Origin of the sequence: Chthonomonas calidirosea T49 (assembly GCF_000427095.1) — a bacterium.
GTDB classification, from domain to species: domain Bacteria; phylum Armatimonadota; class Chthonomonadetes; order Chthonomonadales; family Chthonomonadaceae; genus Chthonomonas; species Chthonomonas calidirosea.
This window is the reverse complement of record NC_021487.1, coordinates 1,206,903-1,264,573: the sequence shown is the minus strand read 5'-3', so window position 1 is coordinate 1,264,573 and position 57,671 is coordinate 1,206,903. Positions and strand designations below refer to the sequence as shown.

Here is a 57,671-nt window from a genome sequence, read left to right as displayed (position 1 = left end):
GATAAGGAATATGCAGCCCAACGACGTGGTGAGATACGTATGGAAAGGGCTTCTGTTCCGCAAAGCCACTCCGAATTGGCTCATGATACGACCTATTTTTGTGTGATGGATGCCGACGGCAATGCCGTTAGCTTTATTCAAAGCGTGTTTTGGGGATATGGTTCCGGCCTAGTGGTGGAGGACACTGGCATCTTGCTCAACAATCGGCTTAGCGGTTTTTCTCTCGACTCCAAAAGCCCCAACTTCCTTCAGCCGGGCAAAAGACCGTTGCACACCCTCAACGCCTGGCTTATTACCCGGCCGACGCCGAGTGGAGAGCGCGTGACCTATGTGGGCGGAACGCCCGGGGCCGACTGGCAGGTTCAGACGAGTTTACAGGTGATCTGTAACTTGCTGGATTTTGGCATGAATCCGCAGCAGGCATTGGAGGCTCCCCGCTGGGCGCATGGCCCTTCTGTTCCTGAAAACGGGCCGGCAAACCTTCTACAGATCGAAAGCAGAGTGGATATGACCGTGATTGAGGCGCTGCGGCGTCGAGGTCATGAAGTGGCGCCCATTGGCCCGTGGGCTCACGGAAGCGCCTGTCAGCTCATCGCATGCGACGATCAGACAGGGGCTTTGCTTGGTGCTTCCGACCCTCGCTGCGATGGGGAGGCAGTAGGATTTTAGTGCGTTGAAGCAAGTTCGTGGCGATACGGTTGCGTTTGGCCTACTAGGCTCAGTATAATGATTATGTGTATGTTCTAATTTTCCACAAAGCTAAAATCTTAAAATGCCGGTTGATAAGAACGTATTGGGGAGAGTTGAGTGATGGAGGAGAACCAAGAGGCATTGGGGCGTCTGGATGATCGTCTTAAGCCGCCGCCGGAGTTAGAGGAGTTTTGGCAAAAGCACCCGGAGATCGTGAAATTGGGAGACCCAGTGTTGCGAATGGTTGCTAAGCCGGTTGTGCGCTTTACCAAGGAGACACAGGAGTTGATCAAGCGCATGGAAACCATCATGCGCGATGCGGATGGGCTTGGATTGGCAGCGCCCCAGGTTGGAGTGTCGCAGCGCATTTTGGTCTACGACGTTGGGGAGGGATTGCAGGTTCTGATCAACCCCAAAATCGTCCATAGGTCCGGTGAACAGGTTGAGCCTCCAGAGGGATGCCTCTCCATTCCGGGGCTGCGTGGCATTGTGGCGCGGGCGAAAGAGGTGAAGGTGAAGGGGTTTGATGAGCGAGGCCGTCCGGTGGTTAAAAAGGTATCGGATCTAGAGGCGCGTGTTATTCAACATGAGGTAGACCATCTGGACGGCATCCTGTTTATAGACCGTGCCGACCCGGAGACGTTGGTTTGGGTAATCGAGGAGGAATCTGAATTAGAGGTGGCTGGAGCCACCGATTCACGGTCGTAGCGCCCAATAGATGGGCTTTGCCAAGGTATGTAGGAAGAAGAGAGGCCTTAAGTTTGCCTGAGAAACTTCGAGTGATCTTCTTTGGAACGGCGGAGTTCGCCGTTCCATCCCTGGAGGCGCTTGTATCGGCAGGGCACGAGGTACTGGCCGTTGTGACTCAGCCGGATAAGCCCAAAGGAAGGGGCTTGCATCCGATGCCTTCACCGGTGAAACAGGCGGCTCTTCGGTTGGGACTGCCGGTAATGCAACCGCGTCGGGTGCGCTCCGAATCGTTCATTGAGACGATGCGCCAACTGGCCCCCGATGTTCTGGCGCTCGCCGCCTTCGGGCAGATCATTCCTGAAGCGCTGCTGCGGTTGCCACCGCTCGGGCCTATCAACGTTCATGGCTCGTTACTGCCCAAATATCGCGGTGCAGCTCCCATTCAGCGAGCGATTATGGCCGGAGAGAGCGTGACGGGCGTCACGACGATGTGGATGGAGCCTACGCTAGACACGGGCGATATTCTGTTGGCGGAAGCCTGTCCTATTGACCCTGAGGATACCACCGGCACCCTCACGAAGAAGTTGGCCGATATCGGGGCGCGCCTACTGATCGCGACGCTGGAAGGGCTGCAGCAGGGGACTATTGGGCGTCGAAAACAGAATGAGGCCGAAGCGAGCTATGCGCCCCCCATTAAACCGGAAGATGCCATTGTGCGATGGCATGAGAGCGCACAGGCCATTGTCAATCGCATTCGCGCAATGAACCCTACGCCGGGTGCTGTTGCGTCGATTCAGGGGAAACGAGTCAAACTTTGGCGTGCGGCGCCTTTGGAGCAGTCGTATGAAGCGCCGCATGGCACGATCGTCGCATTTCAAAAGTCGCCTCCAGGGGTTGTAGTGGCAGCCGGTGACGACACCGCTCTGGCCCTTTTGGAAGTACAGCCTGAGAGCGGGCGGCGAATGGATGCAGCGGCTTGGGCGCGGGGGGTACGCCTAAAGCCTGGTGACCGTTTCGAGCCGCTAGAGCCGATAGCCGGCTAAGAACTGAAGACTGGAGCGTAAACAGTCGAACGGATCGCGGCGACAGACATCTTGCTCCACAGCATAAACTTCAACGCCAGCCTGCACCGCCGCCGGTAGAATCGAATCCCAATCCAGATTTCCCTCGCCAACCGCGGCCATTACCGGGCCTTCAGGAACCACCTCTTTATCTTTTACGTGGATAACTGGCACCCGTCCAGGGCACTGTTCAAAAATCCGCACGGGGTTTACACCGGCGTGCACAGCCCAATAGACATCCACCTCGAGGGTGAAATCGGGACTGCCCTCTTGAATAAAGATGTCAAACAGGGTGCGCCGACCGGGGCCGATCCGCTGGAACTCGTGGGCATGGTTGTGGTAGCCGAATCGAATGCCGGCCTCTTTTAACTTGGCGATGATAGGCGCGGAATCTTTAAGAAACTGACGATACCCTTCTGCCTTGCGCTCAGCGTAACGCTCCGGCAGCCCGCCAATGGCAACATAATTACAGCCTAGGGTTTTATGGAAGGCGATCTCTTCTTCAGTACGTTCCGCTAGGCGTGGCCATGGCCGATGCGTGGCGACGCAGCGCAGTTGGAAACGATCTAAGAGTTCCCGCGCCTCTTGCGCAGTGACCTCTGGATTCTCACCTTCCATGGCGCCCACGGCAGAGAGCTGTACCGCTTGATAACCGATGTCGTGGAGTTTTTTAAGGCTCTCTTCCAAGCCGTGGCGGGTGCGGGTGAACTCGCGAAGTGTGTACATTTGGGCGGCAATACTGGCTGCCATTCTCTTCCCCCTCTCAAAAGCTCTATCTAGGCATCTATATTTGCAGACTAGAAGTCTACGCTCCTCTCTATTTTCCCACATTTTAGGTGGAACTTATAAAAAGCAGGGGCAGGCAACATCTGCACCACTGACGTGCTACTCGATCCCTCTAACAGGGCACAACGATGCGGTTGTGGGCGCCATTGCGTACGTAGACGTCACCTCGCATGTTTTTACTAGAGCGGCAGCTGAGCAGGCAGTTAGCCTTGTGCAACGGCTGAATACCAAGTTGGATGGACAGCGCAGGGATCTGGCGTGCCAACCAAAAATTAGAAATTAGAGAGGAGAAGGTATAATCCAAGGCGATGACTCCCTGAAAATTTGTAAGCTGCCCCTAGTTTGAGGGAGATTGGACTGTGGCACCGGCTCCACGGAGTTGGTGAGTATTGAAACGGGTAGGCAGCGACAAAATAGTGCCAACGTGGAAGGGAAGAAGAACAAAAATGACGGCTCATTCACAACCGTTACGTAGAGCTTTGCTTAGTGTATCCGACAAAAATGGGTTGGTGTCTTTTGCCAAAGGGCTTTATGAGCTAGGCTATGAGCTGATCTCTACCGGTGGTACCGCTGCAGCGCTGAGGGAAGCCGGCCTACCAGTAACCAACATCAGCGAGATTACCCACTTTCCTGAAATGTTGGAAGGACGAATAAAAACGCTCCATCCAGCGGTACATGGCGGGCTATTGGCCGACCGCGCAAAACCGGAGCATATGAAGGCCATCGCCGAACAGGGCATCCAACCGATAGACCTGGTATGCGTGAATCTCTATCCCTTTGCCGCGGTGATTTCTAAGCCGGACGTCTCGCTGGAAGAGGCCATTGAGAACATTGACATCGGGGGGCCGGCCATGATCCGCTCGGCAGCGAAGAATCATGCGGCGGTGACAGTGGTTACCGATCCACGTGACTATACGTGGGTACTTGAGGAGATGAAAGCTCACGGTGGAGAGACCACTTTGGCCACACGCCAAAAACTGGCCGCACGCGCTTTCACGCATACGGCGCGCTACGATTCCCTTATCAGCGCTTGGCTTAGTGCCCGCTTTCAGGTGGAGGAGGAGCTGCCAGAGATCTTTGCCCTATCCTATCGGCAAGCACAAAAATGCCGCTATGGCGAAAACCCCCATCAGAAAGCCGCTTTCTATGTGGCCGATGGCATCACGGAGCCTTGCATTGCCAATGCGAAGCAGTTGCATGGCAAGGAGCTTTCGTTTAACAACATCTACGATCTGAACGCCGCTTTGGAGACAGCAAAGGAGTTTAGCGAAGAGCCAGAGGCGGCCGCCGTCATCATCAAACACGCCAACCCTTGCGGCGTGGCGTTGGGTAGAACTGCCGCTGAGGCCTTTCGCAGAGCACGTGAGGGCGACCCTGTTTCCGCTTTTGGGGGCATTTTGGCTCTGACACGTCCGGTAGATGAAGAGGCTGCCGAGGCGATCACAGGTAAGAACACCTTCTTTGAGGCGATCATCGCCCCCGGATATACGCCAGAGGCTATTCCCATTCTCACAGAACGAAAAGGATGGGGCACTGATCTTCGCCTTTTGGAAGTTGGCGATCTGCGAGGCTGGCGTGAAAAGGCAGCAGGTACCGGGCTTGACTTCAAACGTGTGACGGGCGGCATATTAGCCCAAACGCCCGATCATCTTGTGGTTTCTCGTGCCGATCTGAAGGTGGTTACCGAGCGTGCACCTACAGAGGAGGAGATACAAGAGCTGCTTTTCGCCTGGCGGGTTGTGCGCCACGTTAAGAGCAACGCCATTGTCTTCACAAAAGACCGTCAGGTTATTGGGGTTGGCGCCGGCCAGATGAATCGGGTTCAATCCGTGCGTTTGGCGGTGGCACAGGCCGGAGAGAAAGCGAAGGGTGCCGTGATGGCCTCAGATGCATTCTTTCCCTTCCCCGACGGGCCAGAAACGGCTGCGGAGGCAGGCATCACGGCCATTATTCAACCGGGGGGCAGCAAAAAGGACCAGGATACCATAGATGTTTGTAACCGCTATGGCATCGCCATGGTCTTCACGGGGATCCGCCATTTTCTGCACTAAAAGTGCATGATGTAAAAGAGCCCCGGCGCAAGAAACGTGCGAACGGGGCTCCTCCCTGTGCAGCGGATAAGCGGTTGCGTCGTAGGTGATTTAGGCGAGAAAGATGGGTTTGTCGGTCTGAATGGATTCGAGGGCAGCTAGGGCGATCCGCACAGCCTCTTTCCCATCCTCTGCGGTTACGGAGGGCGGAACGCCCTTTTCGAGGCAGTCGAGGAAATGCGCTAGCTCTGCTTGGTAGGGGTTTACAGCGACAGGGCTTTCGGGCACAGCAACGCCAGCTCGGGGCCCATCGCCGCCCTCTAAGGCGATACGTAGCGGCACACCGGCGGGTTGGTTGTGATTATACTCCAGCAGGCCGGCGTCGCCGGCTATTTCGAAGGCCACTTTAAAGCCACCTGGGTCTGCCCATGTCCCCTCCACATGGCCGATGCATCCGTTTTTGAAACGAAGGGTTACCAGGGCGTAGTCTCTATCGGGCAGTTGAGAACCGCCCAATCCACGGGCATAGACTCGTTCCACCTCACCGAACGTCCATCGTAGCCAGTCGAAATCGTGAATAATCAGGTCGAGCACGCACCCACCGCTGAGAGCAAAATCGCCGTACCAGTCGTTCCATGCGTGTGGCATAGGGCCTCCACGCCGTGTTCGGACGCACGCAGGGGTTCCCACGGCACCGGTGTCAATCAGACGTTTGGCCAGAGAGAATTCTGGGAAGAATCGAACGACCTGCGCCACAAAAAGCGGGATGCCTGCCGCTTTAGAGGCGGCGATCATCCGATCGCACTCTTCTAGGGTGCGCCCCATGGGCTTTTCTGTGGAGAGGCCACGAATGCCTAATGTTTGCGCTTGTTGGCAGGCGGCCTCTACGTACTCACAATGCCAAGGCGTGGGGCAACAGATGTCCACCACATCGGGTTTAAGCTCCTTTAGCATCGCATCGAAGTCGGTAAAGGCTTTGGCTCCATGCTTGGCAGCAAGCGCTTGTGCGGCCTCTGCCCGAATATCCATTACGCCCACAAGCGTAGCGTTTGGGATATTGGCGTAACAGTTTGCGTGCATGCTGGCCATGCCACCAGCGCCAACAAGTGCTACTCGAAACATGTCCTCGCTGTCATCCTTTCTGGCTAAAAACTGTCACTATTTTTATAGAAGCCTCTGCGGATTTCCTGCTTCCCGCCGATCTCCAGCGGTTTCGAGAGCTGCGTGTGAACAAAACGACATAGGTGAGCGCCCTATCGTTTGCCTTTAATTGTTGTAAGCGCTGCTCCATCTTCTACCGGTTTTTCTAAATAGACGGTAGAGAGAGGCCGTAGTGAACAGACGACTGACGAAGAGGGCAACTTCCCGTTTCGTACAGATAAATTAAGGTAAAATAGGCGAAAATGGCGTCTCCATCGCTTGAAATAGAAAGGATGTTCTCCGGCCAACGATGCCGCTTTATGCCGAACTTCATCGTCATTTAGGAGGTGCCGTCGTACCGCGCATCTTTTGGCGCTTTCTTCATCGGCACAACCACCCTCTTGCTGCGCGCTACCCCGACTACGAAAGTTTTGAGCGTTTCGTAACGCGCCCACGCGCCACGCTCACCGAGTTTCTTGAGCTTCACACGATGGTAGAGCAGGTACAGACGCTGGAGAATCTGCCCTATTTTATCTCAAAGCTTGTGCGAGGAGCCTACGTTTTTGAGGGCATTCTCTACATGGAGCTGCGTTACACGCCGTTTTATCGAACTGACCCCGCGTTTTCGGAGACGCAACGACTTTTGCAGATGCGTGAAGTCGTGCGCACGGTGCAGTTGGCCGCAGAATCCTCCGAATATCCGCTGATCTTGCGGCAAATTCTGTGCATGCATAGCCGCTTACCCTACTCCATTAATCGGGCAATTGTGGATTTAGCGGCGTCTGAACCGGAATGCGTATGCGGGGTTGACCTGGCCGGGCCGGATACCCTCTACGCAGGGCGTTTGCAGGAGTGGATAGACCTGTTCTCCTACGCACGCTCTTTCGGCTTGAAAACCACCTGTCACCTTTTTGAGACGCCCAATGGACTCTATCCAGAGTTGTTGCCGTATGTAGACCGCATCGGACACGGCATCCAGATTCCTTTGCGGCAACCGGAGCTTTTGGAAGCTATTGCCGCGCGAGGGCAGTGCCTTGAAGTCTGTCCCACCTCCTACCTTCGCACGGGCACCATGCAGTCCTTAGAGGCGTTGCGCGAGGTGTTCGAGCGCTGTGAGAGGGCCGGGGTGGATATTGCCATCTGTACCGACAATCCCGGCCTGCACAATGTACGGCTGCCTTTTGAGTATGAAAACCTGCTGACGCTCGACATCATCAATTTCGATCAGCTTCGACGGTGTCAACAAGCGGCCTATCGTCATGCTTTCGCCTGGCCCCATGCCGATTCGCCGGATAGTCTTATCGCCAACATCACGGGCTCCGCTCGCCTAGTGCAGAGTGAGTGAAAGGACAGGGCGCCTAGATAGGAGAAACGATGGAAAGTGAAAACGGTGTGAAGCGAAAACTGATCCTTATAGATGGCTATAGCCTCTTGTTTCGGGCTTTTTTTGCAGGTCAAGCGCTTACGACAAGCGATAAGCGACCGACCGGCGCGCTCTACGGTCTCGCCAATATGCTGCTGTCGGTGCTGCAATCGGATAAGCCGGACGCCATTATGGTGTGCTGGGATGCCCATGCTCCCACCTTTCGCGAACAGGAGTTCATAGATTACAAAGCTCATCGTCCCTCCGCCGCGCCGGAGCTGAAAGAGCAGATGCCGGTTGCCAGGCAGTTGGTAAGCGCTTTTGGCATTCCCTGTGTGGAACTTGCCGGCTATGAGGCCGACGACATCATCGGCACCTTGGCGCACAAAGGCAAGGCAGAAGGTTATCAGGTGATTGTGATTACCGGCGACTCGGATCAACTACAGCTTGTAGACGACCATCGTGTTATTGTAGAGATCACCCAAAGGGGGGTTTCGGAGAGGAAGGCCTACGATCGTCAGGCTGTCTATGACCGGTATGGGGTATGGCCCGAGCAGATACCCGATTTTAAAGCCCTCACCGGCGATGCCTCCGACAACATTCCGGGGGTGCCTGGGATCGGAGAGAAGACGGCGGCTAAACTGCTCCAGCAGTTTGGAACGCTCGAAAACCTATTGGAGCATCTCGACCAGGTAACGCCGCCCCGCATTCAGCAAGCGTTAAAAGAGGCCAAAGAGCAAGCGCTCTTTTCAAAGCGCCTGGCCACCATCGTTTGCGATGTTCCTCTGGAAGTCGAAATCGTGCCCTATTCGCCAAGTGAGGCGGATTGGCAGCGAGTACGCGCTATCTTTCGCGATCTGGAGTTTCGGTCGCTGTTGGCGCGAATTCCACAGCCCAGTTCACCTCTCGCAGCACGCGAAGAAGAGGCACCGGAAGAGCGGTTCGATGTGGCCTATCGTCCCATAAGGGACGCTGCAGCGTTAAAACACGCCCTGGAGGTGGTAAAGACGAAAGGGCGTGTTGCCATCCGACTTGAGCTAGAAGGAGATGCCCCACTCGACGCCAAACTGCGTGGAGTGGCTTTCGCTGTTGAGGAGACGGAGGGGGAGAACGGTGGTTTTAAGCCGAGCAGCTACTATGTAGCTATCCAAGAACCGGAAGCCATCGGAGGGCTTTGGTCTTTTGGAGAGGGCGGGGCTAGCGATCAAGAGGGGGGCTATGTGGCCTCCCTACAAGAGTTGGAGCCTCTGTTTAACGCCTCGGGGATACGGCGGCTGGTCTATCAGGCAAAGCAGGTGCTCATCGTGCTGCAACGCCATGGCGTTCGTCCCCTGCCATTTGACTTCGATGTCCAGATCGCGGCCTATCTATTGGATGCGGGGCGAAGCGCCTATCCGCTAATGGACATCGCGGAAACCTATTTACGCCGCCGACTCGAACTGGAGGACGCTTTCGCACCGGCGGAACGCCTGATGGTGGAGGCTGGGGCGATTTTAGCTTTGGAACAGCCGCTGGAAAGACAACTGGAGACCAACGGCATGACCAAGGTGTTCTATGAAATAGAGATGCCTCTCGTGCCGGTTCTAGCCGCCATTGAGCAGCATGGCCTTTTGGTAGACGTTGACTATCTTTCCGTTCTAAGCCAAAAGATGGCAGAACAGATTGCAAAAATCGCTGCTGAAATCTATGAGTTGGCCGGCATGGAGTTCAATATCGGCTCGCCAAAGCAGCTCCAGGAGGTGCTCTTCAATAAGCTGCAGTTGCCGCGTGGTAAGAAGACAAAAACGGGCTACTCCACCGGCGCCGATCTGCTGGAACAGCTCGCCCCACGCTATGAGATCGCCCGAAAGATATTAGAGTATCGAGAGATGGCCAAATTAAAGGCTACCTATGCGGATGCCTTGGTGCGTCTTGTGCGTCCCGATACCCATCGGGTTCATACCAGCCTTAACCAGACGATAACGAGCACAGGGCGGCTTAGCTCTTCCGACCCGAACCTGCAAAACATCCCGATCCGTTCGGAGGTAGGGCGCCAAATTCGGCGCGCTTTCATTGCGCCCAACGGTTATAAGCTGCTTTCATGCGACTACTCTCAGATCGAGCTACGGGTGCTTGCCCACGTTTCCGATGATCCCACGTTGATTCAGGCCTTTTTGAACGATGAAGACATTCACGCGGCAACAGCTGCCACTGTTTTCGGAGTAGAGGTAGCCCAGGTAACGCCGGAGCAGCGGCGGCTTGCTAAGACCATCAACTTCGCCGTGATCTACGGTCAGAGCGCCTTCTCCCTTGCCGCCACTTTGGGCGTAGAGACAGGTGTGGCGCATGAGTGGATCCAGGCCTATTTCGCTCGACTTCCTGGAGTAAAGCGCTACATTGAGGAGATAAAAGAGCTAGCTCATCGGCAAGGTTGGGTGCAGACGCTTTTTGGTCGCCGGCGCTATCTGCCCGATCTGCATAGCGGTAACCATCAGATTCGTCAAGCGGCGGAGCGAGCGGCCATTAACATGCCCATCCAAGGCACTGCGGCCGATATCATGAAATTAGCCATGATTCGGGTCTACCATCACCTAAACGCGCGTGAGGATTGTGCTCTCTTGCTACAGGTACACGACGAGCTGCTGTTTGAAGTGAAGGAAGAGGAAATAGAGGCCTGTGTTGCTGAGATCGTTCCTTTGATGCAGGAGGCTTATCCGCTGAAAGTACCTCTTAAGGTGGACGCGAAGGTGGGCACGGACTGGGCGAACATGGAGAATGTAACATCTCCATTGCCAAAGCGATAGCTGTTCCTTCCAGCAAGAAACTATTTCAAAAAATTTTTTTCCAAAAAAAGCCGTTGAAGCGCCTATTTGGCACGGTAATTGCACTATAATGAATCGAGAACCTAACTCGCAGCTACTCGACAGGTAAGCCCTATTACCAAAAAGGAGAAGGATCATGCGACGATTTCCTGTCACCGTGCGTTCTGCCCTCGCTACGACAGTGGTAGCCGGAGGGCTTTGGCTGTTGGGCGGGAATGTTAGCAAGGCACAGCTGAACTTTACCTTAGCAAACTCATCCCCTCACGTGCCGGTGGGAACAACATTCCAGTTTTTTGCGACCCTTACCAATACCGATCCCAACAACAGCATCAGTCTAGATAGTGATTCTTTTACTTACACGGACCCGAACGCTGCAAGTAATTTTACCGACAACTTTGCCAACACGCCACTCACTCTTAACCCATCCGGCCAGTCGGGAGATAGCTGGACCGGCGATCTGTTTGATGTGACGGTTCCTGCTAACTATGTACCTGGTACCGTCTACACAGGAAGCTATACGATAAACTTTACCGATAATGGGGTTAGCAGTTCGGTAACTCAGAACTTTTCTGTAACTGTTGCATCAAACGCGTCAACACCTGAGCTAAGCTCTCTGCTCGGATTGGGTCTGCTGGTGACTGGAGGGGTATGGAGCTATCGTCGGCACCGGCGCTACGAAGTCGTTGAGGATTGAAACAGGATTGAACCATAAGCGTGCGCTGAGCTCGCAGAGGAAAGTTGGGAAAGAGGGGGCAGGGGTTTTGGGGCCGACATGAGCGTACCATAGGCACGCCCGTGGAAACAAAGGGGACTGTGCGGCTAGAGTTCCTAGATGGTCTTCGGGGGCTTGCAGCTCTGTATGTGGTTTTGCACCACGTCTCGCTCTTTGCTCCCTCCTCTTCATACTCGCGCTTTTGGGCACGCCTGATGAAGCTCTACGCGCATTTTTTCCTTTCGGCCATCAGGCTGTGGTGTTCATTGTTCTTTCCGGCTACGTTCTCATGCTGCCTATTGCCAGAACGCAGGATGGCCATATGCCTAAAGGCGTATGGGACTACTTTAAGCGAAGAGCACGCGCATCCTGCCACCCTACTACGCCAGTCTCTTACTCATACTCGCTCTGATTGTTTTCGATCCTACGCTCCAACGCCCTCCCTTTGCTTCTGATTGGGATACGGCCTTCCCTGTCCTTTCTAAAGCTGGCATTCTTACTCATCTCCTCCTGGTGCATAACCTCTCTGCCCACGGCTATAACATAGATCCGCCGATGTGGAGTGTGGCGCTGGAGTGGCAGATCTATTTCCTTTTTCCTTTTGTATTGCTTCCGTTATGGCGGCGCTTCAGTATTCTGGCTCCTCTCCTTATCACCATCGCTTTCAGCTACGGGATCCTCCAAAGCGGTTTGCCGGTCTATCCTTGGACAGCGCCGTGGCTTTTGACCTGTTTCGTCTTTGGGATGGCGGCAGCCCTCATCAACTTTCAACAAGCGTCCTATCAAAAGCTCTGCTATAGGATTCCATGGTATGTATTGACATTGTTATTTTTTTGTGTGCTTTTGGGGTACGACTTCGCGCTCACACGCACCTCTTAAGTGCGACCGTCATAGAGCCTTCAGATGCGATCCACAATACGCATAACCTGCTAACCGGCATGGCCACCGCGTGCTTCATTGGGGGCACAGTGAGAAGCTTGCAGCAAAACCGTCGGAACCTGTTTCTACATCTCCTCAGTTCGAAACCGCTCGTGAGCTTGGGGAGCTTCTCCTACAGCCTATATCTGGTTCACTACCCGCTTGTGGCGACTATTTTCTTTGCATTTGTGTCGTGGTGCGGTCGGGTGGCAGGATGGTTCTGGCTCTTACTAGGCGGTGTGCCGTTGATCGTCGGAATAGCTTATCTGTTCCACTATGTTTTTGAGCGTCCTTTTCTACCGACCCACCTACGCATGCCCAAGAGGGCGACTAAGCCTCTGGATCAGCGCCTAACTGGTGCCAAGTCGGAGCCGGAATAAGGGGATAGAAAGGCCTTGTGTTTGTTGTTAGGGACGAGAAAAGGCTGCGCCGAGAGCGCCATCTTGCGCTTCTTGTGGAGGTTGGCGCAGCCCTTAATGACCTGTCGCTAAAAACCGCCTACCAGAGGTTCACACGTAGCGTTGCCTCTGTTCTCAGGGTTTAGACGCCTCAGACTTCGTGCTGAGAGGCACGCTTGCTTTACCTCCGGGAGGCAGGGTGACGCTGCTTTGTAGGGGAGAAGCGGACTTGTTAGCTGCAGCCTCTTTCACCGTATCCCTCGCCAACTGCTGTTGTATCTGAGCTAGCTGCTGCTGCATCTTTTTGGCCTCCTCGGGCAGCCCAAGAGCCGAGAATGCGTTGGCAAGGCGTTGATAATAACCGATGTACTGCTGATCGGTTGTTGAGTTGTAGGGAGGATCTTCCGCTAGATATTTTGCGATGAGCTCGTACTGTTTTCGCGCATCGGTAAAATCTTTTTGTGCGGCGTAGAGATCAGCCAGCTTAAAGCGCAGATCGCGATCTTCGTAGTTGTTTAAGGCGGTTTGGTAAAGTTGGATAAGCTGTTGCCGATAGGCCTGCTGTTGCGCTGGGGTAACCCCCTTCGCGTAAAGCTTGTTCTGTTCGATGTCTTGGGCCACCATGAGGGCGGCCGTGGGATCGTTAGGGTTGCGCTTTAAGAGCGCTTCAAAATCGGCATTCTCTTTCTGTTGCAGCGCGTCTAGCTCCGCCTTGGTGGGAGCTGGGCCTGAGGTGGGTTGGCCGAGTTGCGCCATAAGTTGCTTTTGTTGCAGTTGTTGCAGCAAGTAGGCGTCCACGTAGGGCTGTTTGTCGGGGTCTACCACTTGAATCTTCGCGTTATTGATAAGCTGCAATAGCTCAGTTTGGAGTTCCTGCTGGGCCTTTTGCGTCTGCAGATCGGCGACTGCCTGGCTGGCATTGAAGTTTTTAGGTAACACGGTTTTTCGCGCTAGTACCTTGGCAAAAATGTAGCCAGAAAACAGGCCGTTGGTCTTTATCACAGGGGTAAAGCCGTTGACCGGTGTAGCATGCACCGCGGCATCGAAGTCTTTGCCGTAGCCCAACACGCCGAAAGGACTATTGTCGCCCATCATGCCGGGGACTTGGGAGTACTCCGAACGAAAGCCCGTTTGCACCACCCGCACACGTGGGTCGGTTTTTGCGAGGGCTTTCTGGTCGGCACCGGCTTTGGCTTTCGCCAGCAGTTCATTGGCCAACTTTTGAGCCTCTGCATCCGTCAGCGGCTTTTGTCCAGGTTTTGCTGGAGAGAGCGGCGAGTTACCAATCGGCACAAAGACGGTAAGGAGGTTCACCTGGGCATACTGGTTCTGTGCATCCTGCAGGGTAATATGCTGGTGTCGTTTGAAATAGTTAATGAGGGCCTGAGCCAGAAGCTGAGGGCTTTTAGCGAGCTGGCGGCGCAGGTCGGCAAGCGTTGTGCCCATATTCTGTTCCAAAAAGTTTTCCCAAGCCGAGTCGGAGGCTTTTTGCTGGCCGGCCTGCACACGCAGTTGATCAATGTACCGGTCAACATCGGTAGAGGTCACCTGCACATGGTATTTTTTTGCCAGCTCCTGTAGCGCTGTATTCTGCACCAACTGGGCAATGGCGGCCACTTGAGCCTGCACGAAGGGAGGGCCTGGAGCGGCCGTTTGGCCCAATGCTTGGGCTGCACGTTCGTATTCGAGTTGGGAGACCGGAATGCCGTCAATTTTGAGCACGGTGCGGTCAAGGCTATTTGTGGCAGTAGGTCCGCCACCTCGCCCCACCCCAACGAGCTGGTTCCAGGCAAAGCCGAAGCCCAATAAAATAGCGAAGAAGAGGGCGCAACACCAGTTTGTATTTTTTGTTAGCCTTCGAAAGTTGGTAAGAGAGAAGATTTTCATAAAAGGTTTGTGTCCTCCAAGAGCACCAAGAAGCTAGAATTTCTCAACTAACAGGTAGCCTACCCAAAACCTGTCCTGAGTCTTTTTTAGGATACGTGGAAATAGCGGCGCAGATATTCCAAGCAGGCACGGGAGCCGTCTTCTGGAGTGTCTTTTCCGTCGGGACCGGTTCCGGTTTCGGGGACAAAATGGGTTTCTAGGGAGACGAAGCCCTGATAGTTGTCCCGGCGAAGCGCCTCAAACTGGCCGGCATAGTCAATTTCTCCCTGCCCCATAACGCACCAACGCGGTTGGAGGCCGTGGTGCTCTGTGGAGACCATACGGGCATCCTTTACGTGCATGTGAGCCATCCAGGGACGCACCGCCTCGTAGCCATCGGGATAGGGCCGTTCGCCGGCAGCAAAGGCGTTGCCAGGGTCCCAACATACCCGAAAATGAGGGTGATCTATTCGCGCGGCTAGATGAGCTGCCTCGGCACCGGTGCCAACGTAGCAGGCATGCTCGTTTTCTAACACCAACGTTAAGCCCTCGCGCTGAGCTAACTCAAGCGGCTGTTCAAAGGCGTTCACGATGCGATCTTCGATCTCGACGGTGTAGGGGCCACGTTTCCAAAAGGTAAAAACACGCAGATAGGGGGTTTCGAAAAAGTGGGCTAATCGGGCACATCGTTCGAGAAGCTGCATCTGCTGGGCGAGATCGCGGGGAGGGGCAAGATGAAGGGGACCTGCGGCCTCCGCGCTTTCGGCCGGTTCGAGATCGCATTTAAAAAAAGGCGTTGCAAGCGCGGCGACTTTAAGCCCGCGAGCCTGAAGCGCCTGTTTGGCCTTTTTGGCCTGCTCGTCGCTGAGATCGGCGATATTGACGTTCCACAGCCCGCGCAGCTCAGCGCCTTCGGCGCCGTACTCTAAAAGGACATCGAGCGCATGCTCGAAATCTTGCGATATTTCATCGGTAATGGCAGAAAGATGCATGGTTCTCTTTTTTCAGCACCTCATTGGGCATTGAGTTAGGCTGAAGTTTACAATGCTTGGCCTACTTTGTCAAGGGGTAGCTAAAGAATGCCAGCATAAGTCGCTCGAAGGACGGTTCTAGAAGGGCTGCTAGGTCGCCTCCAGCATCTCTAGAAACTCCTCTTCCGTAAGGATAGGAATGCCGAGTTGCTGTGCTTTGGCAAGTTTGCTTCCAGGGTTTTCGCCAACGACCACATAAGAGGTCTGGCGACTAACGCTGCTGGCAGCGCGACCTCCTAAGCGACGCACGGCGGCCTCTGCCTCTTCGCGGGTCATGTGGGCGAGGGCGCCCGTAAAGACAAAGGTCTTTCCTTTCAGCGCGTCGGAGACAGGGGCGGTAGACTGCGTCAACGGTTGTACTCCAGCTCTCTTCAGCTTTTCGAGCATCTGCTGGTTTTGTGGGTCGGCAAACCAGGCGGCGATGCTTTCCGCTGTGGCGGGCCCGATCTCGTAGATTTGGGCTAGCTCTTCCACCGAGGCCTTTTGAAGGCGTTCAAGAGAGCCAAAGTGGTCTGCCAGCACAGCGGCCACATGTTCGCCCACGTGGCGTATGCCTAGGGCGTAGATAAGGTTGGCTAAGGGGCGTTGGCGGCTAAGGGCGATGTTGGCCAAAATCTTTTCGGCCAGTTTCTCACCCATGCGTTCCAGAGGAAGAAGCTGCTCTTTTGTGAGATAGTAGAGGTCTGCAGGGTCTTTAATGAGCCCTTTCTGAATGAGCTGTGCGATGTGCTTTTCTCCGAGCCCCTCGATGTTCATGGCGTTGCGGGAAACGAAGTGCTCTATGGTTTGTTGTACGCGTGCAGGGCAAAGGGGGTTGGGGCAGCGAGCGATGGCCTCCCCTTGAGGACGTTCGACGGGAGTGCCGCAAACGGGGCAGTGGGTGGGCATTTGGAAGACGATCTCATCCCCATCGCGTTCGCTCGTAACGACCTCCACGATCTCTGGAATCACCTCACCGGCCCGTTGAATGATGACCATATCGCCGATGCGCACGTCCTTGCGACGAATCTCGTCTTCGTTATGCAGAGTGGCACGAGCCACAATGACGCCGGCTAGGGGAACGGGTTCCAGATGAGCGACCGGGGTTAACGCACCGGTTCTGCCTACCTGTACTTCGATAGCCAAAACCTTTGTGCGGGCCTGAATCGCCGGATATTTGTAGGCGATAGCCCATCGTGGCGAGCGACTCACCTGGCCTAGCTCGCGCTGGAGGGCAAACGAGTTAACCTTAATAACCACGCCATCAATATCGTAGGGAAGCTCTTCTTTACGGGTGGCCCACTCTTCGCAAAAGGTAATGGCCTCCTCTAGGGTGGAGCAAAGGCGAATATTGGGGTTTGTTGGCAGCCCCCATTCCCGATAGGTCTGAAGCAGCTCGTACTGGCTTTGAAACTCCCAGCCCTCGTAGTGCCCCACCGCATAGACCAGGAGGTCGAGTCTTCGGGATGCGGTGACGCGAGGGTCTTTTTGACGCACCGATCCGGCGGCTGCGTTCCTGCAGTTGGCAAAGGTTCGCTCTCCTCGTTCTTCCAGCTCCTCGTTGATGCGCTGGAACTCCTGATGCGTTAGAAAGACCTCTCCTCGTATCTCGATGAAGGTAGGGAAGGCGGCCTGTTGCGAATCGGCAGCGAAGTCTAGCGTAGGCTGCGTGTGGGCTGCGGATATGCTTTTCTGCTCGGATTTTTTGGGGGCCGGACGAAGCTTTTTGGGCAGCGATGGGATGGTAAGCAAGTTGAGCGTAACATCTTCGCCGACATACCCGTTGCCACGGGTGCCGCCCTTAACGAACTCTCCATTTTCGTAGATTAAAGAGATGGAGAGTCCATCTATTTTCAGCTCACAAACATACTCGAAGCGCAGGTCTGGCGGGGCGCCGAGAAAACGACGGTTACGATCTTCCCAGGCGCGTAGCTCCTCATAGGAGAAGGCGTTATCGAGAGAGAGCATGGGGGCGCGGTGAGGAAATGGAGCAAAGGTTGTTACTGCCGGCTCGGCGCCAACACGACGTGTGGGGGAATCGGGGGTTGCCAGTTCCGGGTAACGTTCCTCCAGATCCTTCAGTTCCTGCAGCAGTGCATCATATTCCGCATCGGTTATCTCGGGGTCGTCGAGCACATAGTAGCGATAGTTCGCTCGCTCTATCTGCTCGCGCAGCTCTTGCACGCGACGACGAACGGCTTCGGTTGGTTGAGAAGACTGGGGGTCGGACATGATCATTAACCTCTGAGAAATTCACTTTGTCGGGTAAAGTTATACCAAAATGACGGTCAAGAAACACGATTCGGTGAATGAGGCTCACACGGTGGTATCTAATGTCGTTTCGCACAAGCTCCGTTCTCTTCCCTCGGTTAGCCGTCTTTTAGCAAGCCCTGAGATACGTCAGCTAGGCGAAAACGTGCCGCAGACAGTGCTGGTGCAGGTCATCCGGCATGTGCTGCAGAGGTGGCGAGAGGCATTGCAGGCCCAGCCAGAGCGTCCTGCACCGAACGATGCCGACATCGTGCAGGAGGTGATCGAGGAGGCGCAGCATCGCATGCGACCCTCGCTATGCAAGGCTATCAACGCGACAGGCGTGATCCTCCATACGGGGCTAGGACGCGCTCGGCTGGCTGACGAGGCCGTTGAGGCGCTGTTGACGGTGGCAAGGGGACACTGCACGTTGGAAATAGACAGAGCGAGCGGGCACCGGGGTTCGCGCCAAGACCATGTGCGCTCTCTGCTATGCGAGCTGACAGGTGCTGAGGATGCCTATGTCGTAAACAACTGCGCCGGGGCGGTTTTTCTCGCAGTGACCGCGCTTGCTATGGGACGAGAGGTGGTTCTATCGCGTGGCGAGCTTGTGGAAATAGGCGGAGGTTTTCGCATGCCCGACATCGTACAGGCCTCTGGCGCCGTGTTGGTGGAGGTAGGCACCACAAATCGCACCCGACTATCAGACTACGTGCAGGCCGTCAGCGAGCGCACAGGGCTTATTTTACGGTGCCGTCCATCCAATTTTGCCATCATCGGGTTTACAGAGACGGTTCCCTTAGAGGATCTGGTGGCTTTAGGAGATAGCCGCGGCATACCGGTGATGGATGACCAAGGCAGCGGAGCGCTATTGAGCCTTGTGAAGGGCAAAAGCACGGTGCTCGATAGCGTGAAGGCGGGGGCAAGTGTGATAACGGCGAGCGGAGATAAACTTTTGGGCGGCCCGCAGGCCGGTCTCATTTTAGGAAAACGCAGATACATCGAGCCGATTGCAAGACATCCGTTGGCGCGCGCGCTGAGGGTAGACAAGTTAACCTTGGCGGCTTTGGAGGCCACCCTAAGGCTCTACCGTGATCGAGAGCAGGCCTTGCAAGCCATTCCCACCTTACGCTATTTTTGTCGTTCTATGCCGGAGATCACCCGTCTGGCAAAACGGCTCTATCGTGGCCTCCAGCGAGTGCTGCCTAGAGAGCGCTTCCGGCTTGAACTCCGCCGCGACTACTCGGAGATCGGTGGTGGCTCTCTCCCAGAGGAGCGACTCGACACGCTCTGTGTGGCGTTGCGGGGCGCCGATGGCGGGCTTTCCGCGGAGATCATCGCAAAACGCCTCCGCCTTGCCCCTACGCCAATCTTCACACGAGTTCAGGATGATTGGGTACTTTTTGACCCGCGTACGCTGGAGGCGGAGGAGATTAAGACGATCGCCGATGCAGTGCGCGTGCTGCTGTAAGGAGGCAGGTGACACGTCGGCTGCTAGAACCTTCGACCCCCTTAAGGCGAGTTGGAATCAAGCTGGGTGAGGGCGGCAACAATGCGCCGATAGGCCTCTTCAGCAATGGGCTTGAGGTTTGGGTTTTGCGTGATCTCGACCATCTCGCGGGGGTCTTGAGCAGAGACTTCGACTCGCTCTCCGTGTTGTGCCACCAGCACGTTGCAGGGCAGCAGAAGGCCTATGTGGGGCTCTGCTGCGATAGCTTGCGATGCGAGATGTGGGTTGCACATACCAAGAATGGTGTACGGTTCGCGATGGAGCCCTAATTTCTCCTGGAGCGCTTTCTGGACATCTATTTCGGCGAGGGTACCGAAGCCCTGTTGTTGGAAGGCCTCTTTGGTGAGGCGTAGGGCGTCGGCAAAGGAGGTAGAGAGGGTGACACCGAGTCCGTAACGACAAGTTTGCTGCATTTGCTTCCTCCAAACATATACTTATAGCTATCTTTTTATACGATGGAGATCGCGGGTCGGTTATCGCTAAAGCCAGCGTTTATGTGAGGGGTGTGTTGCTGTAGGCAGATGATGAAAGGAAACCATCACGGGGGTTTGTGCGGTAAAATAAAAAATGCATTCTCCCGATATTTGGTAGTATACGGCTTTCGCCGGAGCCGATTCCAAAAATCGAATAAGAACGGGCATGCAAAATTTCATACGCTTTTTGAAAGAGGTGCGGGTCTATTGGCGATTAATTTTGTTGATCGTCGTCTTGACGTTGTGCACCTCCGCGTTGAGTTTACCTCCGCCCTATCTCATTAAGCTGCTGACGGATAGTCTTACGCAGAAGGCGCTTCGCGAGCATCTCCCTGTTCATTTAGCTGCCATCTTCTTTGGGTTTGTGGGAGTCGCTACCGGAAGTGCCTTCGTTGGTTACTGGCTCACCTACTGCATCACGCTGTTGGGGCAACGGTTCAAGCTGGACATGCGGCGAAAGCTCTATGCGCATATGCAGACCCTCTCGCTGGGCTTTTTTGAGCGGAGCCAGACTGGCAAGCTGATGTCCAACATCACCAACGACGTGGCCTCCCTAGACCAGCTATTGAGCGGTGGGTTCGTTAACGTTTTGCAAGATAGTGTAACGCTTGTCGCGGTTTTATTCATTATCTTCTCGCTGAATTGGAAACTTGCTCTTGTGGCGCTGTCGGTGTACCCCATCTACATTGCCAACTATCTGGTCTTTATTGGGCGCATTAAGCAAACAAGCTATGAGGTGCGGGAGCAGCGCGAGATCATCTATGGCGACCTACAAGAGAAACTGGCGGGGGTACAGGTTGTGAAGTCCTACGCCCGCGAACGGTATGAGGTGCGACAGTTTGCCGGTGAAACGCGCAGTCTTCTGCATCTCAACTTGCGCGCCTCCGTCCTTAGTACGGCCTTGTGGACGCTGGCCGAGTTCATTGGTGCCATCGGGACGGCTTTGCTGATCTGGTATGGCGGCAAACTTGTGATTGAAGGGAAGCTAACTCCTGGGAGCCTCATCGCGTTTTATGGCTACATAGGGGGGTACTTATACCAGCCGACGTTGCGCATGATCCAGCTCAACGATCAGATTGCACGCACCAATGCGGCTCTATGGCGTATCTTCCGCACGCTCGATACAAAGCCCAACGTCACCGATGCGCCGAACGCCATTCCCCTTCCGCCCATTCGCGGCGATGTACGTTACGAAAATGTTTGGTTTGAATACGAGCCAGGGCAGCCCGTCATCAAGGGAGTGAACCTCGATGTGAAGGCAGGGGAGGTGGTGGCTCTTGTGGGGCCATCCGGATCGGGAAAAACCACCATGGTAAACCTTTTGCAGCGCCATTACGATGTGACCGACGGGCGTATCACCATTGACGGCTACGACCTGAGGGATGTGCAGTTAAAATCGTTGCGTCGGCAGATAGGGGTGGTTATTCAAGAGACCATGTTGTTCAACACCACTATCCGTGAAAACATTCGTTACGGAAAGCTGGAGGCTACCGATGAGGAGGTAGAGGCGGCCGCCCGAGCCGCCAACATCGCGCACGTCATCGAGGCCATGCCACGTGGCTACGACACGCGTTTGGGGGAGGATGGCGTTAAGCTTTCAGGAGGCGAGAAACAGCGAATCGCCATTGCCCGAGCCTTACTGGCAGACCCGCGAATCCTCATTTTAGACGAGGCAACTTCTGCCCTAGATTCGGAGACGGAGGCGCTCATTCAGGAGGCGTTAGAGCGCCTGATGAAAGGCCGAACCTGTTTTGTCATCGCGCACCGCCTGTCCACCATTGTGAAGGCCGATAAGATTGTGGTTATGGAGAAGGGGATTATTCGCGAGATGGGCAACCACAACGAGCTGCTTGCGTTGGGGGGCATCTATGCGAGTCTCTTCCATCAACAGTTTAAAGTCGCCTTGGAGTCGGGAGCGTAGGCATGGAACTGTTTCGACGGCTGCTAGGCTATTTACGCCCCTATCGTAAAAAGGTAGCGCTTTCCGTTCTCTTGCTGCTGATTATCACCTTCACGCCTATTGTGTTGCCGCGTATCATTGGTTACACCATAGATGTCGTGATTCCTCATAAGAACTACCGTGCGCTGGTCTGGATATTTTGGGGGATCGTGGGGCTTTACGCCCTACGTGGCATTGTGTCGTTTTGGTTAAACTACACGATCGGTTGGCTGGGACAGAGGGTCGTTTTTGATCTTCGTTTTGAGAGCTATCGGCATCTCAACCGTCTCTCTCTTTCCTACTATGACACCCGTCAAACGGGAAAGATCATGGCGCGTCTCATGGGCGATATTGACTTCATCCAGCAGATGATCTCGGGTGGGTTCGTTACGTTCATGGCCGACATGCTCAGCGTTATCGCGATTTTGGTGGTTCTCTTTACCATGCAATGGCGCCTTACGCTGTTGGCGTTAGCGGGCATTCCCTTCTATGTGGCGAACTATAAATACTTTATTCGCTATATTCGCCCGCTCAGCGTTGAGCTGCGAGAGAAGTGGGATGCCATGTTAGGAGCGCTACAAGAAAAGCTCGCCGGAATTATGGTTGTCAAGGCGTTTGCTCGAGAAGAGTACGAGACGGAACGTTTCATGCAGACGGTGAAAGAGAACTTCGACCTCGGCATGAAGCAGATGAAGCTTAACCGGCGGCTCGGTGCCATTGCCCAGGTGATACGAGCGACCTTTACGGGCGCAGTGCTTTGGTATGGAGGAGCTTTGATTCTGCACCATCGCATGGAGATAGGGGCTTTGTTGGCCTTTAACGCGCTCCTCAACCAGCTCTATGACCCCGCGGTACGCATTGTGGACTTCAATGTGACGGTGCAATGGACGATTGCGGCCATGGAACGGGTTTTCGAGACCCTCGATACACGGCCGGAAATAACCGATGCGCCGGATGCAAAGCCGCTTACCAACATGCGTGGTGAGGTGGAGTTCGACCATGTCACCTTTGGCTATGAGCGCGACCACCCGGTTCTGCACGATATCTGTCTGAAGGTGGCTCCGGGAGAGGTCGTGGCCATTGTAGGGCCTTCTGGATCCGGCAAAACGACGTTGGTTAACCTTATCGCGCGTTTTTACGAGGTTCCTCCAGGGCAGGGCACCATTCGCATTGACGGTGTGGATATCCGAAAGGTTAAACTCGAATCGATACGTAGGCAGATAAGCATCGTGAGCCAGGAGAGCCTGCTGTTCTCTGTATCCCTTAAAGAGAACATCAAATACGGATATCACGATGCTACCGATTGGCAAATTATGCAGGCGGCTAAAATGGCCGATCTGCACGAGTTCATTCTTACGCTGCCTCAGGCGTACGACACGAAGATCGGCGAGGAGGGCATTAAGCTGTCTGTTGGGCAGAAGCAACGCATGGCCATTGCACGGGCTGCGCTTACCAACCCACGTATTCTCATCCTAGATGACGCAACATCTGCTCTAGATAGCAAGACCGAGGCGAATGTTCAGGCTGCCTTGGAGCGCCTCATGAAGGGAAGAACGAGCTTTGTTATTACTCACCGGCTTTCGCCCATCATGAACGCGGATAAGATCGTGGTGCTGGATCAGGGGCGCATCGTAGATATCGGCACCCATGCCGAGCTTGTTAGCCGACCTGGAGTATATCAAAACCTCTACAACGAGCAGTTCCGCGCCGCCCACGAGCAAAATTCGGGCATTCAAGCGCTACTGGCCTAATGCCTTTGGGGCCGTACGAACAGATGGCGGCTCCAAACGCTTTCAGAGAACAGGAAGCCAGACCGTCATCGGGCCTGCCTCGCGATTTGCCCAGGCATGGTAAGGGATGGCCGTGATCGTCACGGGATGCGAGATCTCGTAGGGCTGGTAAGGCGCATACAGCTTCCCTGCCCACCGTTCTCTCTTTAATGCCACTCCCCGACCGGTTAGTACCGTGACACCATTCAGCAGTTCAGGACGCTCTTCCGGCTGGCAGGTCGTCTCATGGGTCAGCAGAATATCCCATGGGTCTGTGTTGGAGTGATCGGCCTGTTCTAAGCAGTAGACGATCGGCCCTCGTACAAGCGCAACTTTTTGATAGTGATTTTGCACGTGGGGATGGCTTTGTATCCATTGTATCGGCATGGACAGCTCCAGCCGGATCGTTGCGGGTGCCCCGCTGAGAGCAACTTTAGCGTAGCTGCCGGAGGCAGGATAGGCGGTATCGGCCGAGGCGTTGCCGTTGCAGTGGAGAGTGGCGTTTGCTGCCCATTGGGGGATGCGCAGAAAGAGCGTTGTGGTGTGTGAAGGGGCGTCCAGCACCTCTATTTCGATGAGTCCTTCCCAAGGATAGTTTGTGTTCACCCGCAGGCTAACGTCTCCTTCTGAGGTTGAAAAACGGATCTCGCTTTGTGCGTAGAGGTGAAGATAGAGTTGGTTTGATGGATTCGCGCTGGCGAAGTAGCCAGGCAGCGAGGCGAGCAGGCGAGCGATATTGGGAGGACAGCAGGCACAGCCGAACCATTTTTGACGCCGATGGCCGCCGCGGTCAGCAAGAGGGTTTTGGTAGAAATAGTGTTCGCCGTCGAGCGAGATTCCGGAGAGAACACCATTGTAGAGGGCGCGTTCCATGATGTCGGCGTAGATGGGGTCAGCTTTGAGATGGAGAAGGCGATAACACCACATTACGAGGGCGATATTGGCGCAGGTTTCTGCGTAAGCCCGATCATCGGGCAGCTCATAAGGAGCGCCGAAAGCTTCTCCTTCGTAGCGGGAACCCGCTCCTCCCGTGATGTAGAGTTTGTGCTGGATAAGGTCTTGCCAGAGGGCATCGAGGGTGGCAAGATGGGCTTTATCGCCCGTTTCAAGCACGATATCGGTCGCTCCTGAAGCTAAATAGAGATGGCGAACGGCATGCCCAACGAACTCTCTCTGTTCCACAAAGGGCACGTGGTCTTGATGATAAGAGCTACCTCCAAGAACGCCTCTTCCGCGGGCCTCGACCATGCATCGCGCGAGTTCTAGATAACGCGCCTCGCCTGTCGTGCGTGCAAGCTCCACAAGCGCCATTTCCGCTTCGGGGTGTCCGCAGGCTCCGGGTTGTCCGTTTGGGCCAAACTTATCATAGAGCAGATCGGCATAGCGTCGGGCCACATCGAGGAGATGGGTTCGACCGGTGGCACGATAGTGGGCTACAGCAGCTTGAAAGAGGTGACCCGCGCAGTAGATTTCGTGCATGTCGCGCAGATTAGTGAAACGGTCTTTGGCCCGATCGAACATGAAGTAGGTGTTGAGATAGCCATCGGGCTGTTGCGCTGCGGCGATCTCTGCAATGATAGCCTCCATCTGCGCTTCGAGAGAGGCATTCGGTTCGTAGGCGATGGCGTAGGCAATGGCTTCGAGGAGTTTATAGACATCGGAGTCGTTGAAGTAGATTCCTTGAAAATCGATCTGTTTTTTACCGGAGGCGCGCCGAAAGTTGTCTATACGTCCGGTCTCTTCACACTGTTGGATCTGTGAGGGCAGCATTACCGAACGATTGGTTTGCAGGCGTGGTGCCCAGAAACGATCGTTTAACCGAACCGCCTGCAGCGGTAAAGGGCACATGGAGGCAAAAGGGCTTTTGTTAAGTGCGATGACAGATCCTCGAAGCTGAGCCAACATAGTTCATCTCCCGTTAAAAAGTTTGGAAACGTTGGGCTTAGGGCTTTGCTGTTAAAGTGCCTTTCCCATACTTCACCAAAAACGCACTCGATTCCTACGTGGAAGGGAAGGAGAATAGACCTCGGCCTCCGGATGCGCTCGTTCATGTCAGACTTTCTCGCTGCCCCTAATCGATCCTCCCCTCTTACGAGGTGAGGTAGCGCCTGTTAGGAGTCGCGCATCTTCTCTGGGTCGAGGCCGTACTGTTGGCAGAACTGACGATAGGCGAAGGGAGAGATTTCCGACGGTTTGATCTCGCTGCGCCCACCCCAAAAGACATTGGTGTACCCTACCGGGATGCCGATCGATTCGAGGTGGCGATCGATGGCGGTTTTATGGGCCAGAAGGCGCTCCTTATCGAGCCCGTGGGCTACCCCCATGATGTTGACGTTGCCGAATTCGGGGCCGCCCTCGCGCCAGTAGGCATGAGTCATAATGTGGAAGCTGCCCACATGGCGTCCAGCCTCTAGCACCTTTTCTGGCGGGACGGCCCAGTGGAAAAGGGCATTGTAGCGGGTAACAAGACGCTCACCTTCTGGGTTGGGCTTGGCATGTTCGAGGAAGGTGGAGAAGCGCCCGATGACGCCCTTTTGGTTTAGCTGATGAGCGATTTCATAGAAAGTATCGAGCGGAAGGGCGGCCTCCTGGGCGCGTGCTTTCCAAAGATCACGACAAAGCTCTGAAGGGGTGAACTCACGTTTCAGGGGGATCAGCACGCGCCATTCCAGCTCTGTTAGCTCGGTGATAGTGGTATAGATGGGATCGGCGAGAACGGAGGAACGACTGCCGATGGGTAGATTCTTGCGGCGTACATGTCCCACCCCGAGCACGAACAGGCATTTGGCAGGCATGAGGCGAAAGTGAGTGGCTCCTACCTGGTTGGCGAGAAAATGGGCGTGTTTTTCAAGCGAGTAGCCCTGAGGCACTTTTAGGGTCGTCCAAAGACGGTAGGCGGACCCCGTAGTGGCGACATCGGTTGAGCGGATAACCACGTGGCCAGAAAACGGGTCGCGTTGAAACATGAAGTCGAAGGCCGCGTCAAGGCGTTCTGGAGAAACCTGCCAGGCTACAAGGGCACCCTGAGCGAGATTGGTGGCAAGGAGGGTTTGCCGAATGCGTCGAATAACTCCCGCCTCCAGCATAGCCCGTATGCGCTCGATGACGGTTTCTACAGGCAGGCCTGCCTGCTTGGCGATGGCGCCGAAGGGATCCTCTTGAAAACCCTGGAGTTGGTCTTCGGAAACGGCGAGTATCGCCGCGTTGATCGGGTCGTCTACTCTTGTGGGTAAAACGGTTGAGTGCATAATAGGATTATCGCCTCTTTTTCTCCGCTTGTCTATCCTAGTAAGTCCTACAGGTCACGTAGGGCATTTGGTTCCTTAATTGTTGGAGATGGGCCCGATAGTCTGGAGCATCCATGGCGTCGAGCCGCATCACAATGGCATCTTCGGAGTTGTCTGTATAGTAGTTTGGGCGAAGGGTAACGGGACGGAAACCGTATTTAGCGTAGAGATTCTGTGCGATGAGGTTACTCTGGCGCACCTCGAGCATAGCGCAGTGGGCTTTAAGGCGTAAGGCCTCTTCCAACAGGGCGCAGAGAAGACGCTCACCGATCTTTTTTCCGCGCCATTCAGGAGAGACAGCAAGGATAGAGATGTGCGCTTCTCCAAGAAGCACCGTTTCGCCGCCGAAACCCAAGATACGGTTTTCGATTTTGGCAACGAGGTAGCGAGAGGCCTGATTGGCTAGTTCCGCCTGAAAAACGGCGCGCTCCCAAGGGGTCGAAAAGCAACAACGATCTATTCGCATGACATCATCAAGATGGCAAGCGCGCATTGGCGCTATCACAATAGGGGTCAACATACGTTCTGCCCTAGGCTAAAGGAGGAGTTGCAAACAGTGTAGCACTCTGAAGGAGGAAAGGTCAACGGGGTACCTAAATGTTAAGAACGTTCTCTGACGAGCGAATATCAAAAACCAATTGACAATACCTCTAGATGTGATTTATAATTCTGCAAGTGTTTGCAGATTGCCTCGACCCGCTCTGGCGTCTAACCTGTGGGTATGGCGGGCAGCGTGGGTGCAAAGTGACGTAAGGGAAAAGATAACGGAACACAAAGGAGGTTACAATTTCGCCGCTATGACCGAAAAATACCCATTTCGCAGGCCGGAGGCTAGGTCGCTCGGCCGCTTGCTTGTGCTGATCCTCCTCGTTCTGCTGGGCTCAACCAGGCCGGCATGGGCGAGTGAGGCCGTGAGCCTTCCAAGTTTCACCTCCCAAGAGACGACGATCGTCTTCATCGCTTTGCTTGCCGGCATCATCTCCCTGTTGGCCGGAGCCTACTGGTATCGCTCGGTAGTGCGTATGAGCCCCGGCACAGAACGGATGGAGGAGGTTGGGCGTGCCATTCGGGACGGGGCTCTAGCCTACTTAATGCGTCAAATCAAGACGATGTCGGTGCTTGTAGTCGTAATCGCTATTGGGCTATTTCTGCTCTATAAAGGCCAGAAGGCTTTGGGATATGACCTGGCGGACGCTATAGGGGTTGCCGCCTTCTTTGTTATTGGCGTTTTGGCCTCCTACAGCGCCGGCTTCATCGGCATGAAAATGGCCACAACGGCGAATCAACGTACGGCCAATCAGGCGCGAAGCACATTTCGAGGCGCTTTGGAAACGGCCTTCAGGGCCGGCGCGGTCTCCGGTATGTTCACAGTGGGGCTTGGATTGATCGGGGCGTGTTTGGTGTTTCTTATCTTCAAACAGAAGGCGATGCTTGTGCTGGTTGGCTTCGGCTTCGGAGGGTCGTTGGCGGCGTTATTTATGCGCGTTGGCGGCGGCATCTACACCAAAGCTGCCGATGTGGGGGCCGACCTCGTAGGCAAAGTGGAAGTTGGCATTCCGGAAGACGATCCACGCAACCCGGCCACCATTGCCGATAACGTGGGGGATAACGTGGGCGACTGTGCTGGCATGGCGGCGGACGTCTTTGAAAGTTATGAGGTCACATTGGTAGCCGCCATCATTTTGGGCGCCGCAATTATCTCACCGGATTACTGGAGCGCCGACCCCACCATGCGCCATAGCGCCCTCATGTTGGTGATGTATCCCCTCCTCGTGCGTGCCGCAGGCGTTTTTGCTTCTATCATTGGCGTGCTGGCCGTGAAGGGCGAAGATCGTGAAGACCTAGATCCGATGCAACCTATCAATCGTGGCTTTTGGGTATCCACCATCGCGGCGACCATTCTGTTTGGGCTGGCCTCCTATCTCTATTTCGACCGCTTCAATCCAACTCACACCGTCACCGTTCCCACAGAACAGGCGGCGCAACAGTACACTTGGGTACCGTTTTTCTTATGTACCTTCGTGGGCATTCTGTTGGCCATCGCCATTGGCTGGCTTACAGAGTACTTTACCTCGACGGAAAAGAAACCGGTCACCGAAATCGCCTATCAGTCGCGCACGGGGCCGGCCACGATGATCATTTCGGGGTTTTCTTTCGGCATGGAAAGCTCCGTCTGGGCCGTCGTCGCCATTGCGGTGACTCTGGTGTTGGCGCTCATCATCTTCTCGGGCAACGCGCTTTTGGCCGGATATGGCATCTCATTGGCCGGTTTGGGGTTGCTGACAACTACAGGCTATATCCTGGCAATGGATACGTTTGGCCCGATCACCGATAACGCCAACGGCATTTTTGAGATGTCGGGCGTATTGGAAGAGGACAAGGCCTCCGGGCGTTTTGCCGGTATTGCGGGGCTTTCAGGCGACCGTATTGTTGGACGTCTCGATGCCGTGGGCAACACCACCAAGGCGCTTACCAAAGGGTTTGCCATCGCCACCGCTGTTATCGCGGCGGTGTCGTTGTTCCGCTCCTTCATGACCGATGCCAAGCTTCTCTCTCTGGGCATTCGTCTCGATGTGCCCGAGGTCTTTATAGGTCTGCTGATCGGTGGTGCCGCCCCCTACCTTTTCAGCGCTTTCTCTATCAACGCGGTCGGTCGGGCGGCCTATCAGCTGATCGAAGAGGTACGCCGACAGTTTCGTGAAGATCCGGATATCATGGCTGGAAAGAGTCGTCCGGACTATGCGCGTTGTGTCAGCATCGTTACCGCGGCTGCCCAAAAAGAGCTGCTTGGGCCGGGCATTCTCGCCATTACCTTGCCAATTTTGGTGGGGTTCGGTTTAGGGTTTGCCGATCCGGAGAAAGGGGCTGCGGCGCTTGGCGGCTATCTTGCAGGGGCCATCCTCAGTGGGCAGCTTTTGGCCGTCCTCTTGGCCAATGCCGGAGGCGCCTGGGATAACTCAAAGAAAAAGATCGAAGATGGGTTGTTTGGGGGCAAAGGGACTGACAACCATAAGGCGGCCGTTATCTGCGACACCGTGGGCGATCCGTTCAAAGATACAGCAGGCCCAGCCTTGAACCCCCTTATCAAGGTGATGAACCTGGTAAGCATCCTCATTGCAGGCATCGTCATCCAAAATATCTCAGCTGCCGTTCGGGCCACAATCTGCATCGTTGCCGTTATTCTGTTGGCCGGAGCGATTCTCTTCAGTAAGCGTGGCTCCATTGTGGATAGGCAGGAGCAGGTCGTTGGCGAACCCTCGGAGAGGGTTCGCATAGAGACGGGGGGCAAGTAACATCGCTTGGCCTAATGTTCACGGGAATAGAGGGAACGGCACAAGATTTCGGCTGAGGAACTAGCCCCATACGATGCGTGAAAAGCGGCACCGGCTTCATAGAGCTGATGCCGCTTAAAACTTCGGGGGCCAATCGCCGATATAGAGTACCTCCTCTTCGAGGAGGACGCCGAAGCGCTCGAAAACTTTTGCCTTCACATACTCGGCCACGGCACGAATTTGGGCCGCCGTTGCGCCACCGCGGTTGACAATGAAGTTAGCATGGCGTGTGGAGACACAGGCCCCTCCTACGGTATACCCTTTGCATCCACAAAGCTCGGAAAGATAGGCGGCAGGAATGCGGCCCATCTGTTTTAGCGGCTCCGGCAGGTGAGGTAGGCTTGCGGCGAGGGCGTGGTTATTTTCGATGTTTTTGAAGAAACTGCCAGCGGAGGGCAGCCAAGGTTGCTTACGGATGCGCTGCATTTGATAATCGCGCGCGCGTTCCCGTATCTGTGCTTGGTCACCCTTAGCAAGTTGAAGTTCCACCTGTAGGAGGGTTGCGGGCGGCCTATTAGGCTGTCGAAGGCGGCTATCTCGATAGGAGAACTCCATCCACTCTGGGCCAACCCATTTCCGCTCTCCATTTTCCACAACCTCGAGCCGTTGCACAAGAGGGCCGATGTTACCGCGATAGGCGCCGGCATTCGAGACTAATGCCCCGCCGACGGTTCCGGGAATGCCGACTCCCCACTCCAAACCGCTAAGGGAAGCCTGGAGGGTTTTGATGAAGAGGCGCATAAAGTTGTAACCAGTAGCAACACGACATAAAGAGGCTATTTCCACCTCATAGGCTTTGTTGAGTACCACTAAGCCGCGCACACCGGTATCTGCAACGCAGACGTTGCTTCCCTCCCCTAAGACCACATAGGGCAGTTTTTCCGTTTGGGCCAGTTGAACGATTTCGGCCAGCGAGGCGATGTCGGTGGCTACAAAAAAGAAGTCGGCAGGGCCGCCCACGCGCAGCGTGGTGTAGTAGCGTAGCGGCTCTTGGCGATGAATGCGGCAACGCAGCGAGTTCGGTAACTGTTTGATGGCGCGCTCCCAAGCGCCGGTAACGGATGATATGTTCAACACAGGTTTATGACACTGCAGCTTGTAGCTCTACGGTCCGCTTACTTTTTTGCGTTCTCTATAGAGTGTAGCACCTTTGGCGGGTATACCGCTTATTCTTTGAGGAGCGTCTGCACCTGTGCTTCGAGTTGACGTTCGGTGAGAAGACCCAAGCCTTCTTGACGCCAGCGGAGGCGTCCCTGTTTATCTACAAGGATGAGAAGGGGGATCGTTTGAACTTGGTAGGTTTTTAAAATATCGCCGGTGACCGGCAGGCCGGCAGGATAGGTGATACCTGTGTTTCTTAAGAAGGCGGACAGTTGAGACGGCTGATTGTCCAAAGAGATGCCGATGACCTCGAAACCACGCCGATGATATCGTCTGTAAAGTCGCTCGGTGCTTGGAATGGAGATTCGACAAGGTAGGCACCAAGAGGCAAAAAAATCGAGCAGGACAACGTGATTGCGATAGTTGGCTAACGAGAGAGTTCCATGAGGAGTGGTGATGCTGAGTGGTGGCGCAGGCTGTGCGGAAAGCGATGTCCCTCTTCGGGTAACGAGATTCAAAAGCAAAAGAAGTAGGCAGAGCAGGATCGCTGCATCTACAAGAGATAGTCGTAGCCGGCTGTGACAAAGTGGTGATGGCATCTTGGTCTCTGTTTCTACTACGTAGGGAAGGTACAGTGGAGGTTCCACTCGCTTCTCCACGAGACGGACGAATGCTGAACAGCGGCCGTGAGTAAAGAAGTTTTGTCCGCCACAAGGTAACAGAAAATGAAATCTAAAACAATCTCAAGTGGAACGCATCATTAACCAAAAATAGGCTTGGTGCCTCGTTGCTCGGGATGGCAGCGGAGGTTCTTGGCAGTTTCGGGACGATCTGCCGTTTGCCTGCGGCATGGTGTTGTAGGTTTTGCCGGTTTTGCCCCGAGCATGAGGGACGAGTTTGCATGAGGAGTGAAGGGGTTTTTCATGAACGCGAAAATCTCAGGAGTTAAGAGGTTTTTAAATCGGTTTGGCTTGGGCATGCTGGGCAAGATCCTAAATACAAGCAAGGACGCCTTGTTCCAAAAAATCGCAAGACTATCTGGGAATTCCAGTCAAGGTATGGTATGCAGCACCGCAGGCCTTCAGGAACCGACTCCATCATTAGAGGCGATCTACCTTGATGGCGATCGCGTTATGCGTAAACTTGTTATCATCTACGCGATCATTGGGCTCGCATTGGCCTTGGCTCAGAGGTCTTGGACGGGCCTCTTGATCGTTTTCGCTCTCGCCGCCTTGTTCTTCGGTTTCGCACGACTCCTTCCTGGGAAGAAACCGACGCGCTACGTGGCCAGTCTTGTCTTGCAGGCCTATCTGCCGGTCTATGTGCTTTTAACGCATAACCTCATAGAGGTGAGCGTTTTCTTCTTCATCGCTTCCACAGCCCTCATCTTCTATCAGGATTGGGTATGCGTGTGGCCGGGCTTGTTGCTGTTTCTAGCCCAGTATGGTTATTGGGTAACGAAGGCGCCTTCCATCCTACAGATTTGGATACAACCGCCCTATCCCTTTGCCCTCCTGCATTTTCTTGTGCCCGCGGTGGCGCTGACTCAGGCGTTGCAGTGCAGCTACTGGTCAGCACATCTGAGGCAGCGCACCATAACCGATTCGCAACGTCGGTTGGCGATTGAACAAGAGAACGCGCTACGCAAGCAGACAGAACACAAGATGGCCCTTTTAATGGAGGCCATGAACTGTGGCGTTTTTGGAGTAGATGCAAACGGCAAGTGCACCTTTTGCAATCGCCATGGAGCCGAAATGGTGGGGAAAAAGCCTGAAGCCGTTATTGGGCGACGCATGACAGAGCTTTTTCATCCATGGGAGGACGCTCAAGCAGAGGCAGGCTCTTGCCCCCTTGAGGAGGCTGTACGCTCGAACAAGACCTGTGAGGGAAAAGAGATCCCCTTGCGCCGACCAGACGGAACGACCCAATACATTTCGTTTACAGCAACACCCCTCTATCATGGTGGGAAGCGCGAAGGGGCTGTTATTGTCGTTTACGACGTTACCGAGGAGCGTTTCGCTAAGGAGCGTCTACAGTTTCTTTCCATCGCTGCCAGCAAGACGACTAGCGGCATTATGATTACCGATGCGAACCGTAGGGTGATTTGGGCGAATGAGGCCGTTCAAAAGATTTCGGGTTATCGCCTCGAAGAGATGCTGGGCAGAAATCCTGGCACACTTTTGCAAGGGCCTTTAACCGATCTGGAGACGGTGGCGCGAATGCGTCAACGCCTAGAGAGAGGAGAAGGCTTTCGAGAGGAGATCATCAACTATCATAAAGATGGACACGCTTACTGGCTGGATATCGAGGTAACGCCGGTTTTTGATTCGGCAGGTCGCTTACAGCACTTTGTGGCGGTGGAGATGGATATTACGGCGCGCAAGGCCGCGGAGGAGATGCTGCGCCAACAGAAGGAGTTGCTGGACACCATCCTCACGACCATTCCTTACGGCATTATGTGGAAAGATAGGAACTCCGTTTGTCTCGGTTGCAATCCGAGATGTGCGGCCGATCTAGGGTTGAGCTCTCCCGAAGAGGCCGTGGGTAAAACCATGGAGGAGCTTTACTATTGGGCACCGGATCAGTGGGAGCGCATGCGAACGGAAGATCGCTGTGTTGTGGAGAGAGGCGAGGCATTATTGGGGTGCGAGACCCTAATGCCTGCTAGGAACACAAACGAGACGCGCATGTTCTCTTATAACAAACTCCCCTTACGCGATGGAGAAGGCAACGTTATTGGCTCCATCGTGATTTATTCCGACATTACCGAGCAGAAGCGAATCGAATCGCATCTAGCCTACACGGCCAAAGTTTTGGAACAGAAGAATCAGGAGCTAGAAGAGGCTCGTGACCAAGCATTGGCCGCCGCACGTGCTAAAAGTGAGTTTTTGGCCAATATGAGTCACGAAATACGAACCCCAATGAATGGGGTTATTGGGATGACCGATCTGCTGTTACAGACGAATCTGGATCCTGAGCAGCGCGACTATGCGGAGACCATCCGCAGCAGCGCCGATGCGCTCCTAGTCGTCATTAACGACATTCTGGATCTCTCCAAAATCGAGGCGGGTAAGATGACCATCGAGGAAGTAGATTTTGATCTCCGAGCCCTTTTCGATGAGATCGGCAGTCTTTTTGCTCCCAAGGCCTATGAACGACGTATCGAGCTGGCCTGTGTCATTCCGCCGGATTTTCCGCATCTTTTGCGTGGTGACCCCACACGCATCCGTCAGATTCTCACGAATCTCGTGAGCAATGCGCTGAAGTTCACTGAGAAAGGTGAGGTGGTTATGGAGGTGCAGGCGCTTTCGGAGACAGCCGACCGGGTTACGCTGCGCCTATCGGTACGAGATACCGGCATCGGCATCCCATTGGAACGACAAGCCTGTATTTTTGAGAGCTTTACCCAGGCGGACGGGAGCACCTCGCGCAAATATGGGGGCACCGGCCTTGGCTTGACGATCTGCAAGCATTTAGTCGAGCTGATGGGAGGTCGCATTGGGCTACAGAGCAGGCCTGGGGAAGGAAGCACATTTTGGGTGGAACTTGCTCTCAAAAAACAGGAGCAGGCTGCGTCTGCACCAACTGTTCCAGCGACAAGCTTGGAACACAAACGGGTTTGGGTGGTAGATGACAACACAACCAACCGAACGATTTTGCATAAATACCTGGAAGCCTGGGGGTGCGACGTTGCCGAACTGGGTAGCGGGGAAGATGCTGTGAACCGTATAAAGTGGGATTCCAAAGTGGATGTGGTGCTACTGGATGTCCACATGCCCACAATGGATGGAGAGACCACAGCACGGCAGCTAAAACGCTATGCTCCAATTGTGCCCATCATCTTTCTCTCTTCTGAGATGAAGCACTTCACTGCCAGCGAGCTCCAGGAGCTAGGTGTGGCAGCGGCACTTACCAAACCAATACGGCAGTCGCAGCTCTTTGATGCGCTGATCACGACGCTTGAGGCAAAAAGGCCCCAAGATGGTGTGCAGGGAGATGAGGAGCAAGGCCGCTTCGATGGGAATCTTCAAGAGCCTTTGAAGCTGCAGGTGCTTTTAGCAGAGGATAATCCGGTGAACCAAAAACTGGCGATGCGCCTTTTGGAGCGTTGGCAATGCCGGTTCGACCTAGCGCATAACGGACGGGAGGCCGTGGAGCTGGCAAAGCAGCGGCGCTACGATGTGATCTTGATGGACGTTCAGATGCCGGAGATGGACGGTTTTGAGGCGACGGCATCCATTCGGCAGATAGAACGTTCTCTACAACGACATACTCCGATCATCGCGATGACGGCCCATGCAATGGCTGGTGATAGGGAGCGTTGCTTGCAGGCCGGCATGGACGATTACGTCTCCAAACCCATTCATACCGATGCTCTCTATGCCTTGCTACGCCGTTTTGTGCAGCAGGAGAGAGAGATTCCATCTCATAAGGAAGAGAAGATGCCAGAGGAAGATCTACATAAAGGGCCGCTGGATTTACACGCCTTGTCGGCACTTTGTGGGGGAGAAGAGGCCTTAATGCAGGAGATGATAACCCTCTTCTATGAGGAGGTGCCTGGGCAGCTTAACGAGCTCTGGGAAGCCTGCGCCTGTGGGGAGGCGGAGCAGATTCGGGAGGCCGTTCATAAGTTAAAGGGGAGTTGTCGCACGGTGGCTGCAAGCCGCATGACGGAGGCCTGTCAGCAACTGGAGACACTTGCCCGTTCAGGCGAACTAGGAGAAATGAAACGCCTACTCGATGAGATCGAGGCGTGTTATAGAGAATTAGAGGCATGGAAAGAGCCTTATAAGCACCTACGTGGAATGGAGAGAGCTGCATGAGAATCTTGATCGTAGAGGATAGTCGAATATCCCTCCGTTTGTTGGAGGAGCTACTAAGAAAAGCCCATCATGAGGTAGTTTCTGCAGTAGATGGCGCTGAGGCCTGGAGGATATTTCAAGAGCAGCACTTCGATGCAATTATCTCTGACTGGATGATGCCCAATATGGATGGTCTTACGCTGTGTAGGAAGGTTCGTAGTGCTACCGAAAGGCCGTATTGCTATTTCATTCTGCTCACCTCGCGCGATCAGCGAGAGGATAAGCAGGCCGGAATGGAGGCCGGTGCCGACGACTTCTTGGTGAAGCCTCCCGATCCCACCGACCTTATGGCGCGCTTGGGGGTGGCACAGCGTATTCTCGACATGCAGGAGCGGTTGCGTGCCCAATCGGCACAGATGCAAGAACTGATGAGCTATTTGGAGCTAAGCAACAAGCGTTTTGCCGAGCTTTATATGGGCCTTCCGATCGCCTGTGTTACCTGTGATCTGGAGGGGCGTGTTCAGGAGTGGAATCGGGCCAGCGAACAGCTTTTTGGAATTCGCGCTCAGGAGGCCGTTCAACATTTCTTATGGGAGACCCTCTATCCGGCAGAGAAGGAATGGGAGCTTCGAGATAAGCTCCATGCCTTACAAAAAGGAGCAGGAGGAGGGCTTGAGGAAGAGTGGTGCTACGCCCATCCCGATTCGAACCCGCGTCATCTGGTGTGCTACTCGATTCCTCTAAAAGGGCACAACGATGCGGTTGTGGGCGCCATTATGGCGCATGTAGACATCACCTCCCGTGTTCTACTAGAGCAGCAGCTGAGCGAGCAGTTAGCCTTGTCGCAGCGGCTGAACGCCGAGTTGGATAGACAGCGTAGGGACTTGGCGCGCGCCAACCAAAAATTAGAGGAGCTCTCCACCTTAGACCCCCTAACAGGCCTGGCCAATCGCCGACTCTTTTGGGAGAGAATCAACGAATATTTTGCACAGGCCACCCGAACCAAGCTGCCGTTATCGCTGCTGCTGTTCGATGTTGACCACTTCAAAAGCTATAACGATTCTTACGGCCACTCCGCTGGAGACAAACTGCTTCACATCTTGGGAGAGTTACTGCGTGGTCTGGGGCGCACGGAAGATCTCGTAGCTCGATATGGAGGCGAAGAGTTCGCTATGGTGTTGCCTGCCACCGATGCCGCAGGGGCAAAGGCAGTGGCCGAGCGCATACGAACTCTCGTAGAGAACCATTGTTGGCCTTTAAGGGCCGTAACGATCAGCATTGGCATTGCGACCTACGATGCAACGCAATCCATTCAGAGCGTACAGCAGTTAATAGATGCGGCGGATGTCGCTCTCTACAAGGCGAAGCAAGAGGGTCGGAACCGCGTCGTTGTCTACGATCCGAAAAAACATCGGTTTGAAGGCAAGGAAGAACAGGCCGCTTAAAAACCCTCGTTGCTGCCTACAGGCTTACAAGACCGCGCCGAATGCCCTCTGTGACGGCTTCGGTGCGGCTTTCCACATGAAGCTTTTCGAGAATAGAGGCCACATGGAACTTCACCGTGCTGAGGCTTATTCCCAGTCGGGACGCGATCTGCTTGTTCGGCAGGCCGTAGGCCATAAGCTGAAGTACCTCTCGTTCCCTATTGGTCAGCGTATTTTGTGCATCGTCCTCCTCTAAAGGCGATGTTGTTGGCAGGTTCTTGGTAGGTTGTTCAAGGTCGCTATCCCAGGCGGTAAAGGCAGCAAGTGCGGCTTCAAGAGCTACAGCGATTTTCGTTTCGGAAGCGTTTCGCAACACAAAAACACGGCCATGGAGGGGGGCATCAAGCAGTTCTTGCCATGGGTGTTCCGGTTCGCAAAGGACAACGAGCGCGATGTTTTGAAGGATCAGGGCTGAAAGTAGGGCGGCTCTATCGTTGCTGTCGTAGTCCCAAAGGACGATATCGGGGCGCCAAAAGGGCAGGCGCACGGAAAGCTCTGCGCTGTTGGCTACGGCTCCTGCAACGCGAAAGCGTCCCAACCCCTCAATAAGTCCCTGCAGCTCCTGGCGCATGCTGTGCTGTCGAGCGACAATGGCGACGAGAGGGCTGGCGGAGTTAAAGTCGGAGCGGTTCATGGATGCTAAAGCGCGTTGCCCAGCGTTATCTGCAGCGTTGTGAGAACGCCGCCTCGCACAAGTTTTAGCTCCACCGTTTGGCCAGCTTGCAGCGTGCGCAGGACACGTCGCAGAGTAACCGGATCGGTGATAGGCGTATCGGCAATCGCGAGGAGGATGTCTCCAGGGAGAAGGCCGGCACGCTCGGCTGCACTGTCCGTTTCGATATGTACACACATCACGGCTTTGTCTTGGTGGACTCCTAAAAGGTTTTGTAGATGAGGCGGCAAACTAACCGTTTGTATTTTGACACCAAGATAGGCATGAGGAATACGTCCGTGGGTAAGTAGCGATTCCACCGCATGTTGAATAACAGGTACGCCAAGCGCAACCCCATGGCCGCGGGCAAAGATGCGATCGATCAACCCCAGAAGTTGGCCCTGCACGTTTACCAAAGCGCCCCCTGAAAAACCTGGTGGAAACTGAGCATCTGTGTAGATAATATGTTCCGGCAGACCAAGCCGTTGCGTCTCTATACGGGCACTCACAAGGCCCATTGTGGCGCAAAGCCCGAAAGTGCCTGGGCGTGCCACCGCTAAAGCGAGTTGGCCGACCTTGGGGCCCGGCTCGGGGACTTTTTCCAGAATAGGTAAATCTACCTTATCTACGCGCAGTACGGCGATATCGCTATCGTGGTCGCGTCCTACCAACGTGGCTGCGAGCATGGTGCCGTCGTGCAACTCAACGGCAAGCTCCTCATCCCTTTCCACACCGTGCGAGGTCGCAACGATGATCCCCTCCGCCGACCAGATAATACCACTTGCCGTCAGGCTCGTTCCATCATCTACTCGAACCACAGATTTTGCAACGAGGCTCGCAAGGTTCTCAAGAGCTTGTGAGAGATGGGTCAACTCTTTCCATTGGTCAGTTGCCATGTTCCGGTTCTCCTTCATCCCGTTATCCTGCTGCGATTGAAAGTGCAGTTAATAGAGGGTACTTGATTCGCGGGCGACGGCCTTATCGGTCTTTTGGCTAGGTAGCTGTTGTTTTTTAGGTTTAGCGCATTATTAGGCTTACTCCGAGATGCCTTATTGAAGGAATTTGGGTTTGAAATGTGGAAGTTCTCCCCACATAGCTTTGTTTAGTGAGTTGGCAAAGATGGCTACGGGCACAAAGTGGGTTCTTCTTGCCATAACTGCCTTTGCCCTTCTTGTCCCGCAGGGAGGGAGTGCTGAAACGGCCGATGATCTCTTTCGTGATGGAAAATTTCTGGAGGCAGCACAGGCGTATCGGATCCAGTTAAGGCACACACCGAACGATATTGCGGCGCGGTTAGGACTGGTACGTACGCTGCTACGTTTGGATGGAGTACATTGGCAGGAGGCCATTCAGGAGGCAGCCACCGCTGTGCGCTTGGCACCGAAGGATGCTGACGCACACGGGCTGTATGCGCTTGCGCTATGGCGCGGAGGCCGTGTTGAGGAGGCACGAGCGGAGACGGAGCGCTCTTTGCAATGCGATCCAAAAAACTACTATGGCCTTGTCGCGCAAGGGAAGCTGTATTTATGGGATAATGAAGATGAGAAGGCCACCGAGGTGTTGCAGAAGGCTATTGAACTCTATCCCCAGCGCGATACGGCCTACGCCTACTGGTTGATGGCTTTGCCGGGGGAGAATTACGACCAAGCGCTTCTCCAAAAATACTTGAAAGCCTATCTAAATCTTCATCCAATGGGACATCCTCATAACGAGATAGTCCATTGGCTGGTTCACACGCGAATGAAAGAGACACAGACGGCAAAACCTACGATGGATTGGATAGGGGTGTCTAAAGACCGCGTAAAGGCGGCAGAGGATGGCAGCGGCCCTCCGATAACCTACACGGTGCCCGTAGAGTGGCAGGATGGGTTGATGGTGCTTCCGGTGAAGATCAACGGGCAAAGTTTTAAGCTACTGTTCGATACGGGTGCTTCGAACGTGATCGCCCTCACGCGCAGCGCCATTGTGCGACTTGGTCTGCGTTCGGAAGGGCAGACGGTGGCGCGCGGAGTTCGTGGCGAGGAGGAGACCAACGTCTATCGCGCGCATAGCGTTCAATTAGGCCCTCAAGAGCTACAGGACTACGATATCGCCTCGGTGGGCGACAACTCCGTTCCGGAAGACGGCATCTTTGGCGGAGCGAACCTAAAGCATTGTGTGGTAACTATCTCTTTTCAAGAAAATACCTGCACGATTGTGGAGGGCAAGAACGCGACCGCGCCTCCCCCTTTAGCGGGGGATATAATAACCTCGGTGCCATTTCACCTCTTTCAGGGCTATATTTTTCTGCCCGTTTTACTTGGCGATAGAACGCGCGTGGAGTGGGCGATGCTGGACACAGGGGCTGCGCCTCTCGGAATCCTCTCACTTCTCACGGCGCGGGAGCTGGCTCGCAAGGAGAATGTGGACTCCTATAGAGAGGTAGACCTGCCTCTGCCTCTGGGGGTTGGCTCCAAAAACGGTACCTTCCGTGCCCTGCTTTTTGCCTTTTCTATAGACCTGACCCTAGCGCATCCACAGGGAAGCCCGTTCCTCATGGAGCTCAATCCTATTCTAGGGGCTTCGATCATGGAGGATTTGAGCCAAGATTTCGACTTTCAACTTTCCGCACTTGTGGGTATGCCCTTCCTCGCCCATGCCCGTAGAGTAACAATTGACTATCCCCATCAAATACTTACCCTGGAGCTCGCCAACCAATGAAGATCCTTATCATCGGAGGCACTGGCCTCATCAGCACCGCGATCACAAATCAGCTTCATGAACGCGGTGCCGACCTCACCCTCTATAATCGGGGACGGACGCAAGTCCGTATTCCGCCAGGTGTGAAAATTCTGCACGGCGATAGACGTAACTACGCCGAGTTTGAGAAACAGATGCAGGAGGCCGGCCCTTTCGATTGCGTTATTGACATGGTTGGGTTCGTACCGGAAGATGCGGAAAGCGTGATACGTGCCTTTCGAGGGCGTATCGAGCAGTTCATTTTCTGTAGCACCGTATGTGTCTATGGCGGCCCGGCGACGCGCTACCCTATTCGAGAGGATGAACCGCGTCGTCCGGTGACCGGTTATGGGGCTAATAAGGCAAAATGTGAGGATATCTTGTTGGAAGCGGGGCAGCGGGGCGATTTTGCCGTTACCATCATGCGCCCCTCTCAGACGTACGGCGAGGGAGGTACTATTGTGCACAGTTTGGGTTGGCGCACCACCTATATTGACCGGATGCGCAAAGGCAAACCGATTATTGTGCATGGTGATGGCTCCTGTTTATGGGCGGCCTGCCACATCTCGGATGTTGCCAAAGGGTTCATTGGCGCCATTGGAAACCCGCTGGCCTACGGCCGTTGTTATAATGTTACCGGGGAGGAGTGGATGACATGGAACCGATATCATGAAGGAGTGGCCGAGGCGCTAGGCGTGCCCCTACCGCGGTTGGTGCACATTCCTGCCGACGTTATGGCGCAGATCGCTCCCAAGCGTTTTAGCATTAGCATCGAGATTTTTCAGTATCCCTCCATCTTCGACAATCGTGCAGCCCAGGCCGACCTCGGCTTCGAATACACGATACCTTGGGTTGAGGGAGTGAAGAGAACGGTTGCTTGGCTGGACGCTCACGGGAAAATAGAGAACAGCGATGAAGACCCCTTCGACGATAGGGTGATTGAAGCTTGGGAGCGCCATGGCAAGATGTTGGCCGAGGAGCTAGCCGCACTCGATGCATGAAAATGGACGTGCAGACACTCGTTCCGTTCCTATTTTTATCGGGACGATGGGGTGGGGCTATACCGATTGGTGCGGTCCGTTCTACCCACCGAATACGGAGGGAAGAGACCAAATACGGCTCTATGCACGGTGCTTCAACGCCGTTGAGATCGACTCCACCTTTTATGCTTCGCCAAAGCCTCAGGTGGTTGAGGGTTGGTATCAGGCAACGCCCGAGCATTTTGTCTTTTGTCCGAAAGTGCCAAAGCAGATCACCCATGAGCTTCATCTGGCGTCATCAAGCCATAAGCTTGTGAAAGAGTTTATAGTGACCATGAAGCGGCTGAAAGAGAAATTAGGCCCTATTCTATTTCAGATGCCGCCTGACTTTCGTCGGTCGGAACTAGCGAAGTTAGAGGGAACACTGCCTCTTCTGGATGATCTTGCGACGACGCATGGGGTGCGTTTTGCTATAGAGTTTCGCCATCGTTCTCTTGAGGGTAGGGATGTGGCGGAGCTCTTGCGTCGGCATCGGGTGGCGCTAGCGGCTGTGGACTACATTATTTTATCGCCGAAGATAGAGATCACAACCGATTTCCTCTACGTGCGACTTATCGGGCGGCATGGGGCTTTTTCTCATCACAATAGGATTCAGCAAGATAAGAGCGAACGGCTTCAAAAATGGGCAGAGGCCATCCAATGCGCTGCCGACAAAGTAGAAAAGATCTTTATCTTTTGCAATAACGATTACGAGGGCTTTTCACCGGCCACATGCAACCGCATGCGTCGGTTATTGGGGCAGGGAGAAACCGTGTTTCCGGTTGACTATCAACGTGACCTTTTTGCTTAGCGAACCGACATGGACCTAAAAGACCTTCAACTGTTTTGCGATCTTGTGGAGACGGGTTCGTTTTCCAAGACGGCTCAACGCAACTTCATTACGCAGTCGGCGGTGAGCCAGCGTATGCGCATCTTGGAGCGCGAGCTGGGCCGCACCCTATTAAGTCGGCAAAAGGGTAAAGGGAAAGTGGAGGTGACGGATGCTGGACGGCTGCTATATGAAGGCGCCCGCTCTCTCGTGCGTGAGGCCATCGCCCTAGAAGAGCGACTGAAGGGCTACTCCGACTCCATTGAGGGCACAGTGCGCATTGCCACGGTCTACTCGGTTGGGTTGCATGAACTGCCTGGGCGCCTGAAACCGTTTTTGCGACAGTACCCGCAAGTGAGCGTACACTTGGAGTATAGTTCCACGGCGCGCATCTACAATGATGTGTTTTCGGGGGCGATGGACATCGGTATCGTGGCCGTACCCACGACCCATGTGGGGGTAGAGGTGTTGCCCTTTAGCGACGAGCCGATGGCCTTAATCTGTCCACCAGAGCATCCCTTCGCTCGATTTGAGACCATCCGTTTGCACCAACTCAACGGCCAGAATTTCGTAACCTTCGACGTAAATATCCCCACACGAAAACTGGTGGACGAGCGCTTGCGTCTGGCCGGGGTGCACGTTCGCATTGTCAACACTTGCGACAATATCGAGATGCTGAAAAATCTCGTGGAACTAGGGCAAGGTATCTCTCTTGTTCCCGAGATCACAGCACGCAAGGAGGCCCGAGAGGGAAGCCTTGTCATTGTGCCACTCGCGCCGGAAGATGCTTTTTGTCGGCCGGTAGGGTTGTTGTTAAGGAGAAGAAATCCGCAGCGTGCGGTGGTACGTGTGCTGGTGGAGGCTCTTATCGGCAAGTCAAAGGGTGAGGGGCCCGCGAAGTCGTCGCCGTGATGAGTCACGATCACGTTCTGCCGGCGCTTTCGTGCTATTATCTAACGCGAGGAAATGTTGCAGAGACATGGCATTATGCAGAGTGTAACCTTGGCAGCCTTCAGGCGTCTTACTGCCCTGCTATGGGGGCTGAGCTTGTTGGGGCTTGGTTTAGGGCTAGTCGGTTGTGATAACAGCCCTTATCCTCCAGGAGAGACTGGAAAGTCCATTCTCTATTTAGCGCTAGGCGATGACCCTAAAACGCTCGATCCTAGCGTGGCCTACGATGTGGCCTCCGGTGAGGTGGTCAACCTCATCTATCCGGCCTATTTAGAGTACGACCATCTAAAGCGCAACCCCTTGCAACTCGATCTGGATCTGGGGGCTACGATGCCGGTCTATCAGACTGTGCCGGTTCAGGAGATGGTAGATGGCAAAAGGGTAACCCGAATGGGCCAGCTTTGGACGTTCCACATACGCCATGACCTACGTTTTCAGGACGATCCCTGTTTCCCAGGAGGAAAAGGCCGCCCGATTACGGCTGCCGATTTTGTGTTTAGTTTCAAGCGCATCGCCGATCCGGGAGTCAACTGCCCGATCGTGAACTATCTGGACGACAAAGTGGTGGGCATGCGTGATTTTGAAAACTACCAGATGCAACGAGAGAAACGGGGTCTCCCTCCAGACTACAGCTATCCTCTGCCCGGTCTTCAGCTCGACCCTCATGATCCCTACACTTTCCGGATCCTACTGGATCAGCCCTACCCCCAACTGCGTTACCTTATGGCGATGTCGTTCACAACCCCCATTCCTCATGAAGCGGTAGAAAAGTACGGCAAAAACTTCGCTCGTCATCCGGTGGGGTGCGGCACGTTTATGCTGAAAGAGTATGTGCCTAAAGACCGCATTGTTTTGGTGGTGAACCCGAATCGACATCCTGAGTACTACCCTTCTGAGGGAGATCCAGGGGATAGAGCAGCCGGACTATTGGCCGATGCCGGCAAGCAGCTTCCTTTGGTGAAAGAGATACGTTTCAGTATCATCAAGGAGCCCCTGACCGCTTGGAACCTTTTCCAACAAGGCTACCTTGATCTCTCCGGCGTATCGCAGATCAACTTTCAGCAAGCTCTGTCAAGCCCTGGGCAACTCTCACCCGAGATGCGAGCACGCGGTATCCGTCTGTTCAAGACGACGGGTGCCGATGTTAGCTATTTCATCTTCAATATGGACGATCCCGTTTATGGCGGGTATACCCGCCGTGCCAAGCTTTTACGCCATGCAATCGCGCTGGCCATGAATCAGCAGGAGTTTATAGACTTGCTATCTGTGGGGTTGGGAAAGCCTGCCCAGTTTCTTATTCCGCCAGGCCTCTTTGGTTATGATCCCAACTACAAAAACCCCTATCAGCAGCACAATTTAGAGTTGGCGAAAAAGCTGCTCGCCGAGGCCGGCTATCCTGGAGGAGTAGACCCCAAAACCGGCCAAAGACTTGTACTCTATTACGACAATTCGGGAGTAGATGCGGAAGGACGACTACAGACAGCGCTGGTGATCAAGCAGATACAAAAGCTCGGTATCGAAGTGGTGCCCCGATCGTGGCGTTTCCCCATTTTCCAGTCGCGTGTGGATCAGGGGCAGTTTCAGTTTATCTATTTTGGGTGGGTGGCCGACTACCCGGATCCAGAGAACTTCCTGCTACTGTTATACGGACCCAATAGGCGTCCCGGTCCCAATGCCGCAGGCTATAATAATCCGGCATATAATGCCCTATTTACCAAGATGCGTGCAATGGAGGACGGCCCAGAACGTGCCGAGATCATCCAGCAAATGCGTAATATTGCCGTAGAAGACGGTCCGATGATCTATGGCGCCCATAGTGAAAGTTACGGCCTGGTACAACCGTGGTTGCACAACGTAAAGCCAAACCCGATCGCGCTTGATAGCCCAAAGTACTATGCGGTAGATGCAGGCGAGCGTCTGCGCTTGCAGCGGGAGTGGAACCGGCCTAACTTATGGCCGCTCGTTGGCTTCGTGGTGTTTCTCACCGTAGGCTCTCTCCCTGCCGTGCAGGTCGTTCGGCAACGTTCACGCCGGCATGTACGGGTGCGTCCTCCGGAGGAATCTTAAAAGTCATGCTACGGTACGTTATTCGGCGCATTTTGCTGGCCATTCCTACTTTGTTGGGTGTGGCCTTTCTCACCTTCGTGCTCTTTTATGCCACCTCCTCACCGGAGCAGATCGCGCGACGTAATCTATCTGCGAAGAACCCAACTCCTCAACAGATTAAGGCCTGGTTGCATCAGCACGGCTACGATAAACCGAAGTGGGTACAGTTTAAAGAGACCACCGAGGCGCTCTTCTTGTTGCGCTTCGGGAAGTCCGATGCCACCGGCGAGAATATTTGGACTCGCATCAAGGAAGGCGCCGGCCCTTCCTTTGAAGTCCAGATCGTGGTTTTAATGGCGTCTCTCACCGTATCCATCTGCTTTGCTCTGGGGCTGGCCTATTTTCGAGCGACCTATTTAGACTATTGGGGTGCCTTTTTGTGTGTACTCCTTATGAGCATTACTGCGCTCGTCTACATTATGACGGGCCAGTTCATCTTCGGTAAGCTGCTGCGGTGGTTCCCGTTGGCGGGCTATCGGCACGGTTTTGATAGCCTTCGTTTTATCCTATTGCCGGTGCTGGTGGCGCTTATCAGTGGGGTTGGCGGCACGACACGGCTCTTTCGCACCTTCATGCTCGATGCCATGAATCAAGACTATGTGCGGACGGCACGAGCAAAGGGGGTGAGTGAGACGCGCGTACTCTTTAAGCACGTTCTAAAGAACGCAGCCATTCCTATCGCTAGCTCCGTGGTGGCCTCGATTCCCGGTCTGTTTCTAGGAAGTCTTCTGCTCGAATCGTTTTTTGATATTCCTGGACTAGGAAGTTACACCGTGGATGCGATCAACGGTCAGGATTTCGCGGTGGTACGTGCCATGGTCTTTCTGGGAGCTTTAGTGACAATTGTGGGCTATATTCTAACGGATATCTGTTATGCGCTTCTCGACCCGCGAGTGAGGCTGGAGTAGACGATGTACGACTGGCTGTCATGGGATAACCTCGTTCCTTTCTTGGTAGTGGGTGGGCTTGTTATCGCCATCCGATTGGCAAGTCGTCAGCCGTTATGGCGAGAGGCGTTTAGGCGATTGCGACGCAACCGTGCGGCCATCGTCGCGGTAAGCGTTATCGCTCTCTATGGGTTTGTCGCTTTGCTTGACAGTATCTCTTGGAAGAGCAGCGTGAATGCCGAGCCTAAGACAGTGCTCGATCGCATTTTCGAAATGGCCCATGTTCGTGTAGAACGAACCTACTCGGCACCGTTTGCGAAATATACAATGGGTGAAGTGCACCCACATCGTCTGCGCGGTTTTCATCTGTTGGGGACGGATGGCACGGGCAACGATGTGCTTTATGAAACGCTCAAAGGCTGTCGCACGGCTCTGCTTATTGGAGGGCTTTCCTCCTTGCTTGTGTTGCCGTTGGCCGTTATTTTAGGGATGTTAGCGGGGTATTTCGGTAAGATCGTGGATGACATTATTCAGTACATTTACACGGTGGTTGGTTCTGTGCCCGACATTCTGCTGATTATAGCCTTGGTGTTGGTATTGGGAAGGGGTGTTGTGAACATCTGTATTGCCTTGGCTTTCACTAGCTGGATTGGGCTCTGTCGTTTGGTGCGTGGCGAGACGCTCAAGTATCGTGATAGAGAGTTTGTGCTGGCAGCAAGGGCCTTAGGCGCTTCAAACACGCGCATTCTTATGAAGCATATTCTGCCCAATCTGCTGCCGGTGGTGATCATTAGCATTGTGCTTGGGTTTAGTGGTTTTGTGTTGTACGAGCCGTTACTGGCCTATTTGGGTGTGGGCGTTGGGCCGGATGTAGGAAGCTGGGGCAACATGATAGATGCCGCGCGTATCGAGCTGACGCGCACACCGGTGATCTGGTGGAATCTTGCCTCGGCCTCCGGGGCCCTCTTCATTTTGGTTTTGGCCTTCAATATTTTGGGGGATGCCTTGCGCGATGCCATTGATCCCCGTTTAAGGAGCTCCTAAGCGTGAACAACCCTCTGCTAGTGGTCGAGAATCTGCGAACCTATTTTAGAACCCCCCAAGGTCTTTCGCGCGCGGTGGATGGAGTGAGCTTCACCATTGATGAAGGGGAGATCCTCGCTTTGGTGGGGGAGTCGGGCTGTGGGAAGTCTATGACGGCGCTCTCCATTCTTCAGTTGGTGCCGGAACCGGCGGGCTATATCGAGAGTGGGCGCATCCTCTTTCAAGGGGAAGATCTGCTCGACAGGACGTGGGAACAGATGCGCGAGATTCGCGGAAAAGAGATCGCGATGATCTTCCAGGAGCCGATGACCTCCCTCAACGGTGTCTTTACCGTGGGCGATCAACTGATTGAGGCGATGGCGGTTCATGGAAAACGCGGCAACTTGCGGGAGCGTGCCATTGAGCTGCTGGGCCGTGTGGGGTTGCCGGAGCCGGAGCGCGCGATGCGGCAATATCCGCACGAGCTTTCGGGCGGAATGCGACAGCGCGTGATGATCGCCATGGCGCTTGCCAACGAACCTAAACTCCTTCTCGCCGACGAGCCTACTACCGCCTTAGATGTGACCGTTCAGGCGCAGATACTTGATCTTTTGGCCGATTTGCAGAAGGAGACGGGCATGGCGGTGCTGTTGATTACCCATGACCTACGTGTGGTGGCGCGGCTGGCGCAGCGTGTGGCCGTGATGTATGCAGGCCAGATCGTGGAGCAGGCACCGGTGAAGGAGCTGTTCCAACATCCGCGTCATCCCTACACACAAGGGCTTTTTGCTTGTTTGCCATCACAAATGCGCAGAGGCAAGGAGCTGAACTCTTTAGAGGGTGTGGTGCCCTCACCCACGGCCTGGCCGCCCGGATGCCGCTTTGCTCCACGCTGTAGTTTCTGCTGGCAGCCGTGTTTAGAGCAGGTTCCAAAAACCCTCACCATTGCGAAACACCATGTGGTGCGCTGCCACCTATATGACCCGGAAATAGCTCCTACTTCCGTTGGAGAGGTGCGATCATGACCTTTAGGCCGGCGCCATCTCCCTCCGCAGGAGATTACCTAGTGGTGGCCCAGGAACTTTGTAAAGACTACCCGGTTCGTGGACGGTTTTGGAGCAAACAGTGGCGACGGGTGGTTGATCATGTGAGTTTTGAAATACGTCGCGGAAGCACGCTAGCCCTCGTTGGAGAGAGCGGCTCCGGAAAGACCACTGTGGGGCTGATGTTGTTGGATTTGATCAAACCGACGGCGGGGCAGATTCTGTATAACGGCCTGCCCTACTCGGCGCGCTCCGCGAATGAGAGAAGGGCCTTACGTAGGGAGATTCAGGTAGTTTTTCAAGATCCCTATTCCTCTCTCAACGCACGTATGAACATTCGCGAAATTCTCACCGAGGGAATGGTGATCCACGGTATTGGTGCCAACGCACGTGAACGCGAGGAGCGAGCTGCCGAGCTGCTGAAGCAGGTCTCTATGTCGCCGGATGCCTTAGATCGCTACCCTCACGAGTTTTCCGGTGGGCAGCGACAGCGCATTGCCATTGCTCGTGCGCTTTCGGTTGAGCCGCAGTTCTTGGTACTCGATGAACCTACAAGCGCCTTGGATGTTTCTGTGCAGAGCCAAGTGCTTAACTTGTTGTGCCGGCTGCAGAGAGAGCGTAACCTTACCTACCTATTTATTTCGCACAATCTCGATGTTGTCGGTTACATAGCGGAAGAGGTCATCGTAATGGAACGGGGTAGAATCGTGGAGCGGGGGGCTGTAGAGCAGGTCTTTACTGACCCGCAGCATCCCTACACACGCAACCTATTGCAAGCCATTCCAAGCCTTGATAAAGTTTTGTCAAAATGACGACCGCCGACGCAAACGCAGCCGTTGTGGAGGGTTTACTGAATAAAGTTCGTAAGGCCATTACTCGTTACTCTATGGTGCAGCGAGGAGATACGATCGTTGTTGGCTTTTCGGGCGGGCCTGATTCGACGGCGCTCCTGCATGCGCTGCGGCTGTTACAAGCAGAGTGGGATATTCGGCTAGTGGCAGCCCATTTGCATCATGGGTTACGCGGCACAGAAGCGGACGAGGATTTAAGCTGGGTTATTGCGCATTGTGAAGCCTTTGGTTTAGAGTTACGTTACGAGAGAGCCGATGTGGCAGCACGGCGAAGGCGTCTAAAGCTGTCGCTAGAGCAAGCGGCGCGCGAGATGCGCTATGCCTTTCTTCAGAGGGTAGCGAAAGAAGAGGGAGCAAGTCGAATTGCCGTTGGCCATACTTTGGATGATCGCGTAGAAACCGTGCTCATGCATCTTTTACGTGGGGCCGGCATGGAGGGACTTGTGGGCTTTGCTGCCGTGCAGGGGCCGCTCATTCGGCCCCTCTACTTTGTGAGGCGGGAAGAGACAAAGGCCTTCTGTGCTGCCTTGGAGATAACACCGCGTTGTGACAGCTCCAATCAGAGCACGGAGTTTCTGCGCAACCGGATTCGGCTGGAACTGCTGCCGCTTTTAAAGGCGTATTACAGTGACCATGTAGAGGACGCATTGGCACGAATGGCGGAGCTGCTCGCAGCCGATAATGAGGTTTTGGAGAGCTTGGCGCGAGAAAAATTGAAGGAGTTGGCGGAGACTCCTGGGCCAAAGACCCTCATGCTTTCGGTCGAACGCTTAAGAGCACTGCCGATAGGTCTACAGCGTCGGGTTCTGCGACAGGCGATTCAGGAGGTACGAGGTAGCCTGCAGGACGTGGATTTCGCAACCATCGAAGCATTTCTTGAGGGAGAAGAAGGTCTTTCGACGCAGTTACCCGTTTTTATGGGGAGAAGTGTGCGTTTGAGAGTAAAGGCAGGGAAGCTTTACATAGAGGAGCTTCGCCCCCAAGCCTCGGCAGTTCCCTGGCAGCTGGAGCTGAAGGTGCCGGGTAAAACGGAGATCGCTCGTAACGGTTGGAGAGTGGATGCTGTTTTTTGGGAAGAAGAGAGAGAGTTAGAAGGTATTCTAAATAAGGAAGAATTTACTTGGGGGGTGCTGTTAGACCCCAATACGCTTGTATTTCCACTGCGGGTGCGCTCCCGAAGGCCTGGGGATCGTATAGAAGTAAAGATTGAGAATCGGCTCAAACATCGCAAACTGCAGGACATCTTTGTGGATGCACACATCCCTAAAGAGCTGCGGGCAGAGTGGCCGGTGGTGGTGGATGCAAGTGATCGCGTACTGGTGGTTCCCGGCCTTGCGCATGCAGCTGACGTGGTGGAAGTGGGGCCGAACCTCGCCAAAATGGATATTTCGGTAAAAAACTATCGTCTAGTACTGCGTTTCGAGGCGCCAAATGCGTATAGATAAGCAAGTGCACTTCAAGTTACCGCGTGCCTTAGAACGCAAACGCGAAGACGAATAGACGAGGAGACGAAGTTGAAGGGTTTCGCCTGGTTCCGTTTTATACTGATAGCCGGTTTTGTTGTAGCGATTTTAGCTATCCTGTTACGCTCTTCCTTTATGGGTGGATTGGGTAGCGCCGGTCGTACGATGACCTACTCCAACTTCTACCGGCTTCTACAGACCAACCCAGCCCAGATCGAGCGGGTTACGCTGACGAAGGACACCATAGATGTGGTGTTACACGGCGCCATGCCCGGACAAGACCAGGAGCAGGAGTTGGTATTGCCGCCCTCCGATCAAGCACAGGCCGATCTGATTCAGTTGATGAGCAAACAGGGCGTAAATTTCGATTTTAAGCACCCGGTTCTGGGCGATATCTTTTCTAACATCATAGAATGGCTTATCATACCCTTTGTGTTCATTCTGTTTTTCTACCTCTTCTTTGTGCGTCAGGCTCAGAGCAGCGGCAATCAGGCCTTGCAGTTTGGTAGAGCCCGTGTGAAACGTGTAACCGATTCGGTGCCGAAGGTCACCTTCGAAGACGTTGCCGGCGTGGAAGAGGCCAAACAAGAGCTAGCCGAGATTGTGGATTTTCTAAAAAACGCCAAGAAATTTCAGGCTTTGGGTGCGAAGATTCCGAAAGGCGTGTTGCTGCTTGGCCCTCCGGGCTGTGGGAAAACCATGTTAGCGCGCGCTGTTGCCGGAGAGGCGGGGGTGCCGTTCTTTCATATCTCCGGTTCCGATTTCGTGGAGATGTTTGTGGGAGTGGGTGCCAGCCGCGTCCGCGATCTGTTCGACACGGCCAAGGCGCATCGGCCCTCGCTCATCTTTATTGACGAGATTGATGCAGTTGGCCGTCAACGTGGTACCGGTGTTGGCGGTGGCCACGATGAGCGCGAACAGACTCTCAATCAGCTGTTGGTGGAGATGGACGGTTTCGACCCCAATGCCGGAGTTATTGTGATCGCCGCCACGAACCGTCCGGATGTGCTAGACCCTGCCCTCCTACGTCCCGGCCGTTTTGACCGAAGAGTGGTGGTGGATGCGCCCGATTTCGCCGGTCGTAAGGCCATCTTCTCGGTGCACCTGCGCGGCAAGCCCATAGACGACGATGTGAACGTGGACACATTGGCGAAGCGAACACCCGGGTTTACCGGCGCCGACATCGCCAACGTGGTGAATGAAGCGGCCATTCTTGCTGCCCGACGCGATAAAACCCGCATTAGCATGCGTGAGTTCGATGAGGCGAGCGAGCGTGTGGTGATGGGGCCAGAGCGCAAATCGCGCCGACACACCGAAAAAGAGCTGCGCATTGTGGCCTATCATGAGTTAGGTCATGCTATCGTCGCAGCCAAACTGCCAAATGCCGACCAGGTCTACAAGATCACGATTGTGCCGCGCGGCATGTCCGGTGGTGCCACATGGTACATCCCCAAAGAAGATATGCAGTTCCTCCGCACAAAGCAGGAGATGATGGATGATATCGCGGCTACCCTCGGTGGGCGCGTGGCCGAAGAGCTGGTATTCGGTGACGTTACCACCGGTGCTACCTCGGATCTCGATAGGGCTACCGACCTTGCACGTGCCATGGTGTGCGAGTACGGCATGAGCGAACGGCTCGGCATGGTGCGGCTAGGTCGAAGAATGGGCAGTCCTTTCCTCGGACGCGATCTCATGGAAGATCGGGATTACAGCGAGGAGGTAGCTCGAATCATTGATGAGGAGGTTCGGGCGTTCATCGATCAGGGCTACGAGCGCGCGCGCGCGATCCTCACGGAGTATCGCGAAAAGATGGACCTCATTGCCGAAGTGCTGATCGAAAAGGAGACGCTGACTCGTGAGGAGTTTCTCGCGCTGCTTGAGGGGCGGGCTACGCCGGATGACATTCGCAAGGGTATAGATAATACTCCAACTGCGCCCCCCGCGGTTGGCACGCAGACGACCCCTCCGGAAACAGAGCCGCCCATCATTCAGCCACGCCTACGCCCGGAACCAGCGTAAAGTGTAACGGAACCGCAAGCCTGTCCGGCTTCTGCCGGCAGGCTATTTCCTTGTGTGCACGTACACAAGGTTCACACGGCCATAGAAAGGACAAAAGGGATGACAGCAACGATGGTGCGATGGCAGCGGGCTGCTTTGCTTTTGGCCGGCTCTGCATTCCTTATGGCCGGAATAGGCTTGCTGTTTTTCACTTCTTCTGACTTCATCACACACGTGGTGGGCGCTTTTTTGAACTTTTTGGGGCTAGGGTTCCTTTTAAAAAACGAGTCGCTGGCGCTTTGGCTGTCCGGTCTGTGGTTTAGACCGACGGCCTCCTCATCACGAACTTATACTCAACCTCATGCGCATCCCCGTCTTTATGCCCGCATCGTAGGGGCCGTTTTAGTTACCCTACCCGTTCTCTATCTGCTGAGCACGATCTGGTTTTGCGGCGAGCAGACGTGGCTACTTTGGCAGCTGCTTCGGCACGGCAAACGCATTCAAGCGCAGATCATCAATAACGAACCAGGCTCTTCTTGGAAGGCAAATGCCGGCAAGTTGCTCTATGCCTATCGGGTTGGCAGTATGGCTTATACAGGGCAAATCACCGTTGACCCTGAAGCCTACACGCGTTTTCGTTTGGGGACGCGCCTGCTTGTCACCTATCTCCCGTCGCTGCCTTCGTATAGCCGTGTAGGCAGATTTGGGCAGAGCACTGCCTTTGAAGCCATAATCTCTTACTGGCTATTCGAGTGTTTAGGCCTGGTCTATTTAAGTGTTCCGGCGCTGCTATGGTGGCAGAGGGTGCGTAGAGAGCAGTATTTGGTGAGACATGGAGTGACGAAGGAGGGGGTTATTACGCACAGCCGGCGCTATCGGCGTTGGGGGCGAGTGATCTATAAGATTACCTATCGTTATCGTGCTGACAAGGAGTATGAGGGAACGGCCTTCGTGAAACCTCCCCAAAGAGCCGATAGCTCTTGCGAGCCTCTCTTGGTGGATTTTCCTATTTACATCGTTTACGATAGGCGCTATCCATGGGACAGCCGTCCCGTTCTCAACATCAACCTTGTGACAACGGAGCCTTCCGGCAAGCGAGCCTCATCGGCTCAGAATCCCTCTTCTATTCACAGTTCGTAGCGAGGTGTGCATGGGCAGACGCTTCGAGGGGAAGACAGTTCTTGTAACGGGCGGTTCGCGCGGCATCGGTGCGGCCATTGCGCGCCGCTTTGCCAGCGAGGGCGCCTATGTCGTCATAGGCTATGAGCGCAACAAAGAAGCTGCCGAACGCGTGGTGCAGCAGATCGCCGAAACCGGTGGCGCTGCAGTGGCCTTTCAGGCCGATATGGGGCAGTGCGAGCAGGTCGTGCATCTGGTGCGAACGGCATTTAGTTGGTACAAACGGCTCGATGTGTTGGTAAACAATGCGGCCGTTTTGGAAATCCGTCCCTTATTGGAGACCGACCGACACCATGCCGAGCGGCTATTTGCGGTAAACGTGTTGGGGCCTTTAGCCGCTATGCGGGAGGCAGCAAAGCTTTTCGGGGAGGAGGGGTGCAGCATTATCAACATATCTTCTGGGGCAGCTGCGGCCACACCGCCCGGGCTTGGTGTTTACAGCGCGAGCAAAGCAGCTTTAGAGGTGCTTACACGTACGTTTGCCGTGGAACTTGGGCCACGAGGGGTGCGGGTGAACGCCATCGCACCTGGCTTCACCGAAACGGACATGCTACAACAGCGATTGGATGCAAGCGACCGTGCTCATATCATCGCCCAAACTCCTCTCCGTCGGTTAGGCACTCCAGAGGACATCGCCGATGCCGTGCTCTTTTTAGCCTCTCACGAGGCTCGATGGATCACGGGAGCGGTGATTCCGGTTAGCGGCGGCTTTCGCTAAATTAGTGCAACAAGCTTGAGGCGTTAGAGCCGGTGGTAATCGAAAAGTCTTTGGTCAACCCATAGCGATTACATACATCGGCAAGAGCTTGATCGGCCGCTACAGCGGAAGCATCCGCATCGGCAGAGGCTGTTCCGAGCATCTGGGAAAGAGTGTTTAAGGCCTCTTGGGGGTTGGACTGTGCATCCGCGAGCGAATCGTTGACTTTGACAAATTCGGCCTCGATCTTAGCTAAATGCTCGTAATACTTTTGCTGAAGCGTAGCGCATTCGGGCGGCGGTTGTACGCTGAGGAAATACTGGATAAGCTGATCCCATTCCGTTTTGAGACGTGCGCTATCTTGACTGATATGCGGTAAAAACTGCTGCGCTTCGGCGCTGCTCGATGCAGCCTTGATCTCGTTGGGGGTGAGATTGCCATAGGTACCTAGGGCAGCTCCCATCTCTTTCCCAATGAGGTCTTGCTTCATCAGCTCTACTTTACGCAGGAACGCAAGATAGTTGGAGATCGCTCCAACGTTCACTTGTGGTCCCGGTTGTGCCGGAGCCTGGACCATACGGCTTGGTGTAGCGACAGCTGGGGCTTGCACGAGCGGCGCGGTGGTGGTAGCAGCAGGTGCCTGCACGAGAGGTGCCGATTGTGTGGCATGAGCGGGATGCTGCAGCAGGCGCGAGCTAAAGCCCCACGCCAAAACCCCTATAAGCCCAAGCCCTATAAGGCCAAGAACCGCCCACTTGGCCGGGGAGCTTCCATTACGCTTGGTTGCAGTTGGTTGAAAAACGGGATTCGATGGTGTGTACGAGGGGCCTGTAGGTTGCATAGGCGTGCCGCAACGCAAACAGAAGCGCGAGTCCGCGGGAATTTCTGCCGAGCAGCGTGGACATTTCATAATGCTTAAGCCTCCTTACTCTCCCTATACGATCTTTGAGGAAGGTAAAGCTCCCTATCCTTATTTTTGGCTTTTCTAAATAGCATCTACAAACATCGTAAAATGTGCGCGGCGGCAGTAGGGGCGTAAGACCCTGCGTCTCCTGGATGCGTATACCGATGGTCGTGAGGGCCGAATGCACAGCTGTGCGTTTATAGACAGCGGCCTACCGCCATGGCCACGCGCTCGAGCTCCTTCATGAGGGCGCTAAACTGCTCGGGGGTAAGCGATTGCGCTCCGTCCGAGAGGGCATGTTTCGGATCGGGGTGCACTTCGATGAGCAGACCATCGGCGCCGGCGGCGATGGCCGCGCGGGCCATGGCTGGCACGTAGCGCGCTGCTCCCGTCCCATGCGAGGGATCGACAATGACGGGCAGGTGCGACAGATGTTTAATGACCGGCACCGCAGTGAGGTCAAGGGTGTAGCGCGTGTAGGTTCTATCAAGAGGATGAATGCCGCGTTCGCAGAGGATCACATCTTTTGTGCCGTGATGCAGCAGGTACTCCGCTGCGAGCAGGAACTCATCAATGGTGGCGGCGATGCCGCGCTTCAGTAATGTAGGACGTCCGGAACGTCCAACGGCAACCAGCAGGGCGTAGTTTTGCATGTTGCGCGCCCCGATCTGGAGTATATCCACGTGCTCGGCCACTTTCTCCACATCTTCAGGCGACATCACTTCGGAAACAGTAAGAATGCCGAGTTGGTTGCTTACCTCTTTGAGCAGTTTAAGTCCTTCGAGGCCTAGTCCTTGAAAGGAGTAGGGTGAGGTGCGCGGTTTATAGGCACCCCCCCGCAAAATCTTTGCACCGGCCGCTTTTACCGCTTGAGCGGCAGCGAATATCTGCTCTCTACTCTCGACAGAGCAGGGACCAGCCATTACTACACAGGGGGCATTTCCTCCAATTTTAACCTCTCCGATCTGCACCACCGTATCAGTACGCCAGAACTCACGAGAAGCCAGCTTGTAGGGGCGACTAATATGAACCACGTGATCCACCCCTGGAAGCGCCTGCAGGGCAAGGGCAAGAGGCTCGCGGAGTTCGGGAGGAATGGCGCTTGCGATGCCGATGGCCACATGTTCATCGCCGGGCAAGTGGAGTGCCTTCAGATTGTGTTGTTTAATCAACTCAATCACGTCATCTATCTGTTGTTGTGTAGCATCTACGCTCATCAATACCATCATGGTTCAAAGGCTCTCCTGTGCGCGCTCAAGGTGAATAGCAAAGATTTTAGCGCAAGGCTCTTTATTATATTTTAGCGCAATATCCCTTTTCTAGGGAATAGCCGCTTTATAGACAATTTTGTGCCAATAGCAGATAGTGCAATAAATAGCAAATTTTGCCAATTGTCTAGATAACTTTCTGTTTTAGGTATAATAAGCCTGCAGATGTTATCGTTTGCTAAGGAGGAGCTGTATGCCATTACGTATGGGCACACCATTGCCCGAACTTACTGGGGCCACCGAGTGGATCAATGGGGAGGTCACACGAGAGCAGTTGCTGGGGAGTCCTGTCCTCGTGCATTTCTTTGCCAAAAGCTGTCCTATCTGTCATGACAATATGCCCACGGTGGCCGAATGGCGCGATCGGTATGCCGATTTAGGTTTAAAGGTAGTGGCCATCCATATGCCTCGTGAGCAGTCGGATACGGACTTAGAGGCGGTGCGCGCGGATATTGAGGCCTTGGGCATAAAGGAGCCTTGTGCGATAGACAATCTCCACGCCATAGGCGAGCGATTTGAGAACCAGCTCTGGCCTGCCTACTATGTGTTCGATGCGGAAGGCGTTATGCGAGGGCGAGCTGGGGGCTATGCCGGTTTGCGGATGATCGAACCCATTCTGAAACGTGTCTTAGGGGTAGAAGAGGCTACGGTTTAATACAAGAAGGGCTGTG

44 protein-coding genes (1 of these 44 only partly in view) are annotated in these 57,671 nt (G+C 54.6%); 29 read left to right on the top strand and 15 right to left on the bottom strand.

The window, feature by feature from the left end:
- From ggt to fmt, 3 genes are all read left to right on the top strand, one after another.
- Window positions 1-669, top strand: partial view of a gamma-glutamyltransferase gene (ggt, locus tag CCALI_RS05305; protein ID WP_016482446.1) — the 3' portion only. The gene continues 933 nt to the left of window position 1, outside the view; 669 of the gene's 1,602 nt are visible here — the last part of the coding sequence; its start codon lies off the left edge, out of view; the stop codon is at window positions 667-669.
- Window positions 670-810: 141 nt separating this feature from the next.
- Entirely contained in the window at window positions 811-1,398 is a 588-nt protein-coding gene (gene def, locus CCALI_RS05300; protein ID WP_016482445.1) for a peptide deformylase, read from the top strand.
- 53 nt (window positions 1,399-1,451) lie between these two features.
- Complete coding sequence (gene fmt / locus CCALI_RS05295) at window positions 1,452-2,423, top strand: methionyl-tRNA formyltransferase (RefSeq protein ID WP_016482444.1); 972 nt, start codon at window positions 1,452-1,454, stop codon at window positions 2,421-2,423.
- Here fmt and CCALI_RS05290 read toward each other — a convergent pair.
- A complete protein-coding gene (locus CCALI_RS05290; protein ID WP_016482443.1) occupies window positions 2,403-3,191 on the bottom strand; it encodes a sugar phosphate isomerase/epimerase family protein in 789 nt (262 codons plus the stop codon). The two genes, fmt and CCALI_RS05290, sit on opposite strands and share 21 nt — an antisense overlap.
- 482 nt (window positions 3,192-3,673) lie before the next feature.
- Between CCALI_RS05290 and purH the strand changes: the two genes are divergently transcribed.
- Window positions 3,674-5,278 carry a bifunctional phosphoribosylaminoimidazolecarboxamide formyltransferase/IMP cyclohydrolase gene (gene purH, locus CCALI_RS05285; RefSeq protein WP_016482442.1) on the top strand — a complete coding sequence of 535 codons (1,605 nt, stop codon included), beginning with the start codon at window positions 3,674-3,676 and terminating at the stop codon, window positions 5,276-5,278.
- A 90-nt stretch (window positions 5,279-5,368) separates the two neighbouring features.
- On the opposite strand, the gene CCALI_RS05280 is transcribed toward purH, so the two are convergent.
- The gene (locus CCALI_RS05280) at window positions 5,369-6,379 is read right to left on the bottom strand and encodes a Gfo/Idh/MocA family protein (protein WP_016482441.1); all 1,011 of its coding nucleotides are present in this window, start codon (window positions 6,377-6,379) and stop codon (window positions 5,369-5,371) included.
- A gap of 328 nt (window positions 6,380-6,707) precedes the next feature.
- Here CCALI_RS05280 and CCALI_RS05275 point away from each other — a divergent pair, with 328 nt between their 5' ends.
- The 5 genes from CCALI_RS05275 to CCALI_RS15970 all read left to right on the top strand — a co-directional run bounded on the left by CCALI_RS05275 (window position 6,708) and on the right by CCALI_RS15970 (window position 12,571).
- On the top strand, window positions 6,708-7,742 hold the full coding sequence (locus CCALI_RS05275; RefSeq protein ID WP_016482440.1) for an amidohydrolase family protein: 1,035 nt from the start codon (window positions 6,708-6,710) through the stop codon (window positions 7,740-7,742).
- A 29-nt stretch (window positions 7,743-7,771) separates the two neighbouring features.
- Window positions 7,772-10,543 carry a DNA polymerase I gene (gene polA / locus CCALI_RS05270; protein WP_016482439.1) on the top strand — a complete coding sequence of 924 codons (2,772 nt, stop codon included), beginning with the start codon at window positions 7,772-7,774 and terminating at the stop codon, window positions 10,541-10,543.
- 154 nt (window positions 10,544-10,697) lie between these two features.
- A complete protein-coding gene (locus tag CCALI_RS05265; RefSeq protein ID WP_016482438.1) occupies window positions 10,698-11,255 on the top strand; it encodes a hypothetical protein in 558 nt (185 codons plus the stop codon).
- A gap of 593 nt (window positions 11,256-11,848) precedes the next feature.
- The gene (locus CCALI_RS16305; RefSeq protein ID WP_156415912.1) at window positions 11,849-12,073 is read left to right on the top strand and encodes a hypothetical protein; all 225 of its coding nucleotides are present in this window, start codon (window positions 11,849-11,851) and stop codon (window positions 12,071-12,073) included.
- A gap of 6 nt (window positions 12,074-12,079) precedes the next feature.
- The gene (locus CCALI_RS15970; RefSeq protein WP_155850482.1) at window positions 12,080-12,571 is read left to right on the top strand and encodes an acyltransferase family protein; all 492 of its coding nucleotides are present in this window, start codon (window positions 12,080-12,082) and stop codon (window positions 12,569-12,571) included.
- Window positions 12,572-12,724: 153 nt separating this feature from the next.
- On the opposite strand, the gene CCALI_RS05255 is transcribed toward CCALI_RS15970, so the two are convergent.
- The 3 genes from CCALI_RS05255 to ligA all read right to left on the bottom strand — a co-directional run bounded on the left by CCALI_RS05255 (window position 12,725) and on the right by ligA (window position 17,697).
- Window positions 12,725-14,476, bottom strand: a complete 1,752-nt coding sequence (locus CCALI_RS05255; protein ID WP_016482437.1) for a SurA N-terminal domain-containing protein — start codon at window positions 14,474-14,476, stop codon at window positions 12,725-12,727.
- An 86-nt stretch (window positions 14,477-14,562) separates the two neighbouring features.
- Window positions 14,563-15,447: a sugar phosphate isomerase/epimerase family protein gene (locus CCALI_RS05250; protein WP_016482436.1), complete on the bottom strand. Its 885-nt coding sequence runs from the start codon at window positions 15,445-15,447 to the stop codon at window positions 14,563-14,565.
- Window positions 15,448-15,576: 129 nt separating this feature from the next.
- On the bottom strand, window positions 15,577-17,697 hold the full coding sequence (gene ligA / locus CCALI_RS05245) for an NAD-dependent DNA ligase LigA (RefSeq protein ID WP_016482435.1): 2,121 nt from the start codon (window positions 17,695-17,697) through the stop codon (window positions 15,577-15,579).
- A gap of 49 nt (window positions 17,698-17,746) precedes the next feature.
- On the opposite strand from ligA, the gene selA reads away from it, so the two are divergent.
- Window positions 17,747-19,186 carry an L-seryl-tRNA(Sec) selenium transferase gene (gene selA / locus CCALI_RS05240; RefSeq protein ID WP_016482434.1) on the top strand — a complete coding sequence of 480 codons (1,440 nt, stop codon included), beginning with the start codon at window positions 17,747-17,749 and terminating at the stop codon, window positions 19,184-19,186.
- 41 nt (window positions 19,187-19,227) lie between these two features.
- Here the strand turns inward: selA and CCALI_RS05235 are convergent, their stop codons facing one another.
- On the bottom strand, window positions 19,228-19,638 hold the full coding sequence (locus CCALI_RS05235) for a DUF302 domain-containing protein (RefSeq protein ID WP_016482433.1): 411 nt from the start codon (window positions 19,636-19,638) through the stop codon (window positions 19,228-19,230).
- A gap of 226 nt (window positions 19,639-19,864) precedes the next feature.
- Here CCALI_RS05235 and CCALI_RS05230 point away from each other — a divergent pair, with 226 nt between their 5' ends.
- Together CCALI_RS05230 and CCALI_RS05225 are read left to right on the top strand one after the other, a co-directional pair.
- The gene (locus CCALI_RS05230) at window positions 19,865-21,619 is read left to right on the top strand and encodes an ABC transporter ATP-binding protein (protein WP_016482432.1); all 1,755 of its coding nucleotides are present in this window, start codon (window positions 19,865-19,867) and stop codon (window positions 21,617-21,619) included.
- 2 nt (window positions 21,620-21,621) lie between these two features.
- Window positions 21,622-23,388 carry an ABC transporter ATP-binding protein gene (locus tag CCALI_RS05225; RefSeq protein WP_016482431.1) on the top strand — a complete coding sequence of 589 codons (1,767 nt, stop codon included), beginning with the start codon at window positions 21,622-21,624 and terminating at the stop codon, window positions 23,386-23,388.
- Window positions 23,389-23,430: 42 nt separating this feature from the next.
- On the opposite strand, the gene CCALI_RS05220 is transcribed toward CCALI_RS05225, so the two are convergent.
- The 3 genes from CCALI_RS05220 to rimI all read right to left on the bottom strand — a co-directional run bounded on the left by CCALI_RS05220 (window position 23,431) and on the right by rimI (window position 27,213).
- Window positions 23,431-25,311, bottom strand: a complete 1,881-nt coding sequence (locus CCALI_RS05220) for a glycoside hydrolase family 127 protein (RefSeq protein ID WP_016482430.1) — start codon at window positions 25,309-25,311, stop codon at window positions 23,431-23,433.
- A 206-nt stretch (window positions 25,312-25,517) separates the two neighbouring features.
- Window positions 25,518-26,654 carry an Lrp/AsnC family transcriptional regulator gene (locus tag CCALI_RS05215; protein WP_016482429.1) on the bottom strand — a complete coding sequence of 379 codons (1,137 nt, stop codon included), beginning with the start codon at window positions 26,652-26,654 and terminating at the stop codon, window positions 25,518-25,520.
- 37 nt (window positions 26,655-26,691) lie between these two features.
- On the bottom strand, window positions 26,692-27,213 hold the full coding sequence (rimI, locus tag CCALI_RS05210; protein ID WP_016482428.1) for a ribosomal protein S18-alanine N-acetyltransferase: 522 nt from the start codon (window positions 27,211-27,213) through the stop codon (window positions 26,692-26,694).
- Window positions 27,214-27,490: 277 nt separating this feature from the next.
- On the opposite strand from rimI, the gene CCALI_RS05205 reads away from it, so the two are divergent.
- A complete protein-coding gene (locus tag CCALI_RS05205) occupies window positions 27,491-29,986 on the top strand; it encodes a sodium-translocating pyrophosphatase (RefSeq protein WP_016482427.1) in 2,496 nt (831 codons plus the stop codon).
- 114 nt (window positions 29,987-30,100) lie between these two features.
- Here the strand turns inward: CCALI_RS05205 and murB are convergent, their stop codons facing one another.
- Window positions 30,101-31,102 (bottom strand): UDP-N-acetylmuramate dehydrogenase, encoded by a 1,002-nt coding sequence (gene murB / locus CCALI_RS05200; protein ID WP_016482426.1) that lies wholly within the window; start codon window positions 31,100-31,102, stop codon window positions 30,101-30,103.
- 89 nt (window positions 31,103-31,191) lie between these two features.
- Window positions 31,192-31,773, bottom strand: coding sequence for a TlpA family protein disulfide reductase (locus CCALI_RS05195; protein ID WP_016482425.1), 582 nt, complete (start codon window positions 31,771-31,773; stop codon window positions 31,192-31,194).
- A gap of 411 nt (window positions 31,774-32,184) precedes the next feature.
- On the opposite strand from CCALI_RS05195, the gene CCALI_RS14905 reads away from it, so the two are divergent.
- Window positions 32,185-35,949, top strand: a complete 3,765-nt coding sequence (locus tag CCALI_RS14905) for a response regulator (protein WP_172636629.1) — start codon at window positions 32,185-32,187, stop codon at window positions 35,947-35,949.
- Window positions 35,946-37,373, top strand: a complete 1,428-nt coding sequence (locus tag CCALI_RS14900; RefSeq protein ID WP_016482423.1) for a diguanylate cyclase — start codon at window positions 35,946-35,948, stop codon at window positions 37,371-37,373. Before CCALI_RS14905 ends, CCALI_RS14900 begins: the two co-directional genes overlap by 4 nt.
- A gap of 16 nt (window positions 37,374-37,389) precedes the next feature.
- Here CCALI_RS14900 and CCALI_RS14895 read toward each other — a convergent pair whose 3' ends face one another.
- Window positions 37,390-38,046, bottom strand: a complete 657-nt coding sequence (locus tag CCALI_RS14895) for a helix-turn-helix transcriptional regulator (RefSeq protein WP_016482422.1) — start codon at window positions 38,044-38,046, stop codon at window positions 37,390-37,392.
- Between the two features lie 5 nt (window positions 38,047-38,051).
- Window positions 38,052-38,960: a S1C family serine protease gene (locus tag CCALI_RS05165; RefSeq protein WP_016482421.1), complete on the bottom strand. Its 909-nt coding sequence runs from the start codon at window positions 38,958-38,960 to the stop codon at window positions 38,052-38,054.
- 223 nt (window positions 38,961-39,183) lie between these two features.
- On the opposite strand from CCALI_RS05165, the gene CCALI_RS05160 reads away from it, so the two are divergent.
- The 13 genes from CCALI_RS05160 to CCALI_RS05100 all read left to right on the top strand — a co-directional run bounded on the left by CCALI_RS05160 (window position 39,184) and on the right by CCALI_RS05100 (window position 54,849).
- A complete protein-coding gene (locus CCALI_RS05160; protein WP_016482420.1) occupies window positions 39,184-40,764 on the top strand; it encodes a retropepsin-like aspartic protease in 1,581 nt (526 codons plus the stop codon).
- Window positions 40,761-41,783, top strand: a complete 1,023-nt coding sequence (locus CCALI_RS05155; protein WP_016482419.1) for an NAD-dependent epimerase/dehydratase family protein — start codon at window positions 40,761-40,763, stop codon at window positions 41,781-41,783. Before CCALI_RS05160 ends, CCALI_RS05155 begins: the two co-directional genes overlap by 4 nt.
- Entirely contained in the window at window positions 41,776-42,612 is an 837-nt protein-coding gene (locus CCALI_RS05150; RefSeq protein WP_016482418.1) for a DUF72 domain-containing protein, read from the top strand. Before CCALI_RS05155 ends, CCALI_RS05150 begins: the two co-directional genes overlap by 8 nt.
- Window positions 42,613-42,621: 9 nt before the next feature.
- Window positions 42,622-43,542: a LysR family transcriptional regulator gene (locus CCALI_RS05145; protein WP_016482417.1), complete on the top strand. Its 921-nt coding sequence runs from the start codon at window positions 42,622-42,624 to the stop codon at window positions 43,540-43,542.
- Window positions 43,543-43,596: 54 nt separating this feature from the next.
- On the top strand, window positions 43,597-45,648 hold the full coding sequence (locus CCALI_RS05140; protein ID WP_044948902.1) for an ABC transporter substrate-binding protein: 2,052 nt from the start codon (window positions 43,597-43,599) through the stop codon (window positions 45,646-45,648).
- A 5-nt stretch (window positions 45,649-45,653) separates the two neighbouring features.
- On the top strand, window positions 45,654-46,595 hold the full coding sequence (locus tag CCALI_RS05135; RefSeq protein ID WP_016482415.1) for an ABC transporter permease: 942 nt from the start codon (window positions 45,654-45,656) through the stop codon (window positions 46,593-46,595).
- Window positions 46,596-46,598: 3 nt separating this feature from the next.
- Window positions 46,599-47,618: an ABC transporter permease gene (locus CCALI_RS05130; protein WP_016482414.1), complete on the top strand. Its 1,020-nt coding sequence runs from the start codon at window positions 46,599-46,601 to the stop codon at window positions 47,616-47,618.
- A 2-nt stretch (window positions 47,619-47,620) separates the two neighbouring features.
- Window positions 47,621-48,622 carry an ABC transporter ATP-binding protein gene (locus CCALI_RS16300; RefSeq protein ID WP_016482413.1) on the top strand — a complete coding sequence of 334 codons (1,002 nt, stop codon included), beginning with the start codon at window positions 47,621-47,623 and terminating at the stop codon, window positions 48,620-48,622.
- Window positions 48,619-49,452: an ATP-binding cassette domain-containing protein gene (locus CCALI_RS16295; protein WP_016482412.1), complete on the top strand. Its 834-nt coding sequence runs from the start codon at window positions 48,619-48,621 to the stop codon at window positions 49,450-49,452. Before CCALI_RS16300 ends, CCALI_RS16295 begins: the two co-directional genes overlap by 4 nt.
- A complete protein-coding gene (gene tilS / locus CCALI_RS05115) occupies window positions 49,449-50,936 on the top strand; it encodes a tRNA lysidine(34) synthetase TilS (protein ID WP_016482411.1) in 1,488 nt (495 codons plus the stop codon). Before CCALI_RS16295 ends, tilS begins: the two co-directional genes overlap by 4 nt.
- 69 nt (window positions 50,937-51,005) lie before the next feature.
- Window positions 51,006-52,973 (top strand): ATP-dependent zinc metalloprotease FtsH, encoded by a 1,968-nt coding sequence (gene ftsH / locus CCALI_RS05110; protein WP_016482410.1) that lies wholly within the window; start codon window positions 51,006-51,008, stop codon window positions 52,971-52,973.
- 99 nt (window positions 52,974-53,072) lie between these two features.
- Entirely contained in the window at window positions 53,073-54,092 is a 1,020-nt protein-coding gene (locus CCALI_RS05105) for a hypothetical protein (protein ID WP_016482409.1), read from the top strand.
- 10 nt (window positions 54,093-54,102) lie between these two features.
- The gene (locus CCALI_RS05100) at window positions 54,103-54,849 is read left to right on the top strand and encodes an SDR family NAD(P)-dependent oxidoreductase (protein ID WP_016482408.1); all 747 of its coding nucleotides are present in this window, start codon (window positions 54,103-54,105) and stop codon (window positions 54,847-54,849) included.
- 1 nt (window position 54,850) lies between these two features.
- Here the strand turns inward: CCALI_RS05100 and CCALI_RS05095 are convergent, their stop codons facing one another.
- Both CCALI_RS05095 and aroF read right to left on the bottom strand, forming a co-directional pair.
- Complete coding sequence (locus CCALI_RS05095) at window positions 54,851-55,738, bottom strand: zinc ribbon domain-containing protein (protein ID WP_016482407.1); 888 nt, start codon at window positions 55,736-55,738, stop codon at window positions 54,851-54,853.
- 191 nt (window positions 55,739-55,929) lie between these two features.
- Window positions 55,930-56,961, bottom strand: a complete 1,032-nt coding sequence (gene aroF / locus CCALI_RS05090; protein WP_016482406.1) for a 3-deoxy-7-phosphoheptulonate synthase — start codon at window positions 56,959-56,961, stop codon at window positions 55,930-55,932.
- 232 nt (window positions 56,962-57,193) lie between these two features.
- Between aroF and CCALI_RS05085 the strand changes: the two genes are divergently transcribed.
- On the top strand, window positions 57,194-57,655 hold the full coding sequence (locus CCALI_RS05085; RefSeq protein WP_016482405.1) for a redoxin domain-containing protein: 462 nt from the start codon (window positions 57,194-57,196) through the stop codon (window positions 57,653-57,655).
- Window positions 57,656-57,671: the final 16 nt, after the last annotated feature.

What these genes read in the sequence shown, in the direction of transcription:
- def (WP_016482445.1), top strand. Translation starts at nt 811, where the DNA reads ATGGAGGAGAACCAAGAGGCATTGGGGCGTCTGGATGATCGTCTTAAG.
- CCALI_RS05290 (WP_016482443.1), bottom strand. Translation starts at nt 3,191, where the DNA reads ATGGCAGCCAGTATTGCCGCCCAAATGTACACACTTCGCGAGTTCACC.
- purH (WP_016482442.1), top strand. Translation starts at nt 3,674, where the DNA reads ATGACGGCTCATTCACAACCGTTACGTAGAGCTTTGCTTAGTGTATCC.
- CCALI_RS05280 (WP_016482441.1), bottom strand. Translation starts at nt 6,379, where the DNA reads ATGTTTCGAGTAGCACTTGTTGGCGCTGGTGGCATGGCCAGCATGCAC.
- CCALI_RS05275 (WP_016482440.1), top strand. Translation starts at nt 6,708, where the DNA reads ATGCCGCTTTATGCCGAACTTCATCGTCATTTAGGAGGTGCCGTCGTA.
- polA (WP_016482439.1), top strand. Translation starts at nt 7,772, where the DNA reads ATGGAAAGTGAAAACGGTGTGAAGCGAAAACTGATCCTTATAGATGGC.
- CCALI_RS05265 (WP_016482438.1), top strand. Translation starts at nt 10,698, where the DNA reads ATGCGACGATTTCCTGTCACCGTGCGTTCTGCCCTCGCTACGACAGTG.
- CCALI_RS15970 (WP_155850482.1), top strand. Translation starts at nt 12,080, where the DNA reads ATGGTATGTATTGACATTGTTATTTTTTTGTGTGCTTTTGGGGTACGA.
- CCALI_RS05255 (WP_016482437.1), bottom strand. Translation starts at nt 14,476, where the DNA reads ATGAAAATCTTCTCTCTTACCAACTTTCGAAGGCTAACAAAAAATACA.
- CCALI_RS05250 (WP_016482436.1), bottom strand. Translation starts at nt 15,447, where the DNA reads ATGCATCTTTCTGCCATTACCGATGAAATATCGCAAGATTTCGAGCAT.
- ligA (WP_016482435.1), bottom strand. Translation starts at nt 17,697, where the DNA reads ATGTCCGACCCCCAGTCTTCTCAACCAACCGAAGCCGTTCGTCGTCGC.
- selA (WP_016482434.1), top strand. Translation starts at nt 17,747, where the DNA reads ATGACGGTCAAGAAACACGATTCGGTGAATGAGGCTCACACGGTGGTA.
- CCALI_RS05235 (WP_016482433.1), bottom strand. Translation starts at nt 19,638, where the DNA reads ATGCAGCAAACTTGTCGTTACGGACTCGGTGTCACCCTCTCTACCTCC.
- CCALI_RS05230 (WP_016482432.1), top strand. Translation starts at nt 19,865, where the DNA reads ATGCAAAATTTCATACGCTTTTTGAAAGAGGTGCGGGTCTATTGGCGA.
- CCALI_RS05225 (WP_016482431.1), top strand. Translation starts at nt 21,622, where the DNA reads ATGGAACTGTTTCGACGGCTGCTAGGCTATTTACGCCCCTATCGTAAA.
- CCALI_RS05220 (WP_016482430.1), bottom strand. Translation starts at nt 25,311, where the DNA reads ATGTTGGCTCAGCTTCGAGGATCTGTCATCGCACTTAACAAAAGCCCT.
- CCALI_RS05215 (WP_016482429.1), bottom strand. Translation starts at nt 26,654, where the DNA reads ATGCACTCAACCGTTTTACCCACAAGAGTAGACGACCCGATCAACGCG.
- rimI (WP_016482428.1), bottom strand. Translation starts at nt 27,213, where the DNA reads ATGTTGACCCCTATTGTGATAGCGCCAATGCGCGCTTGCCATCTTGAT.
- CCALI_RS05205 (WP_016482427.1), top strand. Translation starts at nt 27,491, where the DNA reads ATGACCGAAAAATACCCATTTCGCAGGCCGGAGGCTAGGTCGCTCGGC.
- CCALI_RS14905 (WP_172636629.1), top strand. Translation starts at nt 32,185, where the DNA reads ATGGTATGCAGCACCGCAGGCCTTCAGGAACCGACTCCATCATTAGAG.
- CCALI_RS14900 (WP_016482423.1), top strand. Translation starts at nt 35,946, where the DNA reads ATGAGAATCTTGATCGTAGAGGATAGTCGAATATCCCTCCGTTTGTTG.
- CCALI_RS14895 (WP_016482422.1), bottom strand. Translation starts at nt 38,046, where the DNA reads ATGAACCGCTCCGACTTTAACTCCGCCAGCCCTCTCGTCGCCATTGTC.
- CCALI_RS05165 (WP_016482421.1), bottom strand. Translation starts at nt 38,960, where the DNA reads ATGGCAACTGACCAATGGAAAGAGTTGACCCATCTCTCACAAGCTCTT.
- CCALI_RS05160 (WP_016482420.1), top strand. Translation starts at nt 39,184, where the DNA reads ATGGCTACGGGCACAAAGTGGGTTCTTCTTGCCATAACTGCCTTTGCC.
- CCALI_RS05155 (WP_016482419.1), top strand. Translation starts at nt 40,761, where the DNA reads ATGAAGATCCTTATCATCGGAGGCACTGGCCTCATCAGCACCGCGATC.
- CCALI_RS05150 (WP_016482418.1), top strand. Translation starts at nt 41,776, where the DNA reads ATGCATGAAAATGGACGTGCAGACACTCGTTCCGTTCCTATTTTTATC.
- CCALI_RS05145 (WP_016482417.1), top strand. Translation starts at nt 42,622, where the DNA reads ATGGACCTAAAAGACCTTCAACTGTTTTGCGATCTTGTGGAGACGGGT.
- CCALI_RS05140 (WP_044948902.1), top strand. Translation starts at nt 43,597, where the DNA reads ATGTTGCAGAGACATGGCATTATGCAGAGTGTAACCTTGGCAGCCTTC.
- CCALI_RS05135 (WP_016482415.1), top strand. Translation starts at nt 45,654, where the DNA reads ATGCTACGGTACGTTATTCGGCGCATTTTGCTGGCCATTCCTACTTTG.
- CCALI_RS05130 (WP_016482414.1), top strand. Translation starts at nt 46,599, where the DNA reads ATGTACGACTGGCTGTCATGGGATAACCTCGTTCCTTTCTTGGTAGTG.
- CCALI_RS16295 (WP_016482412.1), top strand. Translation starts at nt 48,619, where the DNA reads ATGACCTTTAGGCCGGCGCCATCTCCCTCCGCAGGAGATTACCTAGTG.
- tilS (WP_016482411.1), top strand. Translation starts at nt 49,449, where the DNA reads ATGACGACCGCCGACGCAAACGCAGCCGTTGTGGAGGGTTTACTGAAT.
- CCALI_RS05105 (WP_016482409.1), top strand. Translation starts at nt 53,073, where the DNA reads ATGACAGCAACGATGGTGCGATGGCAGCGGGCTGCTTTGCTTTTGGCC.
- CCALI_RS05100 (WP_016482408.1), top strand. Translation starts at nt 54,103, where the DNA reads ATGGGCAGACGCTTCGAGGGGAAGACAGTTCTTGTAACGGGCGGTTCG.
- CCALI_RS05095 (WP_016482407.1), bottom strand. Translation starts at nt 55,738, where the DNA reads ATGAAATGTCCACGCTGCTCGGCAGAAATTCCCGCGGACTCGCGCTTC.
- aroF (WP_016482406.1), bottom strand. Translation starts at nt 56,961, where the DNA reads ATGATGGTATTGATGAGCGTAGATGCTACACAACAACAGATAGATGAC.
- CCALI_RS05085 (WP_016482405.1), top strand. Translation starts at nt 57,194, where the DNA reads ATGCCATTACGTATGGGCACACCATTGCCCGAACTTACTGGGGCCACC.